Annotated in this window: 41 protein-coding genes, 2 tRNA genes and 1 pseudogene (1 of these 44 cut by a window edge); 25 read left to right on the top strand and 19 right to left on the bottom strand. The window is 46.4% G+C overall.

The genetic code is table 11. The features are described 5' to 3' along the window. From ICE89_RS04200 to ICE89_RS04240, 9 genes are all read right to left on the bottom strand, one after another. Positions 1-686: the 5' end (the start) of an AMP-binding protein gene (locus tag ICE89_RS04200; protein WP_216265022.1), read on the bottom strand. Its footprint begins 844 nt before the window's first position; only the first 686 of its 1,530 coding nucleotides appear in the window; its start codon is at positions 684-686; the stop codon falls past the left edge of the window. A gap of 13 nt (positions 687-699) precedes the next feature. Continuing rightward, complete coding sequence (locus ICE89_RS04205) at positions 700-2,055, bottom strand: TRAP transporter large permease (RefSeq protein ID WP_216264955.1); 1,356 nt, start codon at positions 2,053-2,055, stop codon at positions 700-702. Position 2,056: 1 nt separating this feature from the next. Then, a complete protein-coding gene (locus tag ICE89_RS04210; protein ID WP_216861942.1) occupies positions 2,057-2,575 on the bottom strand; it encodes a TRAP transporter small permease in 519 nt (172 codons plus the stop codon). Between the two features lies 1 nt (position 2,576). After that, complete coding sequence (dctP, locus tag ICE89_RS04215) at positions 2,577-3,611, bottom strand: TRAP transporter substrate-binding protein DctP (protein WP_216264956.1); 1,035 nt, start codon at positions 3,609-3,611, stop codon at positions 2,577-2,579. A gap of 142 nt (positions 3,612-3,753) precedes the next feature. Continuing rightward, positions 3,754-5,058 carry a malonyl-CoA decarboxylase domain-containing protein gene (locus ICE89_RS04220; RefSeq protein ID WP_216264957.1) on the bottom strand — a complete coding sequence of 435 codons (1,305 nt, stop codon included), beginning with the start codon at positions 5,056-5,058 and terminating at the stop codon, positions 3,754-3,756. A gap of 138 nt (positions 5,059-5,196) precedes the next feature. Further along, positions 5,197-6,105 (bottom strand): LysR substrate-binding domain-containing protein, encoded by a 909-nt coding sequence (locus ICE89_RS04225; protein WP_216264958.1) that lies wholly within the window; start codon positions 6,103-6,105, stop codon positions 5,197-5,199. Positions 6,106-6,112: 7 nt separating this feature from the next. After that, positions 6,113-6,901, bottom strand: coding sequence for a prolipoprotein diacylglyceryl transferase (gene lgt, locus ICE89_RS04230; RefSeq protein ID WP_216264959.1), 789 nt, complete (start codon positions 6,899-6,901; stop codon positions 6,113-6,115). Between the two features lie 5 nt (positions 6,902-6,906). Continuing rightward, entirely contained in the window at positions 6,907-7,371 is a 465-nt protein-coding gene (locus tag ICE89_RS04235) for a DNA polymerase III subunit chi (protein ID WP_216264960.1), read from the bottom strand. Positions 7,372-7,398: 27 nt separating this feature from the next. Next, positions 7,399-9,003, bottom strand: coding sequence for a leucyl aminopeptidase (locus ICE89_RS04240; RefSeq protein WP_370625328.1), 1,605 nt, complete (start codon positions 9,001-9,003; stop codon positions 7,399-7,401). A gap of 163 nt (positions 9,004-9,166) precedes the next feature. Here ICE89_RS04240 and lptF point away from each other — a divergent pair, with 163 nt between their 5' ends. From lptF to ICE89_RS04255, 3 genes are all read left to right on the top strand, one after another. Continuing rightward, a complete protein-coding gene (lptF, locus tag ICE89_RS04245; protein WP_216262351.1) occupies positions 9,167-10,282 on the top strand; it encodes an LPS export ABC transporter permease LptF in 1,116 nt (371 codons plus the stop codon). Continuing rightward, the gene (gene lptG, locus ICE89_RS04250) at positions 10,279-11,433 is read left to right on the top strand and encodes an LPS export ABC transporter permease LptG (RefSeq protein ID WP_216262353.1); all 1,155 of its coding nucleotides are present in this window, start codon (positions 10,279-10,281) and stop codon (positions 11,431-11,433) included. The genes lptF and lptG overlap by 4 nt, the downstream gene beginning before the upstream one ends. A gap of 62 nt (positions 11,434-11,495) precedes the next feature. Further along, the gene (locus tag ICE89_RS04255; RefSeq protein WP_216262355.1) at positions 11,496-12,437 is read left to right on the top strand and encodes a CysB family HTH-type transcriptional regulator; all 942 of its coding nucleotides are present in this window, start codon (positions 11,496-11,498) and stop codon (positions 12,435-12,437) included. Positions 12,438-12,475: 38 nt separating this feature from the next. Here the strand turns inward: ICE89_RS04255 and ICE89_RS04260 are convergent. Beyond that, positions 12,476-12,560, bottom strand: a tRNA-Leu gene (locus ICE89_RS04260). A 152-nt stretch (positions 12,561-12,712) separates the two neighbouring features. On the opposite strand from ICE89_RS04260, the gene ICE89_RS04265 reads away from it, so the two are divergent. The 8 genes and pseudogenes from ICE89_RS04265 (at position 12,713) to rng (ending at position 19,390) form a co-directional block, all read left to right on the top strand. Further along, the gene (locus ICE89_RS04265) at positions 12,713-13,432 is read left to right on the top strand and encodes a YebC/PmpR family DNA-binding transcriptional regulator (RefSeq protein WP_216262357.1); all 720 of its coding nucleotides are present in this window, start codon (positions 12,713-12,715) and stop codon (positions 13,430-13,432) included. Between the two features lie 53 nt (positions 13,433-13,485). Further along, positions 13,486-14,763 carry a phosphoribosylamine--glycine ligase gene (gene purD / locus ICE89_RS04270; RefSeq protein WP_216264962.1) on the top strand — a complete coding sequence of 426 codons (1,278 nt, stop codon included), beginning with the start codon at positions 13,486-13,488 and terminating at the stop codon, positions 14,761-14,763. Positions 14,764-14,805: 42 nt separating this feature from the next. Further along, positions 14,806-15,717 (top strand): oxygen-dependent coproporphyrinogen oxidase, encoded by a 912-nt coding sequence (gene hemF / locus ICE89_RS04275; protein WP_216262646.1) that lies wholly within the window; start codon positions 14,806-14,808, stop codon positions 15,715-15,717. Then, positions 15,714-16,403, top strand: a complete 690-nt coding sequence (locus ICE89_RS04280; RefSeq protein WP_216264963.1) for a nicotinate-nucleotide adenylyltransferase — start codon at positions 15,714-15,716, stop codon at positions 16,401-16,403. Before hemF ends, ICE89_RS04280 begins: the two co-directional genes overlap by 4 nt. 45 nt (positions 16,404-16,448) lie before the next feature. Further along, positions 16,449-16,835: pseudogene (gene rsfS / locus ICE89_RS04285) on the top strand (ribosome silencing factor); the annotation flags it as partial. Between the two features lie 23 nt (positions 16,836-16,858). Continuing rightward, positions 16,859-17,302, top strand: coding sequence for a 23S rRNA (pseudouridine(1915)-N(3))-methyltransferase RlmH (gene rlmH, locus ICE89_RS04290; RefSeq protein WP_216262363.1), 444 nt, complete (start codon positions 16,859-16,861; stop codon positions 17,300-17,302). Beyond that, a complete protein-coding gene (locus ICE89_RS04295; RefSeq protein WP_370624849.1) occupies positions 17,295-17,930 on the top strand; it encodes a nucleoside triphosphate pyrophosphatase in 636 nt (211 codons plus the stop codon). The genes rlmH and ICE89_RS04295 overlap by 8 nt, the downstream gene beginning before the upstream one ends. Beyond that, entirely contained in the window at positions 17,927-19,390 is a 1,464-nt protein-coding gene (rng, locus tag ICE89_RS04300) for a ribonuclease G (RefSeq protein WP_216262365.1), read from the top strand. The genes ICE89_RS04295 and rng overlap by 4 nt, the downstream gene beginning before the upstream one ends. Before the next feature lie 10 nt (positions 19,391-19,400). Here the strand turns inward: rng and msbA are convergent, their stop codons facing one another. Beyond that, positions 19,401-21,164, bottom strand: coding sequence for a lipid A export permease/ATP-binding protein MsbA (gene msbA, locus ICE89_RS04305; protein WP_216264964.1), 1,764 nt, complete (start codon positions 21,162-21,164; stop codon positions 19,401-19,403). Positions 21,165-21,174: 10 nt separating this feature from the next. Here msbA and ICE89_RS04310 point away from each other — a divergent pair, with 10 nt between their 5' ends. Genes ICE89_RS04310 through ICE89_RS04320 form a run of 3 tightly spaced genes read left to right on the top strand, consistent with a single transcriptional unit; the run spans position 21,175 to position 23,884 of the window. Beyond that, positions 21,175-21,936 (top strand): glycosyltransferase family 2 protein, encoded by a 762-nt coding sequence (locus ICE89_RS04310; RefSeq protein WP_216264965.1) that lies wholly within the window; start codon positions 21,175-21,177, stop codon positions 21,934-21,936. Further along, positions 21,933-22,712, top strand: a complete 780-nt coding sequence (locus ICE89_RS04315; protein WP_216264966.1) for a glycosyltransferase family 2 protein — start codon at positions 21,933-21,935, stop codon at positions 22,710-22,712. The genes ICE89_RS04310 and ICE89_RS04315 overlap by 4 nt, the downstream gene beginning before the upstream one ends. 14 nt (positions 22,713-22,726) lie before the next feature. Beyond that, positions 22,727-23,884: a glycosyltransferase family 9 protein gene (locus tag ICE89_RS04320; RefSeq protein WP_216264967.1), complete on the top strand. Its 1,158-nt coding sequence runs from the start codon at positions 22,727-22,729 to the stop codon at positions 23,882-23,884. Positions 23,885-23,898: 14 nt separating this feature from the next. Here the strand turns inward: ICE89_RS04320 and dnaE are convergent, their stop codons facing one another. Beyond that, positions 23,899-27,516: a DNA polymerase III subunit alpha gene (dnaE, locus tag ICE89_RS04325; protein WP_216264968.1), complete on the bottom strand. Its 3,618-nt coding sequence runs from the start codon at positions 27,514-27,516 to the stop codon at positions 23,899-23,901. Positions 27,517-27,531: 15 nt separating this feature from the next. Here dnaE and gluQRS point away from each other — a divergent pair, with 15 nt between their 5' ends. Next, positions 27,532-28,470 carry a tRNA glutamyl-Q(34) synthetase GluQRS gene (gene gluQRS, locus ICE89_RS04330; RefSeq protein ID WP_370625323.1) on the top strand — a complete coding sequence of 313 codons (939 nt, stop codon included), beginning with the start codon at positions 27,532-27,534 and terminating at the stop codon, positions 28,468-28,470. 12 nt (positions 28,471-28,482) lie between these two features. On the opposite strand, the gene ICE89_RS04335 is transcribed toward gluQRS, so the two are convergent. From ICE89_RS04335 to ICE89_RS04345, 3 genes are all read right to left on the bottom strand, one after another. After that, on the bottom strand, positions 28,483-29,949 hold the full coding sequence (locus tag ICE89_RS04335) for a DEAD/DEAH box helicase (RefSeq protein WP_216264970.1): 1,467 nt from the start codon (positions 29,947-29,949) through the stop codon (positions 28,483-28,485). 6 nt (positions 29,950-29,955) lie between these two features. Further along, on the bottom strand, positions 29,956-30,363 hold the full coding sequence (locus tag ICE89_RS04340) for a heme-binding protein (RefSeq protein ID WP_072583972.1): 408 nt from the start codon (positions 30,361-30,363) through the stop codon (positions 29,956-29,958). Positions 30,364-30,507: 144 nt separating this feature from the next. Further along, the gene (locus ICE89_RS04345) at positions 30,508-31,692 is read right to left on the bottom strand and encodes an alanine--glyoxylate aminotransferase family protein (RefSeq protein WP_216264971.1); all 1,185 of its coding nucleotides are present in this window, start codon (positions 31,690-31,692) and stop codon (positions 30,508-30,510) included. 216 nt (positions 31,693-31,908) lie between these two features. Between ICE89_RS04345 and ICE89_RS04350 the strand changes: the two genes are divergently transcribed. Continuing rightward, positions 31,909-32,595, top strand: coding sequence for a GntR family transcriptional regulator (locus ICE89_RS04350; RefSeq protein ID WP_216262383.1), 687 nt, complete (start codon positions 31,909-31,911; stop codon positions 32,593-32,595). Then, positions 32,592-35,675 carry an FAD-binding and (Fe-S)-binding domain-containing protein gene (locus ICE89_RS04355; RefSeq protein WP_216264972.1) on the top strand — a complete coding sequence of 1,028 codons (3,084 nt, stop codon included), beginning with the start codon at positions 32,592-32,594 and terminating at the stop codon, positions 35,673-35,675. The genes ICE89_RS04350 and ICE89_RS04355 overlap by 4 nt, the downstream gene beginning before the upstream one ends. A 32-nt stretch (positions 35,676-35,707) precedes the next feature. On the opposite strand, the gene ICE89_RS04360 is transcribed toward ICE89_RS04355, so the two are convergent. Genes ICE89_RS04360 through queG form a run of 3 tightly spaced genes read right to left on the bottom strand, consistent with a single transcriptional unit; the run spans position 35,708 to position 37,974 of the window. Further along, positions 35,708-36,067, bottom strand: a complete 360-nt coding sequence (locus ICE89_RS04360; protein WP_216262387.1) for an AzlD domain-containing protein — start codon at positions 36,065-36,067, stop codon at positions 35,708-35,710. After that, the gene (locus tag ICE89_RS04365; protein ID WP_216264973.1) at positions 36,067-36,852 is read right to left on the bottom strand and encodes an AzlC family ABC transporter permease; all 786 of its coding nucleotides are present in this window, start codon (positions 36,850-36,852) and stop codon (positions 36,067-36,069) included. Before ICE89_RS04365 ends, ICE89_RS04360 begins: the two co-directional genes overlap by 1 nt. Before the next feature lie 27 nt (positions 36,853-36,879). Continuing rightward, the gene (gene queG, locus ICE89_RS04370; protein ID WP_216264974.1) at positions 36,880-37,974 is read right to left on the bottom strand and encodes a tRNA epoxyqueuosine(34) reductase QueG; all 1,095 of its coding nucleotides are present in this window, start codon (positions 37,972-37,974) and stop codon (positions 36,880-36,882) included. Between the two features lie 43 nt (positions 37,975-38,017). Here queG and tsaE point away from each other — a divergent pair, with 43 nt between their 5' ends. The 4 genes from tsaE (at position 38,018) to ICE89_RS04390 (ending at position 40,694) form a co-directional block, all read left to right on the top strand. Continuing rightward, positions 38,018-38,557 carry a tRNA (adenosine(37)-N6)-threonylcarbamoyltransferase complex ATPase subunit type 1 TsaE gene (gene tsaE, locus ICE89_RS04375; protein ID WP_216264975.1) on the top strand — a complete coding sequence of 180 codons (540 nt, stop codon included), beginning with the start codon at positions 38,018-38,020 and terminating at the stop codon, positions 38,555-38,557. A gap of 17 nt (positions 38,558-38,574) precedes the next feature. Further along, positions 38,575-39,921 carry an N-acetylmuramoyl-L-alanine amidase gene (locus ICE89_RS04380; protein WP_216264976.1) on the top strand — a complete coding sequence of 449 codons (1,347 nt, stop codon included), beginning with the start codon at positions 38,575-38,577 and terminating at the stop codon, positions 39,919-39,921. Between the two features lie 87 nt (positions 39,922-40,008). Then, positions 40,009-40,084, top strand: a tRNA-Lys gene (locus ICE89_RS04385). 109 nt (positions 40,085-40,193) lie between these two features. Continuing rightward, a complete protein-coding gene (locus ICE89_RS04390) occupies positions 40,194-40,694 on the top strand; it encodes a hypothetical protein (RefSeq protein ID WP_215285736.1) in 501 nt (166 codons plus the stop codon). 6 nt (positions 40,695-40,700) lie between these two features. On the opposite strand, the gene ICE89_RS04395 is transcribed toward ICE89_RS04390, so the two are convergent. Then, positions 40,701-41,171 (bottom strand): hypothetical protein, encoded by a 471-nt coding sequence (locus tag ICE89_RS04395; protein ID WP_216264977.1) that lies wholly within the window; start codon positions 41,169-41,171, stop codon positions 40,701-40,703. 366 nt (positions 41,172-41,537) lie between these two features. On the opposite strand from ICE89_RS04395, the gene ICE89_RS04400 reads away from it, so the two are divergent. The 4 genes from ICE89_RS04400 to ICE89_RS04415 all read left to right on the top strand — a co-directional run bounded on the left by ICE89_RS04400 (position 41,538) and on the right by ICE89_RS04415 (position 42,994). Then, positions 41,538-41,828, top strand: a complete 291-nt coding sequence (locus ICE89_RS04400) for a hypothetical protein (protein WP_216264978.1) — start codon at positions 41,538-41,540, stop codon at positions 41,826-41,828. Next, complete coding sequence (locus ICE89_RS04405; protein ID WP_216264979.1) at positions 41,806-42,135, top strand: hypothetical protein; 330 nt, start codon at positions 41,806-41,808, stop codon at positions 42,133-42,135. The genes ICE89_RS04400 and ICE89_RS04405 overlap by 23 nt, the downstream gene beginning before the upstream one ends. 16 nt (positions 42,136-42,151) lie before the next feature. Then, positions 42,152-42,367: a hypothetical protein gene (locus ICE89_RS04410; protein ID WP_216861943.1), complete on the top strand. Its 216-nt coding sequence runs from the start codon at positions 42,152-42,154 to the stop codon at positions 42,365-42,367. A gap of 153 nt (positions 42,368-42,520) precedes the next feature. After that, positions 42,521-42,994 carry a hypothetical protein gene (locus ICE89_RS04415; RefSeq protein ID WP_216264980.1) on the top strand — a complete coding sequence of 158 codons (474 nt, stop codon included), beginning with the start codon at positions 42,521-42,523 and terminating at the stop codon, positions 42,992-42,994. Positions 42,995-43,309: the final 315 nt, after the last annotated feature.

The raw sequence follows: 43,309 nt of genomic DNA on the forward strand, positions 1-43,309 counted from the left end.
CAAATCATCTTGCTGCCATTAATCAATGCGCCATGCGCCGCCACAAACAATCCATGAACGTGGAAGATGGGCAAAGCGTGGAGCAATACATCACCTTTTTTCCAACCCCAGAACTTTTGCAATACCTTTGCATTGCTGCCCAAGTTTTTATGGGTCAACATGGCACCCTTACTGCGTCCTGTAGTACCGGAGGTATACAGAATCGCTGCAAGATCATCATCTTTTGCTGGAACAGTTTTGAATTTGTCGCTAAGGTTTCCTGCACGGTCCAATAAAGTACCCGTACGATTATCGTCCAGTGTGAATACATGCTTAGTGCCAGCCTTAGAAGCCACCTTAGATACCCAAGAGAGATTCTTGCTACTGCAGACAACCACTGCTGGCTCAGCATTCTCTAGGAAGTACTGGATTTCAGCTGATTGATAGGCCGTATTGAGTGGCAAATACACATAGCCCGCACGAATGGTTGCTAGATAAAGAAAGAGTGCTTCAGGAGACTTCTCAACCTGCACTGCAACCCTCGCTCCTTTTGGAAGCTTCAGGCTAGCAAGTAAATTGGCAAGCTTGGCGGTTGCCGACTCAAGGTCACCCCAAGAGTAATAAAGACCGTCGTGGGTCTCGAGAGCGCACGCTTTTTTATCTTTTGGAAAACCTGTTTCCAATACTGAATACAAATTCATGAAAATATTCCTTGATTTCTTAAACTAGAGGCGCACCCATTACCCAATTAGATAATTCAGTGGCGATTTCTGGGAATACGCAAAGCAATACAACAGAAAAAAGCATGATGAATACAAATGGCATCACGCCGTAGATGATTTCACGCAAGGTGATATCGGGGGCAATATTCTTAATAACGAAAATATTCAGACCAACTGGTGGATGAATTAAGCCCGTTTCCATCACAATAGTCATCACCACGCCAAACCAGATTAAATCAAAGCCAGCGGCACGCAGAGGTGGCAAGAAAATTGGCGAAGTCATCAAAATAATCGAGACAGGTGGCAAGAAGAATCCTAGGACGATCACCATCAGTAGAATGGCCCCCAATAACACCCATCTGGAAGTATTTAGATCAACAATTGCCTGTGCAGCAGACTGACTTAAATGCAAGTAACTCATCACATTTGCAAATAAGAGGGACATGCCAATAATGAACATCAACATCGCGGATTCGCGGATCGTGACATCTAATAATGGGTATAGGTCCTTGAAACGCCACATCTTATAAATCACTGCAATCAATAGAAAAGCAAAAACTGCGCCCAAGCCCGCCGTTTCAGCAGGCGTTGCATATCCTCCGTACAAGGCAACCATTACACCGATCAATAAAACCAAGAAAGGCAGCACTCTAGGCAATGAGCTCATTTTTTGCTGAATGGTGTAGGTTTGACGCTCCAATATGGGCGTAGAAACCTTAGTCACGGCGTAAGCTTCGTAAGCGCTGGTGTACTCTTTACGGAAGCGATAGACGGTGTAGACGGAAAAGAATATGACCAGCATGACGCCAGGGCCAATAGCCGCCAAGAATAAGCGCCCCAATGATTGCTCTGCTGCCACAGAATACAAAATCATGGTGATTGAGGGTGGCAATAAAATCCCCAAAGTGCCACCAGCAGCAATAATACCTGCTGCAAAACCTGGAGAGTAGCCACGCTTACGCATCTCAGGAATCCCTGCGCTACCAATTGCAGAACAGGTTGCAGGGCTAGATCCGGCCATAGCAGCAAACAGCGCACAAGCAAATACGTTCGCAACTCCTAGGCCGCCAGGTATCTTACCCATCCATACATGAAGAGCATCATACAAATCCTTGCCCGCACGTGAACGGCCAATAGCGGCGCCTTTCAAGATAAACAATGGTATGGACATCAAAGTAATACTGGACATTTCCTCATACACGTTCTGCGCAACCGTATCCAATGATGAAGCGGGCATGAAGAAATACATAAAAATAATTGCAACAATACCTAAAGCAAAAGCAATTGAAATCCCTGAAAACATAATCACCAGGGTTACAAAAGCAAATAAAAGACCAATAGTAAGAATAGACATATTAGTGACCCCCACTCACAACATCAGTAGCGATCGTTTTTCTGATGAAAATTTGTAGAAATAGTTGAAATGTGAGTAATGCCATGCCAGCAAACATCATTGAATAGGGAATCCACAAAGGAGGAGCCCACGTGGAGTTAGTTACTTGACCGTCTACCCATGCTTCCTGAAGCAAATCCCAAGTTTTCGTAGAAAAAAAGGCAAAAAATAGGCAGGAAATCACATCAATAACAATTCCGCGCACTTTATTAACTGGGTGAGGTAACAGGCCCTCAATTGCGGAAATTCCTATATGGCCACGCCTCTCTTGCACATACGAACTGCAGAGAAAAGTTACGCCCACCAAGCAAAATAGAGCGGCTTCATCTTGCCAGTCGTTCGCCGCATGAAATAAACCACGGGACATAACGCTGTAACTCAGAATGAGAGCTGCGGCCATCAGGGCGAGTGAGCCCAGTAACACCAAGAATTTATTCACTGCCGACATCACTCTATCGGCAGCCTCCAGAATCAAAATCATTTTATGAAATCTTCTCTGCCGAGCGCATCATTGCAGCACAAGTTTCATTACGTTCCGAGAATTCTTTCCAAGCAGAATTTTTAGCTACTGCCTTCCATTTATCAACTACCGACGTATCCATTTCAAAAACCTTGTTGCCGGCTTTAGCAAATGCAATAGCTGCATCAATATCATCCAATTTGGCCTGTTCGGTACCAAATTTTTCCATATCCGCCCCGACCGCCATAATGACATCGCGTTGTTTTGGTGTTAAAGAATCAAACACCGTTTTTGACATCATGAGTGGCTCTAACATATACCAATAGGATTTATTTTTGGCGGAAGTAAAGTTTTTGGTTAACTCCGCAAGCTTGAATGACATTAAGCTTGCCGATGAAGTGTAGGCTGCCTCTAGTGAGCCGGTTTGCACAGCCTGATAAATCTCATTTGAAGGAATCGAGGTCATTACGGATGCACCGGCTGCCTTAAGCATGGCATCAAATTCACGACTGCCACCCCTCACCTTAACGCCTTTAACGTCGTCCGGAACCACGATAGGACCAGAACGTGTAGCAACGCCACCAGCCTGCCACACCCAACTAACAATCACAATGCCCTTGGACTCCATGACCTTATTCAAGATCTTGCCAACTTCAGCATTTTTCCATTTGGCGCCTTGTTCATAGCTGGTAACTAGCGCTGGCATTAGACCAATGTTAGCCTCAACAACTTCTCCACCCGCATAAGGCATTGGGTAGAAACTAAAGTCAAGGGCGCCTTTACGGAGAGCGCTAAATTGAGCATTTGTTTTCATTAATGAGGATTGCGGATAAACGTCGAACTTCAATTCGCCGTTTGTTTTTTTAGTGACCTCTTCACCGAACTTCTTGCATAAACGATCACGGAAGTCTGTGCCACTTGGAAATTGGTGAGAAATCTTTAAACTTTTGGCGCCTGATTGAGCAAACGCGCTCAGATCGTAACCAGCAACGGATGCTCCAGCCGCACCCAGCAACAATGTGCGACGCAATTGAGAAATTTCTTTTGAATCTGTCATGTTCATCTCCTAAATGACTATTATTTTTCTACTTACAAATGTGGGTACTGCCAGTTTTGTGACCGCTGGCTTCTACATGCTCGATTCTAAAGCGAATACTCTGTGAATTCCGCTTGAGAGTCTCCCCTACTAAATTTCTTACTTAGGGCTGCATTAAACGACCTACAGCACGGGAATAATCAATTTCTCCCTGCGTAAAGCGCTCATGATTCTCCTCAACAGCAGACAGATCATACAAATAGTTAACCATCAGGGAGGCTGACTGTCTTAAGCCCTTGCGAGAGAGATCCCCTGCCCAGTTAATCTGATGAAGCTTGGCACCATTACCTAAGTGGAACTTGGCAACTGGGTTACCGTTACGACCAGCAGAGCCTAAACCCAAGTAAATACTAGCGAGGCACAGTAAAGCGGCTTTTTCTTTTTCAGTCGCATTATCTGGATGCCAGCCAGCACTTAAACGCTCAGACCAAGAGCGATTAGTAAGTCCAAGCGCTTCCAAGGATTGCTCGCGTGCTGTACGAATTGCCGGCTTAAGTTGGGTTCCTGTCTTTTCACCGCCAATGTCTGCACCAGCAGCGATCCAGTCAATAAAACCTGGGATTGGTGAAAGAGTTACAAATGTTTTAAGACTTGGGAACTCTGCATGCAATTGTTCTGCAACGCGCTTAATCAGGAAGTTACCCATCGAAACGCCACGCAAGCCTGGCTCACAGTTACTAATAGAGTAAAAAGCGGCCACTTTATATTGTGAAGTTTGATGAACTGTCTCTGCCTTCTTATCTACCAAAGGCGTAATCACGGCAGGGATTTCTGGCAAAAGTGCCACCTCAACGAAAATCAAAGGCTCATTTGGAAGTTGCGGATGAAAAAACGCAAAGCATCTACGATCAGGCTGCAAGCGGCGGCGCAGGTCATCCCAGCCATCAATTGCATGCACAGCTTCATGCTGAATCAGCTTCTCCAACACCTCCGCAGGTGACTTCCAATCTACCCGATGCATCTTCAAAAATCCTGGATTAAACCAAGAAGACAAGAGGTGACGTAAGTCAAAATCAACTGCAGTTAACTCAGGTTGCTTTTCGAGTAATTGCAACAGATCGCGACGCATACCTACCAGAGCAGCAGTTCCATTCGTTGCGCGATTGAGTCGACGAAACAATTCTTGTCTCGGTGGCTCAGTCACGCGTTGCAATTTAATGTAGTTGCGAGCACTTGCTTCTGCTGAAAAATTTTGCGCGGCAGCCATAACTGCAGCAGCATCGGGATTGAGCTTTTCAAATAAAAAATTGAAAAATTTAGAATGCTGATCTTTAGAAAGCTTGCGATAGTTGTGAATCACATCGTCAGCCATGCTGACGGCATTCGATTCACCGCGCTCGGAAATAAGTCGATTGACCGCACCTGTAACGCGGGAAAAGTACCGGGCTTTTGCTAGCTTTTCAAGCATGTGTATCTCTCAAAGAATTCAACCCAAAATTTGAGGGCTCGATTACTAATGTATAGCTGAGCCATACCTGAATCAATTAATGAAAGTATATATTCATTAACTTTAAGTTAATGAATTAGCAAACATATTTCGATGGGTTTAGGGATTATTGCGATGCAACATACGGGCTTCAGCCGCTAGAGCGAGGATATTGGGGTTTGATTCATTAGCCTGGAGGTACATTAAGCCAATACGCTGTGTCACCTGATATTTTGGCAATAACGGGGTAAATTCAATCGCATCACCCATTAATGCCTTCACTCTGCCGGGCAACAAAGATCTTCCTAGGTCCCCCGAGACCATATTCATGAGAGAAAAGATATCCCCCACCTTCATCACCACATTAGGCGCAAAGCCCGCCAACAGGAATGCTTCATAGAACCCTGAGGTAGTGGCAAAACCATCCTGAAGGGTCAGAAACTTCTCATTCTGGTACTCGGATAAATCAATACTGACTTCGGTTGGCTTGTTGTTTTTTGAGGAGGCTAAAAACAACTGGTCCTCAAAAAGAGGAACTACCTGGACACCCTCCGGAAGATCTCTTGTAGGAACCGCCATGACTACTGCATCTACATTACCCTCGCTGAGCCGCTTCATCAAATCCTCATTAGATCCTAGATATAAATCAATATCCAAATCAGGTCTTCGAATTTTGGTGCCCATGATGACTCTAGGAATGATGTTGGCCGTCAAAGAGTACATTGACCCTAGGCGGATTTGACCGCTTTCGACGCCTGCTTTTGCTAGCGTCTTTTTCAGGATACGGTCTACATCAGCCAATAAATCTGCACTTGCTTCAGCCAAATAAATAGCTGCTGGCAAAGCCTTTAACTGACGTCCATCTTTTACAAATAATGCGCACCCTATTCCGGATTCTAGGGAATGTAATGCCTTGTGAATGCTGACTGAACTTAAGCGCAACTCTTCTGCTGTTTTAGAAAGGCTACCAGTCCGAACAAACGAGCACAGTACCTCTAATTTTCGAAGTGTCAGCTCTTCATTCAGCATGCGCTATTTAATTACTCTTCGATTTAAGTGCAGTCATGAGATAGAGCCCAAACAAAATCATTGGTACACATAACCACTGACCCATAGATAATCCTAAGCCCAGAAGGCCTAAGAAGGAATCTGGCTCACGCGCATATTCGGCCAAGAAACGGCAAATACCGTAACCCAACAAGAAAAATCCAGATACCTGGCCAACACGTCTTGGCTTGCCTGCATAAATCCAGAGCGTAATACCCAGAAGTACGCCTTCACCAAGCAGTTGATAAATCTGCGATGGATGACGTGGGACAGAATCCACTAAAGGAAAAATCATCGCCCATGGAAGATCGGTAGGTCTACCCCATAACTCACCATTAATAAAGTTCCCCAGTCGACCAAAAGCCAATCCAAAGGGAACTAGTGGAGCAACCAAATCACTCACCACAAAAAAAGTGGTATTGCGTTTTTTAGCAAACCAGTAAAGCGCAACAAGTACTCCTAACAAGCCGCCATGAAAAGACATGCCGCCTTCCCATATCTTAAAAATACTCAAGGGATGGGATAGATAGAAGCCTGGCATATAAAAGAAGGTGTAGCCTAAGCGACCACCCAACACCACACCAAGGACGCCTGCAAACAGAAGATCCTCAAGATCTTTATAGGTCCAACCCAAGGCTTGATAGCGTGACGACTTAATGCGCAAACGACCTAAAAGCAAGAATTGAGCAAAGGCCATCAGATACATCAAGCCATACCAATGAATTGCAAATGATCCAATACGAATTGCTGCAGGGTCAAACTGTGGATGAATCAACATGGTTCTTAGCTTTTGGATTGGTCGAAGTTATGCAACTCGTGACCTAACTCTCGATAGGCTTTAAAGCGCTCGCGCCCTGCCAAACGTTCCGCTTCATTCACCGTGACCACCTCAACGATTCTGGGAAAGCGCGCAACCAAGGCTGGCACATCAGCAGGCATACGCATTCCCAAATGAATCATGACATCAGCATGGGGAATACCATTCAGGGCTGGGGAAGCAAAGCCATCCGTTAGAACTATTGGGGTTTCTGCTGCGGCCTCGTCCTCAATAAAACAATGCGGTAAGAAATCGGTGCTGCTAAATGCCCAAAGAAGTTCATTCAACTTTTTCAGATCTGCCTTCTCACCTACTATCACAATATTGCGGACTGGTTCACCTTCAGGTGTAGCGCTCCAAATCTTGCGCGTGAGGAGACATGCGTATTCCAGCTTGTCACTGACATTACTATGAAAATCAATTCGAGTCATTCAATATTTATCCGAGACCTAAAGCGCTCACTTGCGCTCGAGCAAGAAGTTCACTAAAAGGGGCACAGGACGACCGGTAGAGCCTTTGGCAGCGCCACTCTTCCATGCGGTACCAGCAATGTCTAAGTGAGCCCATTTGTATTTCTCGGTGAAGCGAGATAAGAAGCAGGCTGCTGTCACGCTACCAGCTGGACGACCGCCAATATTGGCAACATCTGCAAAATTAGATTTGAGTTGCTCATGGTAGGCCGCATCCAAAGGCAAACGCCATACCGTGTCCAAAGAAGCATGGCCTGCCTTAGTCAACTCGCTCACCAAGCTCTCGTCGTCAGAAAACAAACCGCTATGTACATGACCCAAAGCAATCACGCAAGCGCCAGTTAAGGTGGCGACGTCAATCACTGCCGCCGGCTTAAAGCGCTCTACATAAGTCAGTGCATCACACAGAATCAAGCGACCTTCTGCATCGGTGTTGAGAATCTCAATGGTCTGTCCTGACATGCTCTTCACAATATCGCCAGGACGAGTTGCTTGGCCTGATGGCATATTTTCACAAGTAGGAACAACGCCAATCACGTTCTTCTTTAACTTCATTAAAGCAATGGAATACATGGTGCCGATGACTGAAGCTGCGCCACACATGTCGTACTTCATTTCATCCATGGCTTCGCCTGGCTTTAATGAAATTCCGCCAGTATCAAAAGTAATTCCTTTGCCAACCAAAATAATCGGAGCCTCTCCTGCTTTGCCGCCTTGATGCTTCATCACAATAAATTGTGGTGGAGTATCAGAGCCCTTAGCAACAGATAAGAATGAACCCATTCCCAAGGCCTCAATTTGTTTGAGCCCAAGAACATCCACTTTCAAAGCAGTCTTTTTACTCAAGCCCTGGGCTGCCTTACCAAGGTAGGTTGGCGTACAGATATTTGGGGGAAGGTTACCCAAATCCTTCGCTAGGTTCATACCCTCTACCATCGCGACACCCTGCTCTACTGCAGGCTTTAGCTCTTTAGCGCAGGCATCGTTACCCGCAAAGATGAGATGCTTAAATGTGTCTGCTTTATCTTTTGCTTTAAATTTCATGGCGGGCTGACGCACACCAAAACGATAAGCTTGGTCACCAGCGTATTGAACAGTAAGGCGAACCTCTTCGGCAATGAAGTCAGCTTTGTGTGCAAGCGCAAAACTTGGTGTAAACCAAAGCGCACTTTCAATTGATCCGCCACTTAACACCTTCAAAGCTGCGCGAGCAACTTTGGAATAAGTAGTCAAACTCCGTTCGCTAGCAAGATGTACATCACCCAAAGCAACGAGTAATACTCGTTTTACTTTAACCCCATTAGTTGACCAAGATTTTTCTGCACGCAACATGCATACGGAAGCTTGCTTGGAATCTAAATCCCCAACAAGATTGGCGTGATTGACTGAGCCTCCGAGCAAAAGATCTAGCTCTGGCAAAAATCCTACTTTTGCCTTGGCGCCCTTAGCACTTGAGAAACTATCAAAATCCGCCTTGGAATATGCCAAAACCAAGCAGTCGGTATTGTGGCTAAGCAAGGATTTGAGGCTAGATTTCTGGAGTTTTAGGCTCTGAAGGTCTGCTTGAGGGAAAATCTTGGTGCTGAATTTAATTGTCATAATCTATTACGGTGTTTTGGTCGCTTCAAAAGGGGTAATCTGCTAATTTGGGACGTTTATCCATTATCCTCCGACATGAGAATAACTTCCCTTACCTGCAGCAATATAAGCCATTTACAAGCCCAATAACCCATCAAGTCCAGACCTATAAATTCTCATGATTTTTAACCAGGCCCTTCGCCGCGAACTCAGTTTTACGACTGGCGGGGTCTTTTTGGTCTTAGTCACCATAATGGTGACTACCCTGGTGATCCGAATTTTGGGTTATGCCGCTAACGGGGCGGTCAATCCAGAAGATGCGCTGGTGTTAATTGCCTTGGCCACCCTAGGTTATCTTGCGGTTCTTTTGACGGTCTCCCTATTTGTCGCAACCCTCATCGTTCTGGTGCGCTGGTACAAAGATTCAGAAATGATTGTGTGGTTTGCTAGTGGCTTAAGCGTTACCAATCTCATTCGCCCCATCATGCAATTTGCCACGCCGCTCATCATTGTGATCGCGCTCCTGGCTCTTTTTGTCTGGCCTTGGGCAAACCGAGAATCCACTTTAATTAGTCAACGCTTTCAACAACGTGATGACGTATCCATGGTGAGCGCTGGACAATTCAAAGAGTCTGCAAAAGCAGAGCGCGTATTTTTCATTGAAGAGCTCGATGTTGATAAAAGTGAAGTCAAGAATATCTTCGTAGCCGACTCTAAGAATGGTCGACTGAGTATTGCAGTTTCCCAAACTGGCTATATTCAAAATTCTGCAGGTGGCGAGAAATCCATCGTGATGCATAACGGTAGACGCTATGAGGGGCAACCCACGCAGCCCGATTTCAGAATTCTAGAATTTAATGAATACAGCACCAAGATACGGAGTAAAGATTCATTGGCGCCCGCACCACGTGATCGCGAGAAGACGGTCACTGAGCTGTTAAATGACCCTAATCCAGCCTCTATCAACCCCAATCGTGCTGAGTTACTCTGGCGCATTGGCTTGCCATTAATGGCATTAGGTTTAGTGCTGATTGCAATTCCGCTTGCTTATGTGAACCCTCGCTTGGGTAATTACACTGCAATGTTTTATGCAGTCTTAATTTATTTAATCTATAGCAACTTACTTAACCTGACGCAAAATTTTGTCTCACAAGGCAAGGTCAGTGTATTTGTTGCCATCTGGCCTATTCATTTGCTTGCCCTCTTAATTGCGACAGCCTTAATTCGCAATCGTATTAATCCTTCTCTAAAGTGGTGGCGCCGTCAATTGCCCGCCTCTATGGCCACCAAATGAAATTGCTCTTTCCTTTCATTTACGAGCGCTATCTAGCCAAGCAGATTTATGCTGCTTTTGGCTTTATCTTGTTTGCCTTGGTAGCTTTGTTTTTGTTTTTCGATATCTTGAGCGAGTTAGGGTCTGTGCAAGGAGCCTACACACTTCCTCTGGCCCTACTTCATGTTCTTCTAAAGGCGCCAAGCCGAATCTCTGAAATCATCCCCATTGCAGGTTTGATTGGCAGTATCTATGTATTTGCAATGCTGGCTAGCCAGTCTGAGTTCACCATTTTGCGCATCGCTGGATTAGACGTGAAACGCGGGCTCATTACTCTCACAAAAATTTCACTTCCATTAATAGCGCTCACACTCATCATGAGTGAATGGGTTGGCCCTTATTCCGAAGCAAAGTCTGACCAGATTCGCATGAGGGCTATGGGCTCAGCCTATACGTCACAATTTAAAACGGGTGTTTGGGTGAAGGATCGCTTACGCGATGAAGATGGTAGTGGCCCCGTGCGCCCAGGCGTGCGCTATGTCAATGTGGGTAAAGTTGATAAAGATAATGAAATTCAAAATATCCGCATGTATGAGTTTGATGACACCTATCATCTTCTCTCTATTCGTAGTGCAGTCTCCGGACAGTTTGATGAGACTGGCATTTGGGTTTTAAATGACGTCACTGAAACCCGCTTTAAAGAAACAAAGCAATCTGACCCGCTAAACCCAGTCTTTTCTGCACAAACTTTTACGCACCCGATTGTCACCCTGGAGTCAGAAGTCACACCCCAAATTTTGAATGTGCTCTTAATCAGCCCTGAAAAAATGTCGATCATGAGCTTAGGTCGCTTCATCTCCCACCTACGTGAAAACAAACAAGATGCGCAAAGACATTCCATTGCTTTTTGGAAGAAGGTGGTTTATCCCTTCACGATTTTTGTGATGCTCACACTAGCCCTTCCGTTTGCATACCTTAAGGTTCGAGCAGGTAGTGTTGGTATCAAGGTGTTTGGTGGAATCATGCTGGGCATGAGTTTCCAGCTATTTAATTCCCTCTTCTCTAACGTAGGGCTTTTGGGTTCTTGGCCAGCACTACTAACTGCGCTTACCCCGCCTTTGCTTTACTTTCTTTTGGCGCTATTCGGGTTGCGCTGGGTTTCTAAGGCTTAATACCCAAAAATCATTTAGAATTTGATTCCTATATCATTGCTGATATATAGACAGGAATCCTTATGAATCTCCACCAATTCCGCTTCGTGCGTGAAGCCGTTAGGCAAAACTTCAATTTAACGACCGCAGCTAAAGCCTTATTCACCTCTCAACCAGGAGTTTCTAAGGCCATTATTGAATTGGAAGATGAGTTAGGCGTAGAGATCTTTCGTCGTCATGGCAAGCGCATTCGCTCCTTGACAGAACCAGGTAAACGTATTTTGAGTTCGATTGAGCGCATCCTCGATGAAGTGGAAACACTGAAGAGAGTGGGTAAAGATTTTGCTAGCCAAGATCAAGGTAGTCTCGTTATTGCCACTACCCATACACAAGCACGCTACGCACTTCCTAAAGTGCTGACTGAATTTACTAAACGTTTTCCGAAGGTAAAGGTGAGCATTCAGCAAGGTAACCCAGGTCAAATTGCAGAGTTGCTCACGCATGATCGTGCAGATATTGCGATTGCCACAGAAGGTATTGCCAATACTCCGGGCGTACTGGCTTTGCCGGGCTACCAATGGCAGCACGTACTCATGGTGCCACTAAGCCACCCCCTTCTCAACCAGGCAACGCTTACCCTGGAAGAGATTGCCAAGTACCCCATCATCACTTATGACAAAGCATTTGCTGGTCGTAGCAAAATTGATGCGGCCTTTGCGCAAAGAAATATTACGCCCGATATTATTTTGGAGGCGATTGATGCGGACGTGATTAAGACTTATGTAGAGACAGGCATGGGCATTGGTATTGTTGCGGGTCATGCTTATGACCCCGATCGCGATCGCAATCTCAAGGTAATTCCTGCGGGACATTTATTTGGTAATAACGTGACTCACCTAGGCGTCAAACAAGGTGCTTACTTGCGCTCATTTGTCTATACCTTCATTGAACTCTTCTCACCAACGCTCACCAAGAAGATTGTTGAGCAGGCAATGAATAATGAATCCGAGACTTACGAAATTTAGATAATCTAAGGATGCACAAGGACTGAACAGTCTTTGAGTGGTGCCTCGGGGCGGACTCGAACCGCCACGCCTTGCGGCACCGGATTTTGAGTCCGGCACGTCTACCAATTCCATCACCGAGGCAGGTGTTTGCAGTGGAAATTCTGCTTAATTTGCTACTTTGTTACTGCTAAGACATGAGAGTGTAACAAAAAATGGTTAGTAACCCCCTGCCTTGGGTCTAGAACCCCTTAAAATGAGGTCTTCTAGCCAAATTATTAAAAGGACTTACCCGTATGGCCGGCCATTCGAAATGGGCCAATATTCAGCACCGCAAAGGTCGTCAGGACGAAAAACGCGGCAAGATTTGGACCAAACTCATTAAAGAAATTACCGTTGCCGCCAAATTAGGCGGTGGTGATATTGCTACCAACCCACGTTTACGTCTGGCTATTGATAAGGCCAAAGACTCCAATATGCCGAACGATAATGTGCAAAGAGCGATTCAACGTGGCACTGGATCTCTTGAAGGCGTTAACTACGAAGAAATTCGTTATGAGGGTTATGGCATGAATGGCGCAGCCATCATTGTCGATTGCTTAACTGATAATCGTACTCGCACTGTTGCTGAGGTTCGCCATGCTTTTAATAAGAATGGCGGCAATATGGGTGCCGAAGGTTCTGTTGCTTTTTTATTCAAACACTGCGGTCAAATGTTATTTGCTCCAGGCATCAGTGAAGATCAACTCATGGAAGTAGCTTTAGATGCTGGCGCTGAAGATGTGATTACTCACGATGACGGTTCTTTAGAGGTACTGTCTCCTGTTCCTGATTTTTCAAATGTACAAGATGCTATTAGTAAAGCAGGCCTCAAGCCTGAGCTAGCAACGGTTGCCATGCGCCCTGAGACTGAGATTGTTTTGGAAGGTGATCAGGCTGAGAGTATGCAGAAATTATTAGATGCACTCGAGAACTTAGATGACGTTCAAGAAGTTTTTACGAATGCTGCTCTTTAATTTTTTAAATTCATTTCTTTTAATTACCTCATTTAAATACTAGATAGCTTGTTATGAAAATTCTCCTAATCGGATCTGGCGGACGCGAACATGCTTTAGCCTGGAAACTGGCTCAATCACCACAAGTCCAAACGGTTTATGTTGCTCCTGGCAATGGTGGAACAGCAACTGCCAAACAAACTGCTGCGGGCATTGAGAACTTACCGATCACTGGATTACAGGAGCTGGCTGATTTTGCTAAGCGCGAGAAGATTCATCTCACGGTTGTGGGTCCAGAAGCGCCACTTGCTGCTGGCATTGTGGATGTCTTCCGTAATAATGGCTTGCGTATTTTTGGCCCAACTCAATTGGCAGCTCAACTGGAATCTTCTAAAGACTTTTCTAAAGCTTTTATGAAACGTCATGGCATTCCAACTGCCGATTACCAAACGTTTTCTAGCGCGCTTGAAGCGCATGCTTATATTGATGCCAAGGGTGCGCCAATTGTGATTAAGGCTGATGGCCTTGCGGCAGGTAAAGGTGTTGTAGTGGCAATGAGTCTTGAAGAGGCGCATGCCGCAGTTGACATGATGTTGGCTGATAACAAATTAGGCAATGCAGGTGCCCGCGTTGTGATTGAAGAATTCCTAACAGGTGAAGAAGCTAGCTTCATTGTTCTCGTGGATGGCAAGAATATTCTTGCATTGGCGACCAGCCAAGATCACAAGCGCTTACTTGATGCTGACCAAGGACCGAATACGGGCGGTATGGGTGCCTACTCCCCTGCGCCAGTTGTTACACCAGAAATTCATGCGCGTGCATTGCGTGAGGTGATCATGCCAACAGTCAAGGGCATGCAAGCAGATGGCATTCCGTATACAGGCTTCTTGTATGCGGGCTTAATGATCTCTCCTGATGGTATGATCAAGACTTTGGAATTTAACTGCCGCATGGGCGACCCAGAAACACAACCGATCATGGCTCGCCTGCGCAGTGATTTCGTCAATGCTCTGGATCATGCAGTAGATGGAACGCTCAATGAAGTTGAGCTGAAATGGGATCGTCGCACTGCCTTAGGCGTTGTGCTTGCAGCCACCAATTACCCCGATACCCCGCGTGCTGGTGATGTGATTACCGGCATTCCGGCTGATACTGAAGATCAAATTACATTCCATGCCGGTACGAAATTACAAGATGGCAAAGTAGTGACCTCCGGTGGACGGGTGATGTGCGTTGTTGGACTTGCTGATACCGTGCGTGGCGCACAACAAAAAGCATATGAAGCCATCAGCCATATCCAGTTTGACGGCATGCAATATCGCAAAGATATTGGCTACCGCGCAATTAAGTAAATCCATCAAGTTAGAACGCCCTTGTCAGATCAACAAACCCAAATCGATATCGCCACCCTAAAAGACTATTTTTTAGGTCTGCAAGATCGCATCACAAACGCCATGAGCGCTTTGGATGGCAAGGTCTTTGTTGCTGATGAGTGGCACAAACCTGAAGATAGCAAACTCAAAGGCTATGGTCGCACCTGCATTTTGGATGGCGGCAATATTCTAGAAAAAGGTGGGGTAGGCTTTTCCCATGTCCGCGGTGATCAAATGCCTCCATCGGCATCGCATCATCGCCCAGAGGTGGCAGGCCGTAGCTTTGAGGCGATGGGCGTGTCTTTGGTATTTCACCCAAATAATCCTAAAGTACCCACCACGCATATGAACGTGCGTTGCTTTATTGCGCAGGCCCCTGACAAAGAGCCAGTATGGTGGTTTGGGGGAGGCTTTGACCTCACACCCTATTACGGCGTTGATGAAGACTGCAAACACTTTCACCAAACTGCCAAGGATGCATTAGATCCTTTTGGCCAAGAGCTTTACCCTCGCTTTAAAAAATGGTGCGATGAATATTTCTACCTCAAGCATCGCGAAGAACCCCGCGGCATTGGCGGCGTTTTCTTTGATGACTTTAATGAGCTTGGGTTTGAAAAAAGCTTTGCCATGATGCGCGCTGTGGGCGATGCCTTTATCAATGCATATCTACCTATAGTAGAACGTCGCTATCAAGATAGCTTCACCCCCGAAGAAAAGTCCTTCCAAGAATATCGCCGCGGTCGCTATGTGGAATATAACCTGATCTTTGATCGTGGGACTATCTTTGGTTTGCACTCCGGTGGTCGCACTGAATCTATTTTGATGTCAATGCCGCCAGTAGTGCAGTGGTGGTACAACTGGCAACCCAAGCCTGGCACTCCTGAGGCTAAGTTGTATGACTATTACCTGAAGCCACGAGATTGGCTAGCTTGAGCGCTATAAAGAAAATTGGCATTCTTGGGGGTACATTTGATCCTCCTCATATAGGTCATTTGAAATTGGCTACGCATTTTGCAAAGCTACTCCACTTAGATGCACTGCTGCTTATTCCAAGTGGTGAGCCATGGCAAAAGGGAACCGGCATTACTCCCGCAGAAATGCGCCTGAAGTTGACTGAAGCTGCCGGCATTGATCTGGCGAGAGCATTTTTATATCTCAAGATTTCCACTCAAGTAGGTATTGATCGCATGGAGATTGATCGCGCTGGACCTAGTTATGCAATTGATACCGTTAAAGCCTTGCGTGAGCGCTTTGGAACAAATGCTAGCCTGACTTGGCTGATGGGAGCAGACTCTCTAGTTGCCCTCCCTAGTTGGAACTCCTGGGAAAAATTGAGCCAGTATGTGAATTTTGCGGTGGCGACTAGGCCACACCATGATTTAAAGCTGGAAATTAGCTCTGAAGTGGGTCAATTTTTGGAGACCCATCAAACATCAGACGCCGACGCCCTTGAAAATAGCGCCGCAGGCCTCATATACATCGATGAAAGCTTGAATATTGATCTATCCTCAACCGCATTACGAGAACGTCTCAAATCCAGCTCACGGAGCTCTATTGCATCCGAGCAAATTCCAACCCACACCCTAGAAATCATTACAAATCTGGGCTTGTACCAGTAATCAAGCTAAGATCACCCTAAATAGAAAAATTATTGCCGAGAAAATATGGACTTACGTAAATTACAACGCGTCGTGATTGATGCCCTAGAAGATGTTAAAGCGCAAGATATCCGCGTGTATGACACCACTAAATTAAGCGAGTTATTTGATCGAGTGGTCATTGCCACTGGTTCTAGTAACCGTCAAACCCGCTCTTTAGCCATGTCGGTTAAAGAAGAGGTAAATGCTAAAGGTGGAGAAGTCATTTCTATCGAAGGCTTAGAAACTGGCGAATGGGTATTGGTAGATTGCGGTGACATCGTCGTGCATATTTTGCAACCAATGTTGCGCTCCTACTATCAGCTTGAAGGTATGTGGGGTGCTAAACCTGTACGCGTGAAATTAGCTGGTGATAAAGGTCTTGTTAAGGCCAGCGAATCCGAAGACGACGAGTAATCTCGTCGTCACTTGCGGCAATGCGGCTCACCATCGTTTCTGTTGGTCATAAGATGCCTGATTGGGTTGCCACGGCAACTCATGACTACATCAAACGAATGCCTGCGGATTGCAGCATTGAAATCAAAGAGATCAAACCTGATCTCACACCCGCAAAAGAAGCCGTAAAAATTGCAGCATCCATCCCCAAGGGATCCAGAGTGATCGCTTTGGATGAGCGAGGCAAAGACCAAACCACTCAGAATCTTGCCACTCAACTGGCTAGCTGGCGCCAAGAAGGTTTTGACATTACCTTTTTAATTGGTGGTGCGGATGGCTTGGACCCCAGTCTAAAAGCAGGTGCGCAAGCCATGTGGCGACTCTCCAGCCTTACCTTGCCGCATGCCATGGCCAGAGTAATGCTAGTGGAGCAACTCTATAGAGCTTGGACTATTCTGCAAGGCCATCCCTATCATCGTGAGTAATCCGTTGAACTCTTTTATTTATCTTGCCTCACAAAGCCCTCGCCGCCAAGAGATCTTAAGGCAAATGGGTGTTCGCTTTGAAATGCTGTTACCAAGTCCTGATGAAGATAGTGAGAGTATCGAAATCCCTCTCCCACAAGAAAAAGCACGCCCCTATGTGGAGCGCGTTACCTTGGCAAAAAGTGCTGCAGCACTCAGCCGATGGAAAAAGGGTGGCTTACCTTGGGCTCCGATTCTCTGTGCCGATACCACTGTATGCTTACCCAACCATCCCGATGGTGAAATTTTGGGTAAACCGGTCGATGCAGCGGATGCTGCCCGAATTCTAGCTATGCTCAGCGGCAAAGTACATGAAGTACTCAGCTCGGTAGCGATCACTGTGAATCCCGATGAAAAACCCATACAGCTTGTACAGGTTTCTAAAGTTCAGTTTGCTGATTTGTCGATAGAGCAGATTGACACCTACATCGCCAGCGGCGAACCCTTTGGTAAGGCTGGCGCCTATGGCATACAGGGCTTGGGTGGGACTTTTATTCCCTCAATTCAGGGCAGCTATAGCGGTATCATGGGTCTACCTATTTATGAAACGAAGCTTTTACTAGATCGCGCCCAAGTTAGCAGCATATGAACGAAGAAATACTAATTAATATCACCCCGCAAGAAACGCGCGTTGCTTTAATTCAGCAAGGAGCGGTTCAAGAGTTACAAATTGAGCGCACTCGCCAACGCGGTATTGTGGGAAATATCTACTTAGCCAAGGTAGTTCGTGTACTGCCTGGCATGCAATCGGCATTTATCGAAATTGGTCTTGAGCGCACGGCATTTATGCACGTCGCTGATATCACACAAAATAATCCTCAAGCACAAATTGAAAAATTATTGTTTGAAGGTCAAACACTGTTAGTACAGGTATTAAAAGATCCTTTAGGAACTAAAGGTGCACGCTTAACAACCCAATTGAGTATTGCTGGACGCAATTTAGTCTACCTACCCCCAGCAGGTAGCGATACCGCTACTGAAAAATATATTGGCGTTTCTCAGCGGATTGATCAACCTGAAGAACGCGAGGCCATTAAGGCCCGTCTTGCAGGCCTGATGGCTGAAGATGAAAAAGGCGGCATCATCGTCCGTACTAGCGCTCAAGATGCATCCGACACAGAACTGCAGCATGACATGCTTTACCTGCGAACTACCTGGGAAAACATTCATGCGACCATGAAACACAACCCGGCGCCTACCCTGCTCTATCAGGATCTTAGCCTAGCGGAGCGTGTATTACGAGATGTTGCAGGTGAAGACACCACTCAAATCCGTGTGGATTCTGCTGAGAATTTTGAGAAGCTCAAAGCATTTACGAATGCTTACATGCCCAATCTTTTGGGCAAGCTGACTCTACATCGTGGCGAGCGCGCCCTCTTTGACTTATTTGATGTCGATGCAGAAATAAATAAAGCGCTGGGTCGCCGAGTCGATCTCAAGTCTGGTGGCTATCTCATGATCGATCAAACAGAGTCGATGACTACGATTGATGTGAATACAGGGAGTTATGTAGGCGCTCGCAATCTCGATGACACTGTCTTTAAAACCAATCTAGAGGCAGCCCAAGCGATTGCACGTCAACTCCGCTTGCGCAATCTAGGTGGAATCATCATCATTGATTTCATAGACATGCTTGGCAAAGACCATCAAGAGTCTGTATTGCATGAACTCAAACGCAATCTTGAACGCGACCATGCTCGCACCTCAGTGAGTGACTTTTCCGCGTTGGGCTTAGTAGAAATGACCCGCAAACGGACGCGTGAGTCCTTAGCCCATATCACTTGTGAGCCATGTGCCACTTGCCTTGGCAAAGGTGAGATTAAAACGGCCCAAACGATTTGTTATGAGATTTTGCGAGAAATTGTGCGAGAGCATCGCCAATTTAATCCCCGAGAATTTAGGATTGTGGCTGCACCTGATGTAATTGATTTATTCCTAGAGGAAGAGAATCAATTCTTGGCGCAGTTGGGGGATTTCATTGGCAAGCCAATTACCCTGCAAGCGGAAGGTAGCTTCCGCCAAGAGCAATACGATATTGTTCTGAGTTAAGTTTTCTGAATTAAGCGTTAGAGAATTGGATGCGATGTAAGTTCGCATACAAGCCATCGTGCTTAATTAAATCCTCGTGAGAGCCATTCTCGACAATTTTGCCGTGCTCTAGAACCACAATTCTGTCGGCATGTTCAATAGTCGATAAACGGTGTGCAATTACTAAAGTCGTTCTATTAGCCATTAAGGTATCTAGCGCTTCCTGAACCTGACGCTCGGATTCAGAATCTAAAGCTGATGTGGCTTCATCCAAAATCAGAATTGGTGCATCTTTATAAATAGCACGCGCAATTGCCAAGCGCTGGCGTTGCCCACCAGACAGGCGATTACCGTTATCTCCCACCATGGAATCGATGCCATCCGGCAGTTCTTTGATCATAGCGCTGAGATTGGCAGCTTCTAATGCCTGCATCACGCGACCACGATCAATTCCCGCTGAGCCATTTGCGCCATATGCCACATTAGCAGCGATAGTGTCATTAAAGAGAATGACATCTTGACTCACAAATGCGATTTGTCGACGTACATCTGCGAGCACAATATCTTCCAGCGGAATGTCATCCAAGTAAATATGGCCACTAGTAGGTTTGAAGAATCGAGGTAACAAATTCACAAGCGTCGACTTACCGCCACCAGAAGGCCCCACAAAGGCAACCACTTCTCCAGGTTTAATAGTGAGATTGATATTGCTTAAGGCATATTTACGTCCCGCCTCTTGCTGATAAGAGAACCCTACATCATCAAAACGAATAGCGCCTTTTGCCTTGTCAAGCGACTTCATGTTTTGATTGCGCTCTTGATCTTCCTCAAAAGGCTGATCCATCAATGCAAAAATCATCTCTGCTGCAGTGAGGCCACGCTGCAAAGGTTGATTGATATCCGCTAAATGCTTTAAGGGAGAAATCACCAACATCATTGCAGTAATGAAGGCGGCAAATCCACCAACAGTAGTACCTTCGGTAGCAGATTGCATCAAGGCAATCACCAACACCACCGACAAAGCCATGGAGGCAATGAGTTGTGTAATTGGCTGATTTAGACCGCCAGCCACAGCAGACTTCAAGGCAAACTGGCGCAAGCGTTCTGCCTTTTGCATGAAGCGGGACATTTCATACTCTTCCGCACCATGTACTTTGACAATCTTATATCCCGCTGCAGCCTCTTCAACAATATAAGCAAGATCGCTTGTGAGCGTTTGCTGCTCCCTGTTAAGAGACCTTAAGCGACGATTAATTTTGCTCATGATGAATGCAATCACGGGAAAAATAATTAAAACGACTAAAGTCAACTGCCAATTTAAATAAATTAAATAACCAATTAAGCCAACGACCGTCAATGAATCTCGCACTAAGCTAATTAACATTGTTCCCATGACGGAGAGAACGTTATTCACCTCAAAGACAACACCATTTATTAAAGTCGATGCCGAGTTCTTTTGAAAAAAAGTAGTGCTAGCGTTCAAAAGGGTTTGAAACATTTGCGCACGTAACTTTAAAAGTACGGAGTTAATTACCCTAGTAAGTAAATAGTTCGACAAAAATTGGGCCAAACTTCGCACCAAAGCCAAACCTACCAAGAAAACAGGAACCTGCCAGAGCTTGCTATTGAGCTGCCCCGTAAAGCCTCTATCCAACAAAGGCTTCATTAAGGCGGGGATTGAGGTCTCGGCAGCAGCAACTAAAGCCATGGCCAAAAGTGATCCAATAATCAAGCCGTAATGGGGCTTGAGATACGTAATTAAGCGATTTAGGGCGGTACGGTCTTGAGCATTCATATAATGAATTATGCCCACCTTATCAGTCATACTCATCACCCGCAATGAAGAGGCCAATTTGGACGATTGTCTGGCCTCCCTAGAGGGGATCGCCCAGCAGATCGTGGTTGTAGATACCAACAGCTCTGACCGCACCCTTGAGATAGCCAAAAACCACGGGGCAACGATAGCCCAGCCGTCAGATTGGCCCGGTTTTGGGCCCCAAAAGAACCGCGCCCTGGATTTAGCTACCAGCGAGTGGGTTCTCTCGCTGGATGCCGATGAAAGACTCACCCCTGCCCTAAGGTCAGAAATTTTGACGGCCATTCACCATAGCGCCCATGTGGATTGCTTTGCCATCCCCAGGCTTTCTTGGTATTGCGGACGCTTCATCCGCCATTCTGGCTGGAGCCCGGATTATGTCGATCGTTTATTTAAACGCGGTACCGCTCGTTTCTCAGATGATTTGGTTCATGAACGCCTAGTTCCCAATGGCCAAGTCGCAAAATTAGAAAATCCCATGATGCATTACAGCTTCATGAACTACTCTCAAGTGCTCCAAAAACTAGATCGCTACTCCACCGCCTCAGCAGAGCAAGCATTTGCCAGAGGTAAAACTAGCAGCCCTCTCAAGGCAGTTCTGCATGGTGCATGGGCATTTTTCCGGACCTATGTTTTGCGTGCGGGATTCTTAGATGGTCCTCAGGGATTTGCATTGGCGGTATCCAATGGTCAAGGAACCTATTACCGCTATATCAAGTTGTGGCACCTGAATCAGGAAGCCAGCAAATGATTTCGATTTTGTTGGCTACCTATAACTGGCCACAAGCGCTCAAGCTTTGCCTAGAATCTCTTGCTACGCAAACCGACAAGAACTTTGAAATCATCATCGCCGACGATGGCTCTACTGAGAGCACAAAACACCTCATTGACTCCATTCAAGGCTCGCACCCCGCATCCATTACCCATCTTTGGCAAGAAGATCAAGGCTTTCAGAAAACCAAGATCCTCAATAAAGCAATTGCCGCAGCTCATAGTGATTACTTGGTTTTTCTGGATGGCGATTGCATTGTCCAGCCCGATTTTGTAGCGCGGCATCGTGCGTTGGCGCAAAAGGGATACTTAGTTACTGGCAGCAGAGTCCTACTCAATAAAAACCTGACCACCGAATTACTCACTTGGCCTCAGTGGAGTTTTGAGCGCTTTTGTTCAAACCTCATCAGCAAGCGCTTAAGTGGGGGCATCAATAAATATTGGCCCCTTAAAGTAAAGTTGGGCAATGGCTCTTGGCGTGACTACAAAAAATTTGTTTGGCGTCGCATCAAGGGTTGCAATATGGCTTGCTGGAAAGCCGATGCTGAAGCTGTCAATGGCTTTGATGAAACCATGACCGGCTGGGGTCATGAAGATGCCGACTTTATCTTCCGCCTGCAACACCATCGCATTCGCCGCAAGTCAGGCTCATGGTCTACTGAAGTACTGCATCTCTTTCATCAAATCCATGATCAAAGTAATGCCACCGAGAATGCTCGACGGGTTCGGGAGAAGATCTTGGCTAAGGCCCTTTAAGCATTCGCACTGCCATGACTACATACTCCACACTCAAACCTAAAAAGGTTTTATTTATTGCCACGAGGCAAATTGGAGACGTATTAGTAACAACACCCCTCATTAGTAAGGCTAGAGAGCTTTGGCCTCATGCGGAGTTTCATTTTTTAGGTTATCGCGGCAAGCTAGAGATGCTTCATGGCAATCCTGATATTGCTGAAGTGATAGAAACTTCGGATCGACCAGGTTTTGGTGAATATCTATCACTTTTTAATCGCCTGTTTCAGCGTTATGACTTAGCAGTAGTGACGCAGCCAAGCGATCGCGCCTACTTGTATGGTCTAGTAGCCGCCTTTAGAAGAGTTGGCGTTCTTGGTGGCCACCCGCAAGGCAAAGATGCACAAGATCAACAAAATCGCAGCAAGAGTGAGAAGCAAAATGCCTGGAAGAAATTTATCTGCATGCACACAGTGGATGTTGACTACTTTCAGCAGCATGTCATCACTGAAAAACTGCGCCTACTAGAGGTCTTTTTTAAAAACCGAGCTGAATTATTTTCCAAACCAATTTCAGTTACCCCGCCTGCTGGAGAACCCTTAACGCCGGCCATTACCAACGAACTTAAGCAACCTTATGTCGTTGTACACCCAGGACCCCTAACTGCCTATAAACGTTGGCCTCTAGGGTATTGGCAAGAGCTCATCACCTGGCTCGTAAGGCAGAACTTCCAGGTAATCCTTAGCGCCTCACCTGCTAAGCAAGATATACAACTCAATCACGACATCATTTCCTTGTTGGATGAAGAGGTTAAGAAAAAAGTTATCAATGCTGCTGGTAAATTATCTATCCCCCAAGCAGGCACTTTGATTCGTGGTGCTGCTTTGTATATCGGAGTTGATACCTCAATCACCCACTTAGCAGCAGCATGCAATACGCCTACCATCGCCCTCTTTGGCGCCACTCCGCCAACGAACTTTGGCCCATGGCCCAATGGTTTTATTGGTGAACAGCCATATCAATTGCGTGCTCGCACTCAAACTGTAGGCAATGTCACCATTCTGCAAGGCCCTGGTGAATGCGTACCTTGTCGTAAAGCCGGATGCCTAGATAAGGCCGATAGTTATAGTGAGTGCTTGGACCTGCTAGAACCCGAGCAAGTCATTGAGGCCGTTCGGAAAGCATTACCGAACTAGATCAACCAATACGATCAGTGATACTGAATCTGTACAGGATCTTTTTGCTTAGAAGCTAGGATTTGATTTAAGCCATGCAAGCAGGCATCGTCAGGATAGATGCGCAACTCTTCTGGGAACTGCATCAAGCAAGCGCCGCCACTAGTAGTCACAGCAGCCGTCAGCATTAAACCCTTCATACCATCGTTCGATCCCGGCGCAGCAGGAGCAGATGCGCCAAGCTTAGGATCACGTACACGATTGGCCATAAGATAGGGATTAATTTGGCTACGGAGCATCTTGATATCAATTGCGTTATCAATGCAGACATGCACATTACGGGCAAAGCGCATACGCGCACCTGTGATATCCATTACCGCCTCAGACACAATGCGCATGCCGCCTGAGAACTTGTCAGGCGTCACATTGACCTTGGCAACCAAGAGCTCATCTTCTTTTAACCAAGAACGATTGGGCTCGTAGACTTCGCTATACAAGGTCACTTCGAGGGCAGCAGAGCCATCATCGATAGTTGCAATCATCATACGACCGCGTTGACCAGTGAGCATTCGTGCTGAAGTGATAATGCCGGCAATGAGTTGATCTTTACCCTCCGCTACCTTAGCCAAAGGCTGACGAATAAAGTGAGAAGTTTCATCACGATAGGCATCAAACATATGACCTGTTAGGCAAAGACCCAAGGCGGTCTTCTCCTCTTGCAGGCGCTTCTTCTCCGACCAGGTAGGCTCGCGCACCAACTCTGGGAGATGGCGATCCTCTTCACCAGCTACCTCAAACAAGCTCACCTGATGAATCGATGCCTCTGCTTGCTCAGCAGCCTCAATCGCTCTAGCTAAAGAGGCGAGCAAGGTAGAGCGAATGTCAAACAAATTCCCACCTGCAGGGACGGAGTCGCGATATAAGCTATCAAACGCACCCGCGCGCATTAGCGCTTCAATAGCGCGGCGATTAACTTGTCTACGATCCACTCGTGCGCAGAAATCAAACAAATCTTTAAATGGCCCGCCAGTTTCACGCGCCTTCACGATGGATTCAATCGCCGCCTCACCGGTACCACGCACAGCACCTAAGCCATAACGAATGTGACTGATGGATGAATCTGGAGCTGCATCGGGTGCGCGCAATGGCGTGAACTCATAAACACCAGTATTGATATCCGGTGAGAACACCCGAATGTTATTGACTAAGCAATCGTCATACAGAATTTTCACCTTATCGGTGTCATCCATTGCGAGTGATAAGTTGGCTGCCATAAATTCGGCTGGGTAATACGCTTTTAGCCAAGCAGTTTGATATGCCAAGAGCGCGTATGCAGCAGCATGGGACTTATTAAATCCGTAGCCAGCAAAACGCTCCATCAAGTCATAGATCTCATTTGCCTTTGACTCTGTAATACCACCGGCTTTTGCACCATCACTAAAGATCTTGCGATGCTGAGCCATCTCTTCTGGCTTTTTCTTACCCATCGCACGGCGCAACATGTCAGCACCACCTAATGAGTAACCGCCAATCATCTGCGCCATTTGCATCACCTGCTCTTGATAGACCATGATGCCGTAGGTCTCGCGCAGAACAGACTCAATCCGAGGATCTGGATACTCTACTTTTTGACGACCATGCTTACGCTCAATAAAGTCTGGGATCAAATCCATTGGGCCTGGACGATATAAAGCCACTAGGGCAATAATGTCCTCAAAGCGGTCAGGCTTGGCTTCACGTAGCATGCCTTGCATGCCACGACTTTCTAACTGGAATACTGCGACAGTATTAGCGCGCTTCAGAACATCAAAGGCTTTTTCATCATCGAGCGCAATCTCACCGATATTCCAGTCTCTGCGATCAGCGTGTAATGATTTAATCCAGCGCTCAGCTGCTGCCAAAATAGTCAGCGTAGTCAGACCCAGGAAGTCGAACTTCACCAGACCAATCGCCTCTACGTCATCCTTATCAAACTGACTGATCACAGAGCTACTGTCTTGATCTTTACTTTCTTGCGTATAGAGCGGACAAAAATCAGTGAGGCGCCCTGGGGCAATTAATACGCCGCCCGCATGCATGCCGACGTTGCGAGTCATGCCCTCTAACTGCTGCGCCAAGGAAAGTAGCTGACGCACTTCATCTTCATTCTTTTCGCGCTCGGCTAACTGCTTCTCTTCCTTCTTCGCCATTTCAATCGTCATGTACTGACCTGGCTTATTCGGAATGAGTTTGGCGATACCGTCTACGAAGTTATAGCCCTGCTCTAGTACACGTCCCACATCACGAATCGCCGCTCTAGCTGCCATAGTTCCGAAGGTGGCGATCTGACTCACCGCATCTTTACCGTACTTATCTTTTACATACTGAATCACACGGTCGCGACCATGCTGACAGAAATCGATATCGAAGTCGGGCATCGATACCCGCTCTGGATTGAGGAAGCGCTCAAAGAGCAAGTTGTAACGGAGTGGATCCAAGTCGGTAATACCGAGTGAGTACGCCACTAAAGAGCCGGCACCAGATCCGCGACCAGGCCCTACTGGTACACCATTATTTTTAGCCCAATTAATAAAGTCCGCAACGATCAAGAAGTAACCCGGGAAGCCCATTTGAGAAATCGTCTTGACTTCAAATACCAAACGATCGTGATAACGCTTCATTTCTGTTTCGCGCTCTTCTGCATCCGGGAAATTGCGCTCCATGTGACGCTTAAGACCTATTTCCGATTGCTGCAACAAGTAATCGTCGAGCGTAATACCAGGAGGAGTTGGAAAATCCGGTAAACGCGGTTGACCTAATACCAATGAGAGATTACAACGCTTGGCAATTTCAACCGAGTTCGCTAATGCTGCGGGCAAATCAGCAAAACGCTTTTCCATCTCATCTTGCGTTAAAAAATACTGTTCGTCATTAAACTTTTTAGCGCGGCGCGGGTTACCTAGCAACTCCCCTTCAGCAATACAAACACGGGCTTCATGCGCCGTAAAGTCGCTCTTTTGCATGAACTGCACTGGGTGGGTTGCAACCACCGGTAGATTTAGTTCACTGGCGAGATGACAAGCAAGCTGGAGTTGTTTTTCATCTTGAGGATTACCGCCGCGCTGCACTTCGATATAAAAAGATTTCGGAAAGAGTTTTTCGTAGCGTCTAGCAACAGTCTTGGCATGATCTTCTTGCCCACCTAATAGCGAGATACCGATTTCACCCATGCGTGCGCCAGAAAGTGCAATCAAGCCATAAGAGAGTGTGCGCTTGGCCGCTTTATCTTCTGCTTTGGCGGCAGGCTCACTAAACCAAGTGGAATCGACTTCAGCACGACCACGGGATTGATTGTCGAGAGATGCCCTACTGAGCAGCTCACATAAATTGAGGTAACCGGAATGATTTTGCACCAAGAGCAATAAGCGATGAGGCTGATCTGGATCCTGTGGATTGCTCACCCAAACATCCGCTCCGGCAATCGGCTTGATCCCGCCAGAACGCGCGGCGGTATAGAACCGCACCAAACCAAATAAATTACTTAAATCCGTAATCGCTAACGCGCCCATCTCATCTTTGACGGCAGCAGCTACCGCATCATCAATGCGCACGACTCCATCCGTAATCGAAAACTCGGAATGGACGCGAAGATGAACAAAACGGGGTGAAGCCATGAGATGATTTTAGCTGTGTCGACACCCAAAAACCCCTCATCCCCAACCGGCGGCTATCGCGGGCGATTCGCCCCCTCGCCTACTGGTCCGCTGCATGCTGGATCCCTGGTTGCCGCCCTCGGAAGTTGGCTAGATGCCCGTAAAAATGGGGGTAAATGGCTGCTTAGAATCGAAGATTTGGACACCCCGAGATGCATCCCCCAGGCAACCGAGCAAATTCAGGCTCAATTGCTCGCCTGCGGCCTTTCTTGGGATGGGGAGGTCATTTATCAATCTCAGCGCCAAGAGGCTTATCAAAGGGCTTTAGGGCGCTTAAATGGGCTTCAATGCCTGTATTCCTGCACCTGTTCAAGACAAACCATCACCAATGCCCTGGCCAAGCTCGGAATCGAGACCCCTCGCAATCAAGAGATGGTCTATCCCCGCACCTGTCGCCCTGCACACTTAATCAGCAATCCCACAGAATCTTTCGGGGAATTGCAGCGGGCTTGGCGGATTGGCCTTCCCCAAAAGTGCCATATTGAATTTAACGACTTAGCTCTGGGCTCTCAAAGCCAAAACCTCAATACAGAAGTGGGTGATTTTGTCCTACGCAGGAGTGATGGCTTATTTACTTATCAGTTAGCTGTAGTAGTTGATGATGCAGAACAAGGCATCACCCACATTGTTCGCGGTGAAGATTTACTCAGCAACACTGCAAGACAAATTTATCTGCAAGAAGTTTTGGGATACAAGCGGCCAGAATATCTTCATCTTCCACTGGTGCTCGATGAGCATGGTGAAAAACTGAGCAAGCAAACTTTAGCAACACAAATTAATACGCAAGATGAGAAGCACTCGCTGATAGAGCTACGTAAAGCAGCAACACATTTGGGATTACAGAATTTGCCGGATGGCGAGAATGTCACCATTGCAGAGTGGGTATTGGCAGCCACTCATGCATGGCGAAGTTAATTACTCAGTTAATTATTTTTTCTTAAAGCCGCCGAGTAAAGCACCAACAGCAGGTTTAGCGGGAGTAATGCCCGCCTTCTTCTCGTCTGGCTTAGCGGCATCTGCAGTAGATACAGACGCTGCACTTGGCTCGTAAGACTTATAGAAGAAAGGGTCAGACATTTTTGCTGGTGCACTTCTTGAGCTGCTAGAACCACTGGAGCTGCCATAACCACTAGATGAAGGACGACTTTGTGAAGGCTCGCCTGCTGGTAAAGGCTGTACATCCAGCTTGCGCTTCATTAACTTTTCGATATCGTCAAGCAAACGCTTTTCACTAGCGTCCACTAAGGCAATCGCGTCCCCTTTGCTGCCGGCACGACCTGTACGACCAATGCGGTGAATAAAATCTTCTGCGTTGTAAGGCAGCTCGTGATTAATCACGCACGGCATATCGGGAATATCTAAACCACGAGCAGCCACATCGGTTGCTACCAATGCTTCGATTGCACCAGACTTAAAGGCATCCAAAGTTAAAGTACGCTCACCCTGACTCTTGTCACCATGAATTGCGCCCGCTTTAATACCGTCACGCTCTAAGGCACGAGATAGTTTTGCGCAACCCAAACGGCTATTGGTAAAGATAATGCACTGACGTGATAAACCAGCACGAGTGCGTGCTTCTAGCACTTTGACAATCGCACGTTGCTTATCGGCAGAAGAAACCATGTGCACTACTTGCTTCACAGTATCAGCCGCGGCATTTTGACGAGCCACCTCAACTGTTACTGGAGTACGCAGATAACTTTGTGCCAGTTTCTTAATTTCTGGTGAGAACGTTGCAGAGAACAACAGGGTCTGCCTTTGTGCTGGAATCAAATTAATGATGCGTTGCAAGTCAGGCAAGAAGCCCATGTCGAGCATGCGATCAGCTTCATCCAAAACCAAAATCTCCACTTGAGAGAGGTTGGCAACTTTGGAGCCAATGTGATCGAGCAAGCGTCCTGGGGTGGCGATCAAGATCTCTACGCCATTACGCAGTATCGCTACTTGCTCTTTCATATCGACGCCACCATAAACAACGGCAGCCCGTAAATCTGTATGTTTGGAATAGCTTGCCGCATTCTCAGCTACTTGCACTGCCAGCTCACGGGTCGGAGTGAGAACCAATGCACGGATTGGATGACGTGCTGGCGATGCGCTGTTACTCGCGTGACGCAAAATCTTTTGAATGATCGGTAATACAAAGGCGGCCGTCTTACCAGTACCAGTTTGTGCTGCACCCATCAAATCACTACCCGCCAATACATGCGGAATGGATTGCGCTTGAATCGGAGTAGGAATGGTGTAACCCTGCTCAAGAACCGCTTTTTGAATTTTCGGATCTAAACCAAAGTCAGCAAAAGTAATTGTTGCTGGAGGAGCAGTATCAGTAGCAGCAGGGGTAGCGGTATCGCTCACCCCTGTAGAAGAATTTATTTCAGTAGCAGTATTTGTCAAGGTAACTTACAGGATGGCCGCAATGCCGGCCTTAGCGGTTTCAGCATCCTCGGTCGATTTAACGCCGGAAACGCCGACTGCGCCGATGGTAAAGCCATTTACATCGATATTGACCCCACCCTCCAACATGCCCGAAATATGTGGAGCAGATAAGAATGAGGTACGGCCGTTATTAATAATTTCTTCATAAACGCGACTCTCACGTTTACCCATTGCAGCTGTACGTGCTTTTTCTTGTGCAATGTATGCAGATACCGGAGCACAGCCATCACGACGAATCAAGCCCAACATATGACCGCCGTCATCACAAACGGCAATCGTTACTGCCCAATTATTTGCAGCTGCGTGTTTGTTTGCGGCGTCCAAAATCTTTTGAGCGTCAGCTTGAGTGAGGTAAGGTTTAGTTGCGGTCATGTTTAATCTTTCTATCTCGAATATGGTGTATTTATTTCATGCACTTCTATATAAGTACTTGAATTATAAGGGGTGTAGCCAGATTGAACCTGAGGAATCTAGCTACACCTACTCTCATTTGCCCTAAGTTGCTCTAAGTACTTCTTATTTAAGGAACTCTTGGGCTGCAACGACTCCGCTGGTCTTGGGTTTGTAACCCATAGAACCTAGACTCATCTCCACCCCACTGAGGGCGGCCATCAAGCTCAATTCATTGCAATCGCCTAAATGGCCAATGCGAAATGCCTTGCCTTTGATCTTGCCTAAACCTGTTCCCAAGGAGAGGTTGAATTTCTCCAGCGCATGTTTACGCAATACATCGGCATCCATACCCTCTGGTGTTGCAATACAAGTCAACACTGGTGAGTAGCAGTCTTTATCTTGACACTGAATTTCTAGACCCCATGCATTGACTGCTTCACGACATGCAGCAGCTAAACGCTGGTGACGCGCAAAGATCGTATCCAATCCTTCGGCCATCATCATGTCCATGGCTTCATGTAAACCGTACATCAAATTGGTGCTGGGAGTCGTTGGCCAATATCCATTTTTATTAGACTCCAAGATCTCATCCCAAGCCCAATACGCTTTTTGCATTTTGTTATTTTTACTAGCCTCAATCGCACGCGGTGATAAAGCATTAAAGCCAATCCCAGGTGGCAACATCAAGCCTTTTTGTGAGCCAGAAATAGTAACATCCGCGCCCCATTTGTCATGCTCATAATCGGCTGAACCCAAGCCAGATACACTGTCTACGAGCAATAAGGTTGGGTGCTTTAAGGAATCAATTGCTTTACGAACTGCTGCAATATTGGATGTTACGCCAGTTGAAGTTTCGTTATGCACTACGCAAACAGCTTTGATCTCATGACCAGTGTCTTTGCGCAAACGCTCTTCAATCACGGATGCATCCACACCCCAACGCCAAGAATCTTGCCCCGCTTTACCGACCACCTCAACATCTAAGCCAAGACGCTTACCAAGTGCACGCCACAAGTTTGCAAATTGTCCAGTTTCATAGAACAACACTTTGTCACCTGGATTGAGAACGTTGACTAATGCACCTTCCCAAGCGCCGGTTCCGGATGCGGAATAAATAATGACCGGTTGCTCAGTTTTAAAAATCTTTTTAATACCTTCCAATACCTTCAGACCGAATGCACCGAACTCTGGACCACGGTGGTCGATAGTTTGATAGCTAATAGCGCGAAGTACGCGTGGAGGCACAGGACTTGGGCCAGGGATATGTAAAAAATGGCGTCCTGATGCGTGATTATCAAGTTTCAACATGCTTTGTCTCACTTTTAAAGTGTTTATAGGTAGTTATTTCTGCTGTTAGTGTATGACAATTTTTGGGAAATTTCCATTTTGTATACAATTTATTTAAAATTATCCTTTGTATAAAGCCTAAATTAAGCATTTAAAGGCTGTATTTATGCTTTAAGATGGTTTATTCTTATTTTGTATACAAATTAATGAGCCAAGAGCTTAACTAAAGGTTGATCCATGACGGTAGTAGAACAGCCAAATTCACAAAATTTGCATGAAGCGACTTTCGAGAAGCTGAGATCCCTCTTGGTCGAGGGCAAGATTGCCCCTGGTAGCAAATTGAATGAACGTGAATTGGCTGAGAGCCTCAACGTCTCCCGCACTCCCATTCGGGAGGCAATTCGACGTTTGGCAGCTGAGGGCCTGGTGGAGTTAATTGCTAATCGCGGTGCCATCGCCGTACAACTCAGCCTTGCAGATGTATTGAATACCTTCGATGTCATTGCAGACCTAGAAGGTTTCTCTGGGGAATTGGCAGCCAATAATATCAGCAATGCCACCCTCTCTGAATTAGAAGCCCTCCAATATGAAATGATGGCCTCTTATGCGCGCCGTGATTTATCGAGTTATTACAAACTCAATTTACGCATTCACCATCTGATTAATCAGGCAGCAAACAATCCTGTTTTATCAAAACTCTTTACCCAAGTAAATGCGCGCATTGAAGCACTACGCTTTCGCTCCAATCAAGATGGCGTTAAGTGGGAAAAGGCTGTGGAAGAACATCAAGAAATGCTTGATGCCCTTAAGGCACGAGATAGTGTCCGCATGAGAAAAATTATGATCCAACACGTCAGAAATAAACGCGATGTCGTTGCTCAATTACTCCAATCAGAATCCCTGTCAGAAGCTGCCAAATCATGAATAAACCCTTAGATCTTAAAGAACTCATGGTTGATCAAGCGGCTTTAGCGGCACGTCTTCGCAAGGAGACTTCAGGTGAAGTGATGACTGATAGTGCGAGTCGCGGGCGCTATGCAACCGATGCCTCGATCTATCAAGCAATGCCTGTTGCAGTCTTTGTACCGAAAACTGCTCAAGATATTGCTAGCGCAATTCAGATAGCAGCAGAGATGGGCGTGCCGGTGCTACCACGTGGCGGTGGTACAAGTCAGTGCGGTCAAACTACTGGTGCAGCACTAGTTATTGACAACACCAAGTACTTCAGAAACGTTTTAGATCTCAACCTTGACAAAGGCTATGTTGAAGTTGAACCCGGCATTGTTCTGGACCATCTCAATGGCTCACTCAAGCAACATGGTCTTTGGTATCCAGTCGATGTTTCTACTGCAGGACAAGCCACGATTGGTGGTATGGCCGGTAATAACTCTTGCGGTAGCCGCTCAATTGCTTACGGCAATATGGTGCATAACGTATTGGGTATTGATGCCTGGTTAGCAGATGGCAGAATTGCCAACTTCAGCGATTACGCAAGTAGCACTGGGGCTGCTAAGCAGTTAGGTGACTTTGTTAAAAATCTAGCCACCACCCTCCAACCAGAAATCGAAGCGCACTTTCCGAAGGTATTGCGACGTGTAGCTGGCTATAACCTCGATATCTTTCATCCACAGAGTGAATTACCTTACACAAAAGATGGCAGTGTCAATCTGGCCCACCTTCTAGTTGGTAGCGAAGGTACTCTTGGGTACTTTAAGTCCCTCAAACTCAAGCTTGCGCCTTTGCCGCAACATAAAGTATTGGGTATTGTGAACTTCGCTAGTTTCTTCAAAGCAATGGATAGCGCACAACATATTGTGAAGCTTGGCCCTACCGCTGTTGAGTTGGTTGATCGCACTATGATTGATCTAGCGCGTAGCAATCCCAGCTTTAAGAAAACGATCGAGACTGCCTTAATTGATCACGCAGCGCAGACTCCAGAAGCCATCCTGTTAGTGGAGTTTTCGGGTGAGTCTCATGCGCCATTGCTTGAGAAGCTCAAAGCTCTTCAGGAACTGATGAGTGATCTGAGTTTGCCTGGATCTGTTGTGCCGATGCCTGATGCGTCTCTGCAAAAGAACTTATGGGAAGTGCGTAAAGCGGGCCTGAATATCATGATGAGTCTCAAGGGCGATGGTAAGCCGGTGAGCTTTATTGAAGACTGCGCCGTTCCACTAGAAAGTTTGGCCGAATATACCCAAGCCTTAACAGATGTGTTTACTAAATATGGCTCACGTGGCACTTGGTATGCCCATGCCTCTGTGGGCACATTGCATGTCCGGCCTATTTTGGATATGCGCAGAGATGGCGCTCAGAAGATGCGTGCGGTTGCTGAAGAAGCTTCTGCCTTGGTACGTAAGTACAAAGGGGCCTATAGCGGTGAGCATGGCGATGGCCTCTGTCGTGGCGAATGGATCTCTTGGCAGTTTGGCCCCAAGATCACTGAAGCCCTCGCAGAAATCAAATACGCTTTTGATCCCAAGGGTTTATTTAATCCCGGCAAGATCATCAATCCACCCAAGATGGATGATGCAAGCAACTTTAGATTTTCACCAAGCTATAAAGTTATTCCATTGCAACCTGCATTAGATTGGTCTGCTTGGAACGTTCAGAACGATCCCGTCACAGAGGCAACTACCGCATCTGGCACTGGCGGTGATCCCGCCATGGGCTTAGCTAAAGCAGTGGAGATGTGCAATAACAATGGCCACTGCCGCAAGTTTGACGCTGAAGTGATGTGCCCAAGCTATCGCGTAACACGTGATGAGAAACACCTCACCCGCGGCAGAGCAAACACCTTGCGTCTAGCGCTTTCGAATCAACTTGATCTAAAAAGTGGAACATCGCCCGAATCTTCTCCATTAGCAAGCGACGCCATAAAAGATGTGATGGAGCTGTGTGTGAGCTGTAAAGCCTGCCGTCGTGAGTGCCCTACTGGCGTGGATATGGCCAAGATGAAGATTGAGTTCTTATCTGCCTATAAGAAACGTGTTGGTTATTCATTACGAGATCTAGCAGTTGCCTATTTACCTAAATATGCCAACACGATTAGTGCCATTCCATTCTTGCCAGCCTTACTCAACTTACGCAATCACATTAAACCTATTGCAACACTTCAAGAGTGGGTCATGGGGATTTCTGCGCAAAGAAGCTTGCCGATTTGGAAGAGTACAACTTTCTGGAATCAGAAAGCGGCAAACACTTATCAATACAGCCCAGAAGAATTGACTAGTAATGCTGATGGCAAAGGCGTTGTTCTATTGGCAGATACCTTTAACGCCTACTTTGAAGATGAGAATCTTGAAGCAGCATTAAAAGTACTGAATGCTGCTGGCTATCGTGTTCATATTCCCCATAAGAGTCAAAGCAATACCACAAAACAAACAAGTAAAAGCGGCTGCTCTAAAGAGTTTTGCTGTGGCAGAACCTATCTAGCTGCTGGTATGGTTGATAAGGCCAAGGAAACTCTTGGTGAATTGGTTGATCACCTCGCGCCCTACTCAGATAAGAACATTCCAATTATTGGTTTAGAGCCTTCTTGTCTCTTTACCTTAAAGGATGAGTCCTTAGTAATGGGTTTTGGTGATCGTGCTGTCAGTGTTTCTAAACAAGCGCAATTGCTCGAAGAGTTTTTGGCTAGCGAAGTACGAGCAGGCAAGCTCAAATTGAATCTCAAAGCAGCTGATAAGTCAGTATTGTTTCATGGTCACTGTCATCAGAAAGCATTTGCTGCAGTGACCCCTGCAATGGAATTACTCAAACTTATTCCGAATGCAGAACCTAAGCTAATTGAATCATCTTGCTGCGGTATGGCTGGTAGCTTTGGTTATGAAGCCGAGCACATTGAAGTGTCTAAGCAAATGGCAGAAGCTAGTCTTTTACCTAGTATTCGGAAATCACCAGGCAGCTGGGTGGTAGCTGACGGCACTAGTTGTCGCCATCAAATAGCCGATGGCACCCAAAGAGAAGCTGTGCATATCGCCAGAATTTTAGCGGCGCACCTATAAGAGCAAAAAAGGATGGGACGGCGTATTTTTATTTAACGAATTACGCCGTAACCCACCATCAGCAAAGTTCCCGTCAGTAAGGCAGGAACCAATCGCTTGGTGGATTTAGAGATCATTACGCCGATAGCCAAGGAACAAATCAGCGCTCGTATCCACAAAGGTACGGTTGCCATCAGGCCAAGTGGCATCACAATCAAGCGTATAGTTAAAGCGGCAACCATCGCATAGGTCACAGCAGCCAACCAGCGGAATATCTCGCTATCTTGGTTGATACTTTGCGATAGCAGGACGCCAATTGCGCGACAGAAGTAAGTACCCAGACAGGCGCCCACTAAAGCAATCCACAAACCCCAACCCGAGAGCGCGTTAGTCATGGTGTTGATCGTACTCATCACCTAACTACTCCAGTTTTCTTGCGCAAGAACTTACGGTCAATAAAGTAAGCAATGGTTCCGGAGACTAATCCTGCGGTTAATAGGCTGGTATCGCGATCAACTATAAAGAAGATGGGGCCAAAGATGCACCCTAAGCAAATTGCAATGCGGTTAATCCAAGGCTTTACCTCAGTAAATGTCAGCAAGAAAAACAGGGGGTTAATAAAGACCAAACCTAGGGTCACAGCAGGTGGCACCATTCCTGCCAGATAAAAACCCAGAATGGTTCCCGGAATAGAGATCAACCAACACAGCAATCCTAAACCAACAAAATAACTCAGGCGATGCCTCACCTCAATCGCATGAAACTCGCGCATGGAGATAGCCCATGCCGTCATCGCCAGTAGATGAACCGAAGCATACAGACTGCGATTACGATCCTTTTGATGAAACTGCGGAAAGAGTGTCACCGTCATCGTAATGAAGCGCGTAGATGTGAGCGTAACTGCTAAAGCAATAGCTACAACAGATGAGCCGGTAATGGCCATCTCGAGCAAGACAACCTGCCCTGGTAATGCGAACATAAAGAAGGAAGTAAAGGTCGTAAACCAAACATCAAAGCCATTGGTTTTACCCATTGCTCCGAAGCCCACCATGCCAGCAAAGAGCACCATCGCAGGAGCACCTGCCGCATCCCGAATACCAGACCAAAATGCATCGCTGGGATTTTTAAAGCGCTCTGCCGCAGACTCTTCTAGCGCGATTTCGCTAGGATCAATGTAGGGCTGGTCTGCGGATGACATGACTTAATTGTAATCTTTGCAGGACTTCTAAGCCTTTAGGGCCCATTCAATATGCTCAGCTACTAGAGGATCAGCTTGGGCAAGTACCTCACTTAAAGCTGTGCGTATAGCTGACTTATCGCTATCTGCTACAGCGGAACTTGCCAGCGCATTACCCATTGCTACAGCCAGATTGCGACGCCAGCGGCTATAACCAATTCTGCGAATGGCACTGCCTTCATGGCGTTGCTCAAACTCAGCCTCAGTCCAGGACCACAGGTGTAAAAGTGATGCCCGCCCCAAACCATGACGTCTTGCAAAGTCTGGTAACTCTGTGCGTTTGGCAAATTTATTCCAAGGACAAATCAGCTGGCAATCATCGCAACCATAGACGCGATTACCCATGGCGCTTCTAAATTCAACTGGTATCGCTTCAGGATTTTCAATGGTGAGATAAGAAATACATCTGCGTGCGTCTAATTGATATGGCGCAGTAATGGCTTGAGTAGGACAAATATCAATACAGGAGGTGCAGGTACCGCAATGCTCTTCAATCTCTGGATCCAATGGAAGTGGTACATTTACCAAGATCTCACCCAAGAAAAATGTTGAGCCAGATTCTCGATTCAGTAACAGTGTGTGTTTGCCACGCCAACCTAAACCCGCCTTACGTGCCAACTCTACTTCCATCAGCGGCGCTGAATCTGTAAATACGCGATAGCCCAACTTCCCTATCCGTTCTTCAATGAGTTGGGCAAATTCTTGCAAGCGATTTCGGAGTACCTTGTGATAATCGCGCCCTCTGGCGTACATGGAGACCACTGCCTGAGTGGGATCTTCTAGCCTTTGCCACTCAGCATCGAAATCAGTTTCGGGTGGGAGGTAGTTCATGGATACACAAATGACGCGCACTGTACCGGGAACCAATAGCTCAGGATGAGAGCGTAATTCGGCATGGCGCTCCATGTACTCCATGTGGCCATGACGTCCCTCAGCCAGCCATTCCTGCAAACGTTCTGTTGCAGGCCCTAAATGGGTGTCGGTAATGCGTAAGCCATCAAGCCCCAAGGACGCAGCCTGCTCCCCAAGCCAGTCACGTAGATTGGACCCATCTAAAGGTTGAGGACTAGTAGATAAAGGCATATGGAATACAGAATGTAGCGCAATAATTGAATAAACTAGGGGAATGGCTCAAACACAGGCAACCTCGGCAATTCCGCTCACTGCAATAGAACTCTATTGTAGGCAGGAAGCCGATACCGCTTCTCTTGCCAAGCAACTGGCAGCCAGTTTTGAGCACTTTCTGATAAAGCAGCCTAGTTCACACCTAAACATCGCCTTAGAGGGTGATCTTGGCGCAGGCAAAACAACCTTTGCGAGATACCTTATACAGGCACTGGGTCATGAGGGCAAAGTAAAGAGTCCTACTTACACTTTGTGCGAACCCTATCCACTCACTTTAAAAGATCAAGCAATCACGGTTCACCACTTTGATTTGTATCGCATGCGTGACCCCCTGGAATGGCAAGAGGCGGGATTTGCAGAGCATTTTGATGTTCCGGGTATTTGCTTAATGGAGTGGCCAGAAAAAGCCGAGGGCACTTTACCTGCATTTGATATTCAGATTCTGTTATCTGTAGGCGCAGATGAGAATGAGCGCTCGATCACTATTAATGCCTTATCTATTCAAGGTAAAGCTGTAGTCGATGATATTCACATCCCTTAGTAATGACTAAATAGTGAATGAGTAATAAAAAGATCAACCTCTCTAGAAGGCGGCATCTTAAGACTTCTGCGAAGTTCTTGAGCTTTGCCCTTCTGCTTACCGAGGTGGATATTGCCTGGGGTGCCAAGATTTTAGGTGTACGCGTCTGGCCTTCCGAGGACTACACCCGCGTTACCTTGGAGTCCGATACACCACTACCGATTACCCAACAGATTCTGACAAATCCAGATCGCTTAGTGGTTGATGTGCAAGGTTTGGAGCTCAATCCCACGCTTAAAGATTTAGTGGCAAAAGTAAAGCCAAACGATCCGTATATTTCACAAGTACGTGTGGGGCAATTTCAGCCTGGAGTTGTGCGTTTGGTATTTGACTTAAAAGAACCCATCAAGCCACAGCTCTTTACGCTTGATCCCATTGGTGAGTACAACTACCGCATGGTGTTTGACCTCTACCCTACTACGCCACCAGATCCATTAATGGCTTTAGTAAAAAGTAGCGCCAAGAAAGAAAGCGCTCTTGAAAAATCCAATGAAGAAGTGGATCTGATTGCGCAGTTCGCCACCAAGAAAGAAAAAGAGCTGGCTAAAACTCCAGCAGCACCAGTTGCACAAGCCATTCCAGACCCCAAGGAATTGCCAGCGCCCGCCAAGTACAAACGCTTGATCACGATTGCAATTGATCCTGGCCATGGTGGTGAAGATCCTGGTGCGATTGGTGCTGCAGGCTCACGAGAAAAGAATGTAGTGCTTGCAATTGCCAGGAGACTCAAAGACAAGATTGAAGGCGAGGCCTATATGCGCCCTTTCTTAACTAGAGATGGCGATTACTTTGTGCCACTGCATGTCAGAGTTCAAAAAGCCAGACGAGTTGAAGCCGATTTATTTGTATCCATTCATGCAGATGCCTTCATTGAAAGAAACGCCAAGGGAGCATCCGTATTTGCACTTTCTCAAATGGGAGCTAGTAGTACTGCTGCCAGATGGATGGCGAACAAAGAAAATGCTTCTGACCTGATTGGCGGCATCAATATCAAAACACAAGATCGTCAAGTTGCTAACCTACTCCTGGATATGTCGACTACGGCCCAGATCAAAGACTCACTACAAGTGGGCAACTCGATTCTGAAGCAAATTGGAGGATTTGCACCCCTACATAAGGGGAAGGTGGAGCAAGCCAGTTTTGCGGTTTTGAAGGCTCCAGATATTCCCTCAATCCTGGTTGAGACGGCTTTTATTAGCAACCCGCAGGAAGAGGCCAGGTTGAATGATGATGGCTATCAAGATCGAATTGCAGAGGCGATTTTGAGGGGAATTAAGGACTATTTTTCTAAAAATCCACCGGTTGCCAGACGGATCAACTCCTAGGAACTTGTAAGTACAAGGGCTTAGGGGGCAGACCCCACAAACCCAGGGAAGACCTACAAACTTCTTGCTATAATTTATGGCTTAACTGGGTCGGTAGCTCAGTCGGTAGAGCAGCGGACTTTTAATCCGTTGGTCGCGAGTTCGAATCTCGCCCGACCCACCAGTTATACAAAAGCCACCTTCGGGTGGCTTTTTCTTTTAGCCACAGATTGCGGCAACTAAAGCTCACCTAAAGTAATATTTGCTTTATAGGAATTAAGCTCAAGGGACTAATGATGTCTTACAAAAACATACTCGGCGCCGGTTTACTGTTCTTAGTAGCGGGATGCCAAACCACTCCTCAACAAACATTTGCTAACCCCGGCGGAGACGTAAGTTTAGTATTTTTTCGGGAAAAGAACTTTTCTGCTAGCCTAAAAGATGCAGAAGTCTTTGTGGATGGCATTCAAGTTTGCGCCATTCCTAATGGGGGAGATTGCAGATCAAACACCACGGCCGGAAAACGTACATTGAAAATAGACGCCACATTCACGGTCGGTTATTTTTCACGTAGCTACACTTTTGAAAGTGGCAAAACCTACCGCTTTAATATTTCCGCAGATAATACACAGCTGATTGCCGGACTAGCTGGAGCCGGCATAGGCTCCTTAGTAGGCGGCGATGTAGGCGGCTTAGTAGGAGGGACTGCTGCTGAGGTTGGAGTCTATGAAGCAAATAAAAACGATACAAGCGTTAGCAATGGCGTTTTTAAAATGGAAGCTCTAGATAATTAATCTAAATTACTTCTGCACTCCTGGTTGGGGCTGCTGACTATTAGCTGGCGCTGCAGTGGCCTGAGCGGCGCTCGGATTAGCGCTCGGCATCAAGATAATGACTTGATCTACGCAATCATTGCTATCGTATGTCACTTCATAGACTCTTAAGCTACCATCATTGATAGATTCAACAGGAGTAGTAATTATCTCAGTGAGCCCCAGAGTAAAGACATCTGCTGTGCCTTCTACCAGAGCTCGCGCGGCTTTATTACCCTGGCTATAGCCCTGCGTAAATCTGTAAATTTCATACTTCTTGCCATTCTTAACACCACTCGTTACTGGAACACCAAATTCTGCGATCAGGGCATCCCTAGAAGTGCCCACTTTAAAAAGTGCCTCATTCTTTTGAGTTGGCTGATGTGCGGCCATGTAAACAGAGCAAGCATTTAATAAGAATAGGGATAAAACTAACGCAACGAACTTTGAAAATTTCATTTAGTGTCTCAATTTTATAATTTTAATTCATTGGATATTTTGTCAGTTTACCCGATAAAACAGACTCGAAATCACCAAAATGAAAGCCCCAATATTAAAACCCAAAAGGCCATAGGTCTATGCCAGTTAGGCGTCTATCTCTGTTTTCTTTGCTAGCAAGAATAAATTTTATGCCCCTTAATCTGTTGGTCTCGAGTTCGAATCTCGCCCGACCCACCAAGCATTACTAAGCCTCGCTCTGCGGGGCTTTTTCTTTTACCAATCGGCTTAATTGGCATTACCCTTTTTCTATTGAGGCCTTAGTTAGCATCTTATTTTAATATCATGCTATAATGCAATCATGCAGCATGAATACAGGAGAATGCCATGGGCGCAGTGATAGATCATCAAGTTATTAAATCCATTGGATCCAGTGGGCAGATCTCGCTTGGCAAAGAGCATGCGGGACGTCAGGTATTGGTGGAAACGCCTGAACCTGGCGTTTGGGTAATTCGTACCGCCACAGTTATCCCCGACAATGAGCGTTGGGTACATACGCCAGCCATTAAAAAGGATTTATCAGTAGCCTTGGCTTGGGCACAAAAAACCCCAGCCAAAGCAACTGACCTTTCAAAATTAAAAATGGCTAAAGCTCATGGCGCGAAACGTAAAGCCTGAGCCCTTAGTTAAACTTGATCTCAATAGCCCTATCTTCCAATCTACTTGGGAGAGCCTAGAGTCAACCGAGCAAGAGAAAGCCTTTGCCACTTTTGAGAAAATCACACAATTAACCTGGAACCAAGTTTACCGAGACAAGGGATTGAAGTGGGAAAAGATTCATAGTGCTCCTGCACTAAAGAGCATTGATGCACTCTACTCATTTCGAGTTAGCAAATCGATTCGGGGAATTGGCTTTAGAGAAGCTCATTTCCTCAGAGTGTTATTAATTGAACCAGATCATGATGCTGCATATGGAAAAAAGTAACTCACCGAAAAAATCTTTGACGATCTCGCAAAAGAGAGAATCAATCATCAAAGACATTCGTAACTCCCCAGATCCCGACATTGCAGGCTCCTACTATGCCATGCAACGCGCCGGTCAAGCGGCGATTGACCTAGCCATTCAAACGAACACCGCAATCGTCACCATGGTTGATGGGAAGATCGTTCGGATCCCAGCTTCTGAGCTCATTAAAAAGCGCCAGCCTAGCGTCTAAGTACCCTTGGTCGCGAGTTCGAATCTCGCCCGACCTACCAGCAATGCAAAAGCCATCTTCGGGTGACTTTTTCTTTGGAATCTAGATGCCTGGATTACGGCAGCTAATTTGGGGTAATGTATGCCTAATATTGCTTAATTTGGGGATGTAATAGTGCCAATCAAAAAATTACTGAGCATTGCTTTGCTCACGCTATTAGCGGGATGTCAGAGTATGGGGTATCAGGAAGGCGCTGCCCCCGTGAATCCCGGCGGAGATGTCACCCTTACCTTTAATCGCACAAGTACGGTTCTTTTTGGACTTGTGAAAAGTGCCCAAGTTTATGTGGATGGCCTTAAAGTCTGTGTCATCCCCAATGCAGGTAATTGCACCGTAAACATACCTTCAGGAAAACATATTCTTAAGGTAGACGGCACAATGTCAGGCTCTTTCGGCGTATTTTCTCAAACCTATCAATTTGACAGCGGTAAAACCTATCGATTTGTTATTTCGCCAAATAGATCTGAAATGATTTTAGAAGATCCTAGCGGCCCTGTAGGATTCATAGCTGAACCTACGTACTACGAGCTCAATAAAACCGCAAACAGCAGTGATAACGGCGAGTTCACTATGAAACCAGCTGATTAGTGCTCGGTTCTTCTTGGGTCACGAGCACGAATCTCGCTCGACTCACCAGTCATACAAAGGGATCACAGCAATGTGGTCCCTTTTCTTTTGGTTGTTTGGAATGTGTCGGTAACTTATGGTGGCAAGAAGCGATCTGTTGGACCGTTGTGAACTGGGATGGCAGACGAACAAAGAAAAAACCACCCGAATGAACTGACCCCCAAAAGTTGGACGTTATGTCCAACCAAGGGGGTTTTGTTTTATGAGCAAGTACAGCAAGCAGTTCAAGCTAAAGGTAGTTAAAGAGTTCTTAAAATTTGGCGGTCTAAAGCGGGT

It is taken from the genome of Polynucleobacter sp. AP-Kaivos-20-H2 (genome assembly GCF_018882215.1).
GTDB lineage: Bacteria > Pseudomonadota > Gammaproteobacteria > Burkholderiales > Burkholderiaceae > Polynucleobacter.

Coding starts and splice junctions, on each gene's coding strand:
- ICE89_RS04340 (WP_072583972.1), bottom strand. CDS start 30,363: ATGACCGCAACTAAACCTTACCTCACTCAAGCTGACGCTCAAAAGATT.
- lptG (WP_216262353.1), top strand. CDS start 10,279: ATGAAATTGCTCTTTCCTTTCATTTACGAGCGCTATCTAGCCAAGCAG.
- ICE89_RS04315 (WP_216264966.1), top strand. CDS start 21,933: ATGATTTCGATTTTGTTGGCTACCTATAACTGGCCACAAGCGCTCAAG.
- rlmH (WP_216262363.1), top strand. CDS start 16,859: ATGCGGCTCACCATCGTTTCTGTTGGTCATAAGATGCCTGATTGGGTT.
- dctP (WP_216264956.1), bottom strand. CDS start 3,611: ATGACAGATTCAAAAGAAATTTCTCAATTGCGTCGCACATTGTTGCTG.
- ICE89_RS04255 (WP_216262355.1), top strand. CDS start 11,496: ATGAATCTCCACCAATTCCGCTTCGTGCGTGAAGCCGTTAGGCAAAAC.
- queG (WP_216264974.1), bottom strand. CDS start 37,974: ATGCCTTTATCTACTAGTCCTCAACCTTTAGATGGGTCCAATCTACGT.
- ICE89_RS04235 (WP_216264960.1), bottom strand. CDS start 7,371: ATGACTCGAATTGATTTTCATAGTAATGTCAGTGACAAGCTGGAATAC.
- ICE89_RS04400 (WP_216264978.1), top strand. CDS start 41,538: ATGGGCGCAGTGATAGATCATCAAGTTATTAAATCCATTGGATCCAGT.
- ICE89_RS04380 (WP_216264976.1), top strand. CDS start 38,575: ATGAGTAATAAAAAGATCAACCTCTCTAGAAGGCGGCATCTTAAGACT.
- tsaE (WP_216264975.1), top strand. CDS start 38,018: ATGGCTCAAACACAGGCAACCTCGGCAATTCCGCTCACTGCAATAGAA.
- ICE89_RS04265 (WP_216262357.1), top strand. CDS start 12,713: ATGGCCGGCCATTCGAAATGGGCCAATATTCAGCACCGCAAAGGTCGT.
- lptF (WP_216262351.1), top strand. CDS start 9,167: ATGATTTTTAACCAGGCCCTTCGCCGCGAACTCAGTTTTACGACTGGC.
- ICE89_RS04360 (WP_216262387.1), bottom strand. CDS start 36,067: ATGAGTACGATCAACACCATGACTAACGCGCTCTCGGGTTGGGGTTTG.
- ICE89_RS04355 (WP_216264972.1), top strand. CDS start 32,592: ATGAATAAACCCTTAGATCTTAAAGAACTCATGGTTGATCAAGCGGCT.
- ICE89_RS04210 (WP_216861942.1), bottom strand. CDS start 2,575: ATGATTTTGATTCTGGAGGCTGCCGATAGAGTGATGTCGGCAGTGAAT.
- msbA (WP_216264964.1), bottom strand. CDS start 21,164: ATGAATGCTCAAGACCGTACCGCCCTAAATCGCTTAATTACGTATCTC.
- ICE89_RS04225 (WP_216264958.1), bottom strand. CDS start 6,105: ATGCTGAATGAAGAGCTGACACTTCGAAAATTAGAGGTACTGTGCTCG.
- ICE89_RS04205 (WP_216264955.1), bottom strand. CDS start 2,055: ATGTCTATTCTTACTATTGGTCTTTTATTTGCTTTTGTAACCCTGGTG.
- ICE89_RS04395 (WP_216264977.1), bottom strand. CDS start 41,171: ATGAAATTTTCAAAGTTCGTTGCGTTAGTTTTATCCCTATTCTTATTA.
- ICE89_RS04320 (WP_216264967.1), top strand. CDS start 22,727: ATGACTACATACTCCACACTCAAACCTAAAAAGGTTTTATTTATTGCC.
- ICE89_RS04350 (WP_216262383.1), top strand. CDS start 31,909: ATGACGGTAGTAGAACAGCCAAATTCACAAAATTTGCATGAAGCGACT.
- lgt (WP_216264959.1), bottom strand. CDS start 6,901: ATGTTGATTCATCCACAGTTTGACCCTGCAGCAATTCGTATTGGATCA.
- dnaE (WP_216264968.1), bottom strand. CDS start 27,516: ATGGCTTCACCCCGTTTTGTTCATCTTCGCGTCCATTCCGAGTTTTCG.
- purD (WP_216264962.1), top strand. CDS start 13,486: ATGAAAATTCTCCTAATCGGATCTGGCGGACGCGAACATGCTTTAGCC.
- rng (WP_216262365.1), top strand. CDS start 17,927: ATGAACGAAGAAATACTAATTAATATCACCCCGCAAGAAACGCGCGTT.
- ICE89_RS04390 (WP_215285736.1), top strand. CDS start 40,194: ATGATGTCTTACAAAAACATACTCGGCGCCGGTTTACTGTTCTTAGTA.
- ICE89_RS04365 (WP_216264973.1), bottom strand. CDS start 36,852: ATGTCATCCGCAGACCAGCCCTACATTGATCCTAGCGAAATCGCGCTA.
- ICE89_RS04345 (WP_216264971.1), bottom strand. CDS start 31,692: ATGTTGAAACTTGATAATCACGCATCAGGACGCCATTTTTTACATATC.
- ICE89_RS04310 (WP_216264965.1), top strand. CDS start 21,175: ATGCCCACCTTATCAGTCATACTCATCACCCGCAATGAAGAGGCCAAT.
- ICE89_RS04405 (WP_216264979.1), top strand. CDS start 41,806: ATGGCGCGAAACGTAAAGCCTGAGCCCTTAGTTAAACTTGATCTCAAT.
- ICE89_RS04220 (WP_216264957.1), bottom strand. CDS start 5,058: ATGCTTGAAAAGCTAGCAAAAGCCCGGTACTTTTCCCGCGTTACAGGT.